The organism is Yinghuangia soli (assembly GCF_021502675.1).
Taxonomy (GTDB): domain Bacteria; phylum Actinomycetota; class Actinomycetes; order Streptomycetales; family Streptomycetaceae; genus Yinghuangia; species Yinghuangia soli.
Genome location: NZ_JAKFHA010000051.1, coordinates 1 through 46,254, shown reverse-complemented (window position 1 = coordinate 46,254; position 46,254 = coordinate 1). Strand labels below are relative to the sequence as shown.

General features: G+C 73.9%; 39 protein-coding genes and 3 pseudogenes. 21 read left to right on the top strand and 21 right to left on the bottom strand.

Annotation, left to right across the window (positions count from 1 at the left end; all coding sequences use genetic code 11):
* Positions 1-123 (bottom strand): annotated as a pseudogene (locus LZ495_RS45480) (DUF4097 family beta strand repeat-containing protein); the annotation flags it as partial.
* Between the two features lie 334 nt (positions 124-457).
* Entirely contained in the window at positions 458-1,036 is a 579-nt protein-coding gene (locus LZ495_RS40970; RefSeq protein ID WP_235058332.1) for a TetR/AcrR family transcriptional regulator, read from the bottom strand.
* A 107-nt stretch (positions 1,037-1,143) separates the two neighbouring features.
* Between LZ495_RS40970 and LZ495_RS40965 the strand changes: the two genes are divergently transcribed.
* Positions 1,144-1,518, top strand: coding sequence for an ester cyclase (locus LZ495_RS40965; RefSeq protein WP_235058331.1), 375 nt, complete (start codon positions 1,144-1,146; stop codon positions 1,516-1,518).
* A 55-nt stretch (positions 1,519-1,573) separates the two neighbouring features.
* Positions 1,574-1,747, top strand: a pseudogene (locus tag LZ495_RS40960) (maleylpyruvate isomerase family mycothiol-dependent enzyme); the annotation flags it as partial.
* Positions 1,748-1,773: 26 nt separating this feature from the next.
* Here LZ495_RS40960 and LZ495_RS40955 read toward each other — a convergent pair.
* Positions 1,774-2,754 (bottom strand): IclR family transcriptional regulator, encoded by a 981-nt coding sequence (locus LZ495_RS40955; protein ID WP_235058330.1) that lies wholly within the window; start codon positions 2,752-2,754, stop codon positions 1,774-1,776.
* A gap of 181 nt (positions 2,755-2,935) precedes the next feature.
* Between LZ495_RS40955 and LZ495_RS40950 the strand changes: the two genes are divergently transcribed.
* Both LZ495_RS40950 and LZ495_RS40945 read left to right on the top strand, forming a co-directional pair.
* Positions 2,936-3,373: a nuclear transport factor 2 family protein gene (locus tag LZ495_RS40950; RefSeq protein WP_235058329.1), complete on the top strand. Its 438-nt coding sequence runs from the start codon at positions 2,936-2,938 to the stop codon at positions 3,371-3,373.
* A gap of 78 nt (positions 3,374-3,451) precedes the next feature.
* Positions 3,452-3,937, top strand: coding sequence for a nuclear transport factor 2 family protein (locus LZ495_RS40945; RefSeq protein ID WP_235058328.1), 486 nt, complete (start codon positions 3,452-3,454; stop codon positions 3,935-3,937).
* 98 nt (positions 3,938-4,035) lie between these two features.
* Here the strand turns inward: LZ495_RS40945 and LZ495_RS40940 are convergent, their stop codons facing one another.
* Positions 4,036-5,550, bottom strand: coding sequence for an AMP-binding protein (locus LZ495_RS40940; protein ID WP_235058327.1), 1,515 nt, complete (start codon positions 5,548-5,550; stop codon positions 4,036-4,038).
* Positions 5,551-5,840: 290 nt separating this feature from the next.
* On the opposite strand from LZ495_RS40940, the gene LZ495_RS40935 reads away from it, so the two are divergent.
* From LZ495_RS40935 to LZ495_RS40920, 4 genes are all read left to right on the top strand, one after another.
* A complete protein-coding gene (locus LZ495_RS40935) occupies positions 5,841-6,275 on the top strand; it encodes a hypothetical protein (RefSeq protein ID WP_235058326.1) in 435 nt (144 codons plus the stop codon).
* Between the two features lie 66 nt (positions 6,276-6,341).
* On the top strand, positions 6,342-7,010 hold the full coding sequence (locus LZ495_RS40930) for an ArsR/SmtB family transcription factor (protein ID WP_235058325.1): 669 nt from the start codon (positions 6,342-6,344) through the stop codon (positions 7,008-7,010).
* Positions 7,011-7,058: 48 nt separating this feature from the next.
* Positions 7,059-8,438: an MFS transporter gene (locus LZ495_RS40925; protein ID WP_235058324.1), complete on the top strand. Its 1,380-nt coding sequence runs from the start codon at positions 7,059-7,061 to the stop codon at positions 8,436-8,438.
* A 57-nt stretch (positions 8,439-8,495) separates the two neighbouring features.
* Positions 8,496-9,035, top strand: a complete 540-nt coding sequence (locus LZ495_RS40920) for a hypothetical protein (protein ID WP_235058323.1) — start codon at positions 8,496-8,498, stop codon at positions 9,033-9,035.
* Here the strand turns inward: LZ495_RS40920 and LZ495_RS40915 are convergent.
* The 4 genes from LZ495_RS40915 to LZ495_RS40900 form a co-directional block, all read right to left on the bottom strand.
* Positions 9,013-9,507 carry an RNHCP domain-containing protein gene (locus LZ495_RS40915; protein WP_235058322.1) on the bottom strand — a complete coding sequence of 165 codons (495 nt, stop codon included), beginning with the start codon at positions 9,505-9,507 and terminating at the stop codon, positions 9,013-9,015. The genes LZ495_RS40920 and LZ495_RS40915 overlap by 23 nt on opposite strands.
* 26 nt (positions 9,508-9,533) lie before the next feature.
* Positions 9,534-9,911, bottom strand: coding sequence for an RNHCP domain-containing protein (locus LZ495_RS40910; protein ID WP_235058321.1), 378 nt, complete (start codon positions 9,909-9,911; stop codon positions 9,534-9,536).
* Positions 9,912-10,218: 307 nt separating this feature from the next.
* Positions 10,219-11,079: a lipase family alpha/beta hydrolase gene (locus LZ495_RS40905; RefSeq protein ID WP_235058320.1), complete on the bottom strand. Its 861-nt coding sequence runs from the start codon at positions 11,077-11,079 to the stop codon at positions 10,219-10,221.
* Positions 11,080-11,220: 141 nt separating this feature from the next.
* Positions 11,221-11,886: a TetR/AcrR family transcriptional regulator gene (locus LZ495_RS40900; protein WP_235058319.1), complete on the bottom strand. Its 666-nt coding sequence runs from the start codon at positions 11,884-11,886 to the stop codon at positions 11,221-11,223.
* A 121-nt stretch (positions 11,887-12,007) separates the two neighbouring features.
* Between LZ495_RS40900 and LZ495_RS40895 the strand changes: the two genes are divergently transcribed.
* Positions 12,008-13,429, top strand: coding sequence for a hypothetical protein (locus tag LZ495_RS40895; protein WP_235058318.1), 1,422 nt, complete (start codon positions 12,008-12,010; stop codon positions 13,427-13,429).
* A 55-nt stretch (positions 13,430-13,484) separates the two neighbouring features.
* Entirely contained in the window at positions 13,485-14,909 is a 1,425-nt protein-coding gene (locus tag LZ495_RS40890; RefSeq protein ID WP_235058317.1) for a lysine N(6)-hydroxylase/L-ornithine N(5)-oxygenase family protein, read from the top strand.
* Between the two features lie 81 nt (positions 14,910-14,990).
* Here LZ495_RS40890 and LZ495_RS40885 read toward each other — a convergent pair whose 3' ends face one another.
* Positions 14,991-16,631: a (2,3-dihydroxybenzoyl)adenylate synthase gene (locus LZ495_RS40885; protein WP_235058316.1), complete on the bottom strand. Its 1,641-nt coding sequence runs from the start codon at positions 16,629-16,631 to the stop codon at positions 14,991-14,993.
* Positions 16,632-16,731: 100 nt separating this feature from the next.
* Here LZ495_RS40885 and LZ495_RS40880 point away from each other — a divergent pair, with 100 nt between their 5' ends.
* From LZ495_RS40880 to LZ495_RS40855, 6 genes are all read left to right on the top strand, one after another.
* Positions 16,732-17,808, top strand: a complete 1,077-nt coding sequence (locus tag LZ495_RS40880) for an iron-siderophore ABC transporter substrate-binding protein (RefSeq protein WP_235058315.1) — start codon at positions 16,732-16,734, stop codon at positions 17,806-17,808.
* A 119-nt stretch (positions 17,809-17,927) separates the two neighbouring features.
* On the top strand, positions 17,928-21,248 hold the full coding sequence (locus LZ495_RS40875; protein ID WP_235058314.1) for a non-ribosomal peptide synthetase: 3,321 nt from the start codon (positions 17,928-17,930) through the stop codon (positions 21,246-21,248).
* A 45-nt stretch (positions 21,249-21,293) separates the two neighbouring features.
* A complete protein-coding gene (locus LZ495_RS40870; RefSeq protein WP_235058313.1) occupies positions 21,294-24,860 on the top strand; it encodes a non-ribosomal peptide synthetase in 3,567 nt (1,188 codons plus the stop codon).
* Entirely contained in the window at positions 24,853-25,689 is an 837-nt protein-coding gene (locus LZ495_RS40865; protein WP_235058312.1) for a thioesterase II family protein, read from the top strand. The genes LZ495_RS40870 and LZ495_RS40865 overlap by 8 nt, the downstream gene beginning before the upstream one ends.
* Positions 25,686-26,774 (top strand): FecCD family ABC transporter permease, encoded by a 1,089-nt coding sequence (locus LZ495_RS40860; protein WP_235058311.1) that lies wholly within the window; start codon positions 25,686-25,688, stop codon positions 26,772-26,774. The genes LZ495_RS40865 and LZ495_RS40860 overlap by 4 nt, the downstream gene beginning before the upstream one ends.
* The gene (locus LZ495_RS40855; protein WP_235058310.1) at positions 26,771-27,871 is read left to right on the top strand and encodes a FecCD family ABC transporter permease; all 1,101 of its coding nucleotides are present in this window, start codon (positions 26,771-26,773) and stop codon (positions 27,869-27,871) included. Before LZ495_RS40860 ends, LZ495_RS40855 begins: the two co-directional genes overlap by 4 nt.
* A 37-nt stretch (positions 27,872-27,908) precedes the next feature.
* Here LZ495_RS40855 and LZ495_RS40850 read toward each other — a convergent pair whose 3' ends face one another.
* Positions 27,909-29,567, bottom strand: coding sequence for an SIP domain-containing protein (locus LZ495_RS40850; protein ID WP_235058309.1), 1,659 nt, complete (start codon positions 29,565-29,567; stop codon positions 27,909-27,911).
* 107 nt (positions 29,568-29,674) lie between these two features.
* On the opposite strand from LZ495_RS40850, the gene LZ495_RS40845 reads away from it, so the two are divergent.
* Entirely contained in the window at positions 29,675-31,066 is a 1,392-nt protein-coding gene (locus LZ495_RS40845) for a salicylate synthase (protein WP_235058308.1), read from the top strand.
* A gap of 84 nt (positions 31,067-31,150) precedes the next feature.
* Entirely contained in the window at positions 31,151-31,831 is a 681-nt protein-coding gene (locus LZ495_RS40840) for a hypothetical protein (protein WP_235058307.1), read from the top strand.
* Between the two features lie 54 nt (positions 31,832-31,885).
* On the opposite strand, the gene LZ495_RS40835 is transcribed toward LZ495_RS40840, so the two are convergent.
* The gene (locus LZ495_RS40835) at positions 31,886-32,434 is read right to left on the bottom strand and encodes a TetR/AcrR family transcriptional regulator (RefSeq protein ID WP_235058306.1); all 549 of its coding nucleotides are present in this window, start codon (positions 32,432-32,434) and stop codon (positions 31,886-31,888) included.
* A gap of 155 nt (positions 32,435-32,589) precedes the next feature.
* Positions 32,590-32,826 carry a hypothetical protein gene (locus LZ495_RS40830; RefSeq protein WP_235058305.1) on the bottom strand — a complete coding sequence of 79 codons (237 nt, stop codon included), beginning with the start codon at positions 32,824-32,826 and terminating at the stop codon, positions 32,590-32,592.
* A 281-nt stretch (positions 32,827-33,107) separates the two neighbouring features.
* On the opposite strand from LZ495_RS40830, the gene LZ495_RS40825 reads away from it, so the two are divergent.
* Complete coding sequence (locus LZ495_RS40825; protein WP_235058304.1) at positions 33,108-33,374, top strand: hypothetical protein; 267 nt, start codon at positions 33,108-33,110, stop codon at positions 33,372-33,374.
* Between the two features lie 57 nt (positions 33,375-33,431).
* Here LZ495_RS40825 and LZ495_RS40820 read toward each other — a convergent pair whose 3' ends face one another.
* The 4 genes from LZ495_RS40820 to LZ495_RS40805 form a co-directional block, all read right to left on the bottom strand.
* Positions 33,432-35,126 (bottom strand): protein kinase domain-containing protein, encoded by a 1,695-nt coding sequence (locus LZ495_RS40820; protein ID WP_268824002.1) that lies wholly within the window; start codon positions 35,124-35,126, stop codon positions 33,432-33,434.
* Positions 35,127-35,238: 112 nt separating this feature from the next.
* Positions 35,239-36,963 carry an allophanate hydrolase gene (gene atzF / locus LZ495_RS40815; protein ID WP_235058302.1) on the bottom strand — a complete coding sequence of 575 codons (1,725 nt, stop codon included), beginning with the start codon at positions 36,961-36,963 and terminating at the stop codon, positions 35,239-35,241.
* Complete coding sequence (gene uca / locus LZ495_RS40810) at positions 36,960-40,538, bottom strand: urea carboxylase (RefSeq protein ID WP_235058301.1); 3,579 nt, start codon at positions 40,536-40,538, stop codon at positions 36,960-36,962. Before uca ends, atzF begins: the two co-directional genes overlap by 4 nt.
* Positions 40,535-41,269, bottom strand: coding sequence for a GntR family transcriptional regulator (locus LZ495_RS40805; RefSeq protein WP_235058300.1), 735 nt, complete (start codon positions 41,267-41,269; stop codon positions 40,535-40,537). Before LZ495_RS40805 ends, uca begins: the two co-directional genes overlap by 4 nt.
* A gap of 195 nt (positions 41,270-41,464) precedes the next feature.
* Here LZ495_RS40805 and LZ495_RS40800 point away from each other — a divergent pair, with 195 nt between their 5' ends.
* Together LZ495_RS40800 and LZ495_RS40795 are read left to right on the top strand one after the other, a co-directional pair.
* The gene (locus LZ495_RS40800; RefSeq protein WP_235058299.1) at positions 41,465-42,751 is read left to right on the top strand and encodes an SUKH-4 family immunity protein; all 1,287 of its coding nucleotides are present in this window, start codon (positions 41,465-41,467) and stop codon (positions 42,749-42,751) included.
* Positions 42,752-42,817: 66 nt separating this feature from the next.
* Entirely contained in the window at positions 42,818-43,591 is a 774-nt protein-coding gene (locus tag LZ495_RS40795; RefSeq protein ID WP_235058298.1) for a hypothetical protein, read from the top strand.
* A gap of 31 nt (positions 43,592-43,622) precedes the next feature.
* On the opposite strand, the gene LZ495_RS40790 is transcribed toward LZ495_RS40795, so the two are convergent.
* The 5 genes and pseudogenes from LZ495_RS40790 to LZ495_RS40770 all read right to left on the bottom strand — a co-directional run.
* Positions 43,623-44,084: a zinc finger domain-containing protein gene (locus LZ495_RS40790; protein WP_235058297.1), complete on the bottom strand. Its 462-nt coding sequence runs from the start codon at positions 44,082-44,084 to the stop codon at positions 43,623-43,625.
* A 34-nt stretch (positions 44,085-44,118) separates the two neighbouring features.
* Complete coding sequence (locus LZ495_RS40785; protein WP_235058296.1) at positions 44,119-44,667, bottom strand: GNAT family N-acetyltransferase; 549 nt, start codon at positions 44,665-44,667, stop codon at positions 44,119-44,121.
* A gap of 242 nt (positions 44,668-44,909) precedes the next feature.
* Positions 44,910-45,185 (bottom strand): hypothetical protein, encoded by a 276-nt coding sequence (locus LZ495_RS40780; protein ID WP_235058295.1) that lies wholly within the window; start codon positions 45,183-45,185, stop codon positions 44,910-44,912.
* Between the two features lie 274 nt (positions 45,186-45,459).
* Positions 45,460-45,882, bottom strand: coding sequence for a cupredoxin domain-containing protein (locus LZ495_RS40775; protein WP_235058294.1), 423 nt, complete (start codon positions 45,880-45,882; stop codon positions 45,460-45,462).
* Between the two features lie 186 nt (positions 45,883-46,068).
* A pseudogene (locus LZ495_RS40770) lies at positions 46,069-46,254 on the bottom strand (ferritin-like domain-containing protein); the annotation flags it as partial.

Here is a 46,254-nt window from a genome sequence, read left to right as displayed (position 1 = left end):
GGCGGGGTCGGCGGGGCGGATGTCGACGGTGGTGTCGGTGCGGTCCGCGGCGATGACCTGGATGCGGCCGGCGGGCAGGTCGACGGTGACGGCGGCGGGGGCGGCGGTGGCGAACTGCAGCATGGTGCGGGCTCCGTTGCGTGGTGACTGCTCGGTGTTTCTTACATGAGAAACGCTACGTTGCGTTCATGGATCGAGCAATATCCATATTGCGCAAGAAGGATGAATGTGCAGCTCAGAGCCTATTAATCGTTGCAGTGGGCAGCAATTTAATGCAACGTACTGCTCGGGTGTCATTGCAATGGAATGAAGGTGAAAGCTACGGCAGGGTGTGCGGCCCGTCCTGTGCCCGTGGGTGCAATCCCGAGGCGTCCATGGGGAGAGGCATGGAACTAACGGGCCGTCAGAAACCGACCCTGGGGATCGGCTGCGGCCCATGCGGACGATGCGAACGCGCTCAGGAAGCGGGCTCCGGGCGCGGAGTGATCCCGTCCATCAGGACGTCGAGGAAGCGATGCGCCTGTTGCGGGTCCCCGGCGCGGGCCACGGCCGCGGTGAGGGCGAGCAGTTCGGTGCTGTCGAGGTCGGTGCGTACGCGCCCCGCGGTGCGCGCGGCGAGCACCAGAGGGTCCGCGGCCCGGCGTACGGCGCGGTGCCAGGCGGTGACCTGCGGAGGCTCGGTGCCCTCGGGGCCCTGGTAGGCGGCGTCGAAGGCATCGGCAAGCGTGCGGCTGGCGTTCACGTGCGTCGCGACGGCGTGCAGCCATGCCGCGAGTGCCTCGTCGGGCGGGTGTGCCGCGGCCAGGTCGGCGGCTGCGTCGCACAGTGCCTGGATGCGCTGGTCGTAGACGGCCTCGATGAGCTTCTCGCGGGTCGGGAAGTGCCGGTAGAGCGTGGCGTTGCCGACGCCCGCGGCCTTGGCGATGTCGTCGAGGGACGCACTCGCCCCCCGTTCGTCCAGTGCGGATTCCGCGGCGGCGAGCAGGCGGTCGTAGTTGCGCTGGGCGTCGGCGCGCAGGCGGGGGCGAGGAGGCATCGAGGCCATCGTAGTTGCGAACCGGGGAGTGGTCCTCGTATGGTCCACGGAAGAGAAACGGGGAATAGTCCCCGTTTAGTGTTCCGCCATGACACGAGGAGACGTTCATGTCCGACACACCGGCCCCGGCCGCAATCGTCCGAGCGATCATCGAGGCACGCGAAGCCGGCGACCTGGACGCGTGCCTCGCGTACATCGCCCCCGAATCCCTGGACCAGGGGCAGCGCGTCACCCGCGAGGACTGGCGCCGCAAATGGGAGGCGATGGCGGCCGGCTGCCCCGACATGCAGGTGACCACCGAGCACACGATCGAGAACGGCGACTGGGTCGCCCACCGCTACACCATCCGCGGCACCCACACCGGCGACTTCTTCGGCGCACCGCCGACCGGCAAGCGCTTCGAGGTCGGCGGCTTCGACATGGTCCGGGTGCACGACGGCCGGCTGGTCGAGCACTGGGCCGTCGCCGAGCCGCTGGCCTGACAGCCGGGCGGGATAACCGGTGGCCGAGCGCGCGATCCGCGGACAGGCTGGACGCATGGACGCCCGACCCGCCCCCGCGCCGGACCACTCCCGGCTCGGCAGACCGATCGACGCCCGGCCCCGGTTCGCCCCCGAGCACGCCGCACTGATGACCACGCTCCACGGCCTGGCACCCGCCGACTGGACCAAGGAGGCGGTGCCGGGCTGGACCGTCCGCGAACTGGCCGCCGAAGCCTGCCGGATCGTGTCGATCGTCTACTGACGCAACAGCCGCGTGCCTGCAGGTCGGTCAGGGGCCGGGAATCCCTCGGGCGGGGTGCCGTGCAGGTTGCGGGTGACGGAGTGGGCGGCGGTCAGGAGGCGGGTGCCGATGGCGCGGATGCGGTGCGGCTTCAGGTCGGACCATACGTACACGCTGATGTTCAGCGCGGCTCGGCCGTCGCGGGTGAAGGCCGGGGCGGACATGACGCCTACGGGATGCGGTCCCGGGGCGCGTAGCTCCTCGTCCAGGTAGTCGATCGCGCCTACCTCGTGGAGGAGTTCGGTGATGGCCGGGCGCTGGCGGACGGACAGTGAGTCCAGCTCGACGAGCAGTGCACGCAGTTGGCGGGAGGCGGCGGAGGTGCGTTCGACGGTGTAGCCGCGGCTGCGGACTTCGCCCAGCACCGTGCGCAGCCGCTCGTCGTGGCCCGGGGCGGGGGAGCGGGACAGCCAGTCGGCGATGTCGCGGTCGGTGCCCCACGCGACGAGGCCGGGGCCGAAAGGCGGAGCGAACGGGACGCGTTGCCCGACGCGTACCGCACCGGGCACGTCCTGCGCGGCCGCGGCGTAGCTGCCCACCACGATGTGCTCGCCGCTCGGGTAGCCGACCGACGCGGACAGTCCCAGGTCGCGGACCAGCGCGGCGACTTCGTGCTCGGCCGCGCGGGCGGCGGGTACACCGCTCTCGGCCGCGCGGCCCAGCGCAATGAGCGCCGGGCCCGGCGTGAACGTGCGGTCCGCGGGGTCGCGCACCACCCAGCCGACCCGGACCAGCGCGGCCAGGACCGCGTGGCAGGTGGCCCGATTGATGCCCAGGTGGCGCACGAGTTCGGCGACGGTGACCGGCTCGCCGGGCCGGGACGCCAGGAACTCGGTGACCGCCACGACCCGGTCGGTGGGCGGCGACGCGGTCGCGGACCACGGCTCCGACTCGAACCGGGCGGCGGACTCGGCCGCCGGCGGCGTTGCGGGCATACGGGTTCCGATCTGGCGGACGGTACGGACGGGCATTGATCCGTGCTGCGGGCAGGGCTACAGTACCGGCGCGTCAGCAGATGTCGAATATTCGACATCAAGTGTCGAAGGTTTCGCAGCGCTTACCGGCGCGTGCGGCACCCGGCACGGACGACCGCCCCGGCACAGGAGCCAGCCCGACATGACCCACGCATCCGACGACCGCGCCGCAGTCATCGAACTCGCCTACACGTACGCCGACGCGCTCGACCGGCGCGACTGGGCCGTGCTGGACACCGTCTTCGTCGAGGACGTGCACGCCGACTACGCCGGCCTGTACGTCCTGGACGGACGCGCCGACCTGATCGCGATGATCCGCGGCTTCCTCGACCCCTGCGGCCCCACCCAGCACCTGATGGGCAACCCCCGGGTACTCCTCGACGGCGACACCGCCTCGCTGGCCCTCAAGATGCGCGTGCACCACATCGGTACGGGAGACCGCTCGCACCTGACGTACGAGTGCTTCGGCTGGTACCACGCCGAAGCAGCCCGGACCGCGAGCGGTGCCTGGCAGATTCGCTCGTGGCGCCAGGAGGTCACTGCCGAGGTCGGTACGCAAGAGGTCTTCGCCGGCTCCTGACGCCGGCGCCGCGGACCTTCCTCGTGCTGATTGCCCTGCCGATGCCCTGCTGACGGACACCCACGAACGGAGGCGGCCATGACGGCCGACCACGACCGCGACCTGCTCCGGCAACTTCTCGACCGCCGCGAGCTCGACGACCTGCTCGTCCGCTACGCCACCGCGCTCGACACCCGCGACTTCGACCTCCTCGACCAGGTCTTCACGGCCGACGCGGCCATCGACTACTCGAGCGCGGGCGGCCCCAAGGGTCCCTACCCCGACCTGAAGCGGTACTTCACCACGGAGTGCTTCGTCCCCTTCGACTCCTGGCAGCACCACATCACCAACAAGGCCGTCACCCTCGACGGCGCCGACACCGCGCACGGCCGGACGAGCGTCTACAACCCCCTGGCCTTCACCGCGGGCGACGGCACCCGCAAGGTGCTCCACGCCGGAGCCTGGTACGAGGACCGCTTCGTGCGTACCGCGGACGGCTGGCGCATCGCCGCGCGGACGCTCGGCATGAGCTGGCTCGACGGGGCCTTCCCGGACGTACCGCCTCCCGCACGACGCCCCGGCTGACCGGGCTTGCGGGACGCACCCCTTGCGGCAGGCAACAGCCCTGGCCGTCTTCGGAGATGCGTCCCGCGCCGTCAGCCGACAGGAACGAAACAGCGCCGTCAGCCCGTGCCGGCCTCCGAGGCCGCCCGAGCCGCGATGCGGTCCGCCCGCAGCCGCGAGCGCCGCACCTTGCCCGCGTCGTCGCGCAGCGGCTCGGAGCTGCGCTCGATGCTGCGCGGGAGCTTGTACGCGACCAGGCGTTCGCGCAGGTGGTCCAGGAGTTCCTCGTCGGTGAGGTCGCCGTCGGTCTGGACGATCGCGTGCACGACGCTGCCGTACTCCTCGTCCGGCAGCCCCAGCACGCAGGACGACAGCACGGCCGGGTGCTCGTCGAGCGCGCCCTCGACCTCGGCCGGGTACACGTTCGCGCCGCCGACCACGAACATGTCGTCGCTGCGGTCGGCCAGGTGCAGGAAGCCGTCGGCGTCGATACTGCCCAGGTCGCCGACCGACTCCCAGCCGTCGCCCGCGGCCCGCGGCCGGGCGCCGATGTAGCGGTACGTGGTGGCCCCGTCCGGCCCGCGCCGCATCCACAGTTCGCCGATCTCGCCGGCCGGCAGCTTGCGGCCCTCCGGGTCGCGCACCTCGATCTCGCCGGCCACGACCTGGCCCACCGACCCCGGCTTGGCCATCCAGCCGTGCCCGTCGATCAGGGTGATGGCGTGCGCCTCGGTCGCGGCATACACCTCCAGCATGCGGTCGGCGCCGAGCCAGCCCACGCAGAACTCCTTGAGCCACTGCGGGCACAGCGCGGCCAGAGTCAGCACGGTACGCAGGCTGCCGAGGTCGGCGGCGTCGCGCTCCTCGGCCGGGAGCTTCGCGAACCGGTGCAGCATGGTCGGGACCGTGTACATCCACTCCACGCCGTGCCGGGCCACCAGGTCCAACGCCGTCGCCGCGTCGAAGCGCGGCATCAGGATGTTGTGGGTGCCGTTGAGCAGACCGACCGTGGAGACGAGGAACGGCCCGTTGTGCGACAGCGGGCCGGTGGTCAGCTGCACGCTGCCCGGCTCCAGGCGCACCAGGGCGCCGAGCGGCAGGACGTTCTCCGCGATCGCCTCGTCGGCCGACAGGATCACCTTCGGCGTCCCCGAACTCCCGCCCGATGTCGGGGCCTTGAACGACGGGGCGATCGCGGCCGGCAGCGGCGCGTCGGAGTGCTCCGGGCCCGGGACGAAGCCGCGCGGCACGGTGGTGGCGCCCTCCGCGCCCGGGATGCCGACGACCAGTGCGGGCTTGACCAGGTCCAGTACGGCGTTCAGCTCGCGGGGCGGCAGCCGGTACGACAGGGGCTGCGGCGTCGCGCCGAGCTTCCACGCGGCCACCGCGGCCTCGAGGAACTCCACGCCGTTGGGCAGCCCGATCGTCACGTACGAGCCCTCGCCGACGCCGAGCGCCGCGTACGCCCGCGCGAGCCGGTTGGTGCGGCTCTCCAACTCGGCCCGGGTCACGGTGCGTTCGTGGTCGGTCAGGGCCGGGCGGTCGGGCGCCTCGGCGGCGAGCTCGGCGAGGCGTACGCCGAAGGGCGTGCGCGGCGGGGGCGGTACCGCGGGGGAATCCTGGGCGTCGGGCACGTCCTGCACATCTCGCACATCCGGCACGTCTGGCACGTCCAATCGACGGGGTGGACCAGGGCTGTGAGGGTGACGCGAGGCACAGACAAACACGCGCAGGTCGCCGCGGTCCAGCATCTGACCGGCGTATCCGTCGCGTCGGGCATACGGATCCGGCACACGGATCGGGCACGGAAACCGTCCCCATACCCGCGCCGCTGCGTCACGCGGGCCGCGGTCCGGGAGCGATCGGGTTGCGACGTGGTCGCGATCGGAGCCGGGGCGCGGAACAACCGCCTAGCGTCCGGGACATGGACATGAGGGAGTACCGGCCGTTCCGCGGACCGCGCGAGTACGACGCAGAAGAGGAGAGGCAGGGCCCGCTGCGCCTGGCGCAGTCCCTCGGCCTCCTCGCGCCGGCCGTGTTGCTGATGGTGATCCAGTTCCGAAACGCGGAGTCCCGCTGCGTGAGCGAGCCGGTCCCGGGCGGGGAGTTGCTCCTCGCCTACGCGGTGCTTGGCGTGCGGCTCGCCGGACTCGTGTACTTCGGGATCGCCTGGCAGACCTGGAAGGGCGACCCGGAAGGGAGCCGGACGTTCGGCTGCGTGCTGATCGCGGCCATCCTGCTTCTGGTGCTGCCGTCCGGCGTGCTGCTCCTGCTCGATTTCGGCAACGTGATCGCGCTGCACGACACGCACAGCCTTTTCCTCTTCGGCGAGCCGAGCGACTGCCACGGCCAGGCCTGACATCTCCCAAGAATATTTTCCAAAATAAGTTTTGCAAAGTGGGCGGATGCCGCCTAGCCTGCCGGTATGACCGACGCACGTCCTGAGCGCGTACTCGACCCAGCCCACGATGCGGCCGCCCTCAAGGCGCTGACGCACCCGCTGCGCATCCGCCTGCTGGGCATGCTGCGCCAGGACGGCCCGGCGACCGCGAGCGAGCTGGCCGTGCGCACAGGGGAGTCGTCCGCGTCGGCGAGCTACCACCTGCGGGTGCTCGCCAAGTACGCCTTCATCACCGAGGCCGAGCACCGCGACGGGCGCGAGCGCCGCTGGCAGGCGGCGCACGCCGTGACGTCCTGGAGCAACACCGCCATGGAGGCCACCGAGGCCAGCCGCGCGTACGTCTCCGTGACGCGGCAGGCCCAGCTCGCGCACCTGCGCGAATCCCTGGCCCGGCACGAGGTCGACATGGCCGGCGGGCAACTGGACGCCGCGTGGGTGGAGCCGTCCGGGATCAGCGACCTGATGCCGCGCCTGACCCCCGAATCGCTCGCCGAACTCTGGGACGCCGTCGACGCCAAGCTCGCGGAACTGACCGCCCGCGACGCAGCCGACCCCCGCGCCCGGCACGTCATGCTGCTCGCTGCCGGGCTCCCGCTCGCACCGCGCGAGGCCGGCGACGGTCCGGAATCCGGCGAGGCCGCCGAACCCGACACCGAAGAGGCCGTCGGACCCGACACCGCCCAGCACCGGTGAACCGATGAACCGACCGACATCCGTGAACCGACAGCCCGGCCCGCACCCATGAACAGACCACTCGACCCGCGCACCGCCCGCCGCCGCTACGCCCTCGCCGCAGTCCTGCTGTGGCTCCCGGTCGGGCTTGCCATCGCCCCGATGGTGCTGCTCTTCACCGAGCGCGGCATGGCCCTGACCGCCATCGCCGGCTTCGTCGCCGCGCACTCCCTCACTGCCGCGGTTCTCGAACTCCCCACCGGGGGACTCTCCGACGTGCTGGGACGCCGTGCCGTCCTGGCCGCCGCCGGACTGCTGAACCTGGCCGCGCTCACCCTCCAGGCCCTCGGCACCCACGCCTGGATGCTCGCCCTCGGCATGGCCCTCATGGGCGCGGGCCGCGCGCTGGCCAGCGGCCCGGCCGAAGCCTGGTACGTCGAGACCGTGCACGCCCACTCCGGCCCTGGCGCCGACCTGCGCACCGGGCTGGCCCGCGGCTCCGCAGCGGCGTCCGCCGCACTCGCGGCCGGCACCGCGCTCGGCGGTGCCGTCCCCTGGCTGCTGGGCGTCGGCCCCGACCTCGGCGCCCGCCTGAGCGGCGCGACTTCCGGCATCGTCCTTCCGCTGTCCGTCCCGCTGCTTCTGGGCGCACTGCTCGAAGTCGCCTTCGTGCTCTACGTCCTGGCCGCACTACCCGAGCCGCCCCGGCCGCCCGCGGTCCTGCGCGACGTGCTGCGCGGCGTCCCGGCAGCGGTCGCCGACGGACTCCGGCTCGCCGGAAGCGACGTGCTCGTACGCCGGGTGCTCCTCGGTGCGGCCGCCGCGGGCTGCGCGCTGGCCACCGTCGAACTCCTCGCCCCGGGACGGGCCGCCGCCTTCGCCGGTACGCCCGGCTCCGGCGCGGTGCTCTTCGCCGCGCTGGCCTGCGCCGGGTTCCTCTGCTCCGCGCTCGGCAGCCACCTCGCCCCCGCTGCCGCACGCCTGGCCGGCAGCGGCCGCCGGGCGGTCGTGCTGGGCTTCGCCGTCGTCACATGCGGACTGCTGCTGCTCGCCGCGACCGCCGCCGCCCCGGCTGCGTCCGCCCCGGCTGCGGTCCTCGCGGCCCTCGGGTACGGCCTCGTCTACCTCGGACTCGGCGCGGCAGGCCCCAACGAGAACGACATCCTGCATCGCCGCGTCACCGGCTCGGTGCGTGCCACCGCGCTGTCCGTGCAGTCGCTTTCCCTGCAACTCGCCGGCGCACTGGCCGGGTTGGCGGCAGGCGCGCTCCCGCACAGCGCGTGGCGCTGGCTCCCGGCCGCACTGGCGACGACGGCCGCGGCACTTCTGTGGACCGCGCGAAGCCCGCGTACCCGGAACCGTGCGGGCAGCGCGCCGCGGCCGCCCGCACGGGTGAACAAGGGTCAAGTCCGGGCAATCAGCGGGGATTTGTCGGACTGCAGTCCATAAGGCGTCTACCGTACGCACATGCCCGGCAACTCTGCCGCGGCCAGGTGAGGAGGCAGCATGTCGTCGTCGCCTTGCGATCCCCGCTTCGCCCCGGCCGGCGATGTGGGGACGGCCCTGATGATGACCGATGCCCGGCTCAAGTCCGTCTACGACGGCAACACCGACATGGACCCCGAACAGCGGGCCCTCTTCGACCAGTTCATCGCCTCCGTCGGCCCGCTGGAGGCCGAGGCGCTGCTCGACGGCACGTGCACGCTGATCTACATGTACATGCAGTGGCTGCGCGCCGCGTACGAGGACCACGACCAGGACGTGATCGAAGTCGTCGTGCCGAACCTCGTCGCGACCATGCGCATGATGACCAAGAGCGTGACCCCCGAGGCGGTGCCGACCATGGCCGGCCTGCTCGTCGCCGCAGGGACGGGGCTCAGCCCGAACCTGTGGCGACGGCAGTACGGTTCCTGGACCCCGGCCGAGATGAACCCGCTGGAGGTCACCGCCTTCCTGCTCGCCGAGATGATCAACCGCATCACCGACGACCGCGAGTTCGCCACCCGCATGATCGCCGAGGCGCTCAACCGGGCCGAGGAGCTCTGACGCGGGTACGCCCGGAGTCGGGCTCTTGCTCGCCCTCGGCTCTCCCGAGGGCGAGCAAGGCCCGCGCGGCGTACCCCCGATCGGCGAGCGGCCGGAGGGCCAGGCGCACCAGCGCGAGCGGATTGTCGTCCCCCGCGATGCGGTTGGCGCTGAGCTCGCCGCACGACGCGCAGAGGTGGATGATCATCCATTCGCCGTCGCCGCGGACCGACATGCAGAGCGCCTGCATGCGGCCGCGGCAGTCCGCGTCCCGGTCGCCCGGGATCTTGCGGTCGACGTGCAGGCTGGCCAGGCAGTTCGGGCAGTGGTTGCGGTGCGCGGTGCCGGGCGCGTCGAGCGGTACGTCGAGCCGGCACGCGACGCACCGGAAGTCCGCGGCCCGGTGCCCGCCGCGGGCGTGCAGGACGTCCTTGTACCGCTGCGGCCGCCGCCGTCCGCCCTTGCTGCTGCTGTTGCCGTTGTTGCGTGCCACGATGCCGCTCCTTCCCGGACGGGCGCTCAGAGGGCGCCGAACGCTTCGAGCGGGAAAGGAGGTTGGGCGAGCGGGCGGACCGCCATGCGCATCAGGACGAGCTGGTTGTCGTCGGCGCACACCGGGTTCGAGGTGAGCTCGTCGCAGCGCACGCACCGGTGGATCACCGTCCAGTCGCCGCTCGCATGCACGGCGACGGCGATCGGGGACATGCGTCCCGCGCAGTCGCTCCGGCCGCCCTCGACGTGGTCGAGGACATGGCGGGACTGCAGGCAGGCCGGGCAGTGGTTGCGCGGCGCGCCGTCGGCAGCGTGCGCGGGCACGGTCGAACGGCACCATGCGCAGGCGAAGGTGCCGAGGCCGGAGCCGGAAGTACGGGAAGACGTGGTGGTGCGGTTGGACACCCGGTGCTCCTTGCTGGGAAGTCGGTCACGACAGCAAGAGCAGGCCGAGCGGCCTCGTCGGAAGGCCCGGAACGTCGTCGGACGGCGGGAAGGTTACGCGGAACCGCGAGGCGCACTCGGCGCGGACCGGTTCATGGACACTCATTTCCAGGGCGCGAGGCCCAGTACGAAGCAGCAGGAACCCGTGGAGGGTAGCAAGCCGCCTTCCCGGGGCGTCAACGCATTTTCGGCGGCAAGCGGGCAGGCGGTGGGCGGGCCCAGCGCCGTGGACTGCCACGGCGCCGGGCCCGCCGACGCATGCTCCGGGTCAGATGCCGACGGTCGAGAAGAAGCGGCAGCGGAAGGGCTCGGAGCCGGCCGGGTCGAGACGGTTGAGGACGAGCTGGGCCACGTTCGGGTCGATGGCCAGGCCGAGGTGGCCGGCGAAGTCCCAGCCGCACTTGTCCTGGAGCACGATGTTGGTGACGTTGGCGGCCGGGGCGAGCAGGCCGCTGGTGTACGGGGTGACGACGGTGTCGTAGCGGGTCACGATGCTGGTGTAGGTCGGCCCCGGCACCGCGACCGGTCCGTCGTTGAGCTTGGCCAGGAAGGCCGAGCCCGGCAGGTAGTCGGTGCACGCCCCGCAGCCGACGCCGGTCAGCAGGTCCTGGAGTCCCAGGGCTGCGGCGAGCGTCGCCAGGCCGTTGAGCGAGGTGCCGCGGAAGTTCGAGCCGAAGCCGACGAAGTCGTCGACCTCGGCAGCGCCGCCCAGGTACTTCATGTAGTACGCGGGGACGGTAGTGCCCTCCGAGTGGCCGACGATGTCGACCTTGTCCGCGCCGGTCGCCGCCTGCACGCGGTCGACGAACGCGGCCAGTTCGGCCGCGCTTTCGGTCATCGGCGCGAGCCCGCCGGCCAGGCCGCCGAGCACGGTCCTGCCGTACGTCTCGGAGTAGACGCAGTACCCCTCCGACTTGAGCGTCGGGGCGAGCGTCAGGAAGTTGTCCCAGCCGTTGGCGCCGAGCCCGTGGACGAGCACTACGGGTTCCGGGTGCGCGGCGCTGGGGCGGCAGGACCAGTCGTTCCACCCCGAACTCGGCGGCGCGGCGGCGCCGGCGGACGCGGTGAGGCCGGTCGATGCGACGACCGACAAGAGCAGAAGTGCCAGGAACGTACGGAGCTTGGCCATCGGGCTACTCCAGGTTCGCGGTTATGTTACCCGGAAGTAGAGCACGGGCTCTTGTTTCAAACAAGGCATCGTTTCCAAAAGCGGCCGTACGGATGCAGCCACCCCGAACGGGCTTGCCGCGGCGGCGGGGACGGCGAAGTGTCAGCGGGCGCCGAGGCCGGAACTGACCACCAGGTAGAAGTGGTCCAGGCCGTCCTGGAGCGCGGCGCGGTCGGCGGGGCGCGCGGTGTCGGCGTCCAGCAGCCAGTCCGCGATGATGTCGAACAGCCCGCCGATCAGGCCCATCGCCACCATGTGCGCGTGCGGCCCGGTCGCGACGCCGAGCCGGGCCCACACCGTCTCCACGAAGCCCGCCGCCCACCGGCGGTTCGTCCGCCGGTGCACCTCGGCCAGCGGGGTGACCGCGCGGCCCTCGCCGAACGTCACGCGGGCCACCCGCACATCGTCCACGAAGGCGTCCGCGAACTGGCGGATCAGCGAGCGCGCGGCCTGCGTCTCGTCCTCGTCGTCGGCGAGCGCGTCGAGGGCGGCGGTGAGGCGCGCGGTGACGTCCGCGACGATGCGGTCGAGCAGTGCCAGGTACAGGGCCTCTTTGGCCGTGAAGACCTCGTAGAAGCTCTTGGTCCCCACGTACGCCTGCTTGCAGATCTGCTCGATCGAGGTGTCCTGGTAGCCCTGCGCGGAGAACAACTCCAGCGCCGCGTCCAGCAGATCGTCCCGCCGCCGGGCGCGCCGCTCCTCGGCGTCCAACCCGCGGATCCGGCGGCCCCCCGCCGCGCCTGCGCCACCCGACTTCACCCCGGTCACCGGCTCAACATACAGCCCGCAGGCCGCAGCACGCCGCCAGCGAAGCCGAGCACCTCGGCGGCCGCCGCACGGGCGGAATTCCGGTTGCGGGCGGTGCACGGGTTCGCGGAAGCTCGTGCCGATGACTACAGAACTGGACACTGCATGGCAGTTGGTCGAAGCAGGTGACATCGGCGGGGTCATGCGGCACCTGCGCTTCACCGCAGAGCAGATCCCCCTCCCCGACCTGGCGAAAGTGGTCGCCAAAGCCGCCGACGCGGCCGGATTCGCCGAACTCGACGAGGCCGGGCGCGGCCTGGCCGCGGAGCCCGGCGAGCCGCAGCGGCTGTACGACTTCGGCTACGCGTGCCTGGAACACGGCATCGCCTTCGCCGCGATCCCCGCGCTGCGCGAGGCCGTGCGCCTGGTGCCCGACTCCCGCGCGGCCCGCGCCGAACTCGGCGCGGCCTACGAGAACACGCATCGGCACCGCGACGCGGCGGACCTTCTGGATGATGCCGGGCCCGACCTGCCCGACTGGCCGGAACGCTACCTGGTCGCCTACAACCGCCTGCTGGCCGGCGACGCGGACCGCGCACGCCGCGCGTTCGCGGCCCTGGACGCACCCGGCGACGACAAGTGGTCCTGGGCGCACGGCCGCCTGCAGCGCATGCTGGTCCGCGCCGATGCCGCGCAGCGGGCCGGAGGACTGGACGAAACCGACCTGCGCGGCTGGCAGTTCACCCTCACCGGCGGCATCCTCGCGGAGCTCTCGCCGTTCGGCTTCGCGCAGGGCATGACCGGCCGGTACGCCTTCCAGCAGGACTCCTTCGCGTCCTGCCGGTCCGGCCTGGCACGGCTGCGGCTGATCCTCGCCGCGGCCGGCCGCACGCCTTCCGCGGTGTCGCTGCCCGACGAGCGGGGCGCCCGCATCATGGGCCTCGCCGCGGCCGAGGTGCTCGGCCTGCCGGCCGTCCCGTACGAGCCGGGCCGCGGCGGCACGCTTGTCGTGGCGTACCGGATCGGCGACCTCGACGAGGACACGCAGCGCTCCCTGCGCGAGCGGGCCGCCGGGCAGGTGCTCTACGAGCACGCCTCGTGCTGGACCGACCCGCCGCCCGTCGCCGCGGACGTGATCGGCCTGCTGCGCCAGACGGGTTCGGCGCCCTGGGAGTCGCAGCTCGGGGCGGGCCCCGAGGCCGGCGCCGTGGACGAGCGACCCGAGGCCGCGGTGGCCGCGGACATCGTCGCGGCCGACTCCGCACGGGACTCGGGCGACGGCGAGACGCCGCCGGACACCGACGACACCGTCGCGGCCTTCGCCGCCGCGGTCGCCTCCGCATGGCTCACCGGCACCCGCGACCGGGTCGACTCCCCGGGACCGGTCCGCAGCTCGCAGCCCCGATCCCCCCGGCGGTTGGGCGCCCGGTCCCCCCCCCGCCGGCGGGGGGGGGGGCCCACGGCGCTTCTCGCGTCTTCACCGGCCTTGCCCGTCGTCTCTGCCATCGTCGCCCGGTCCGGCCGCGGCGGCCTCCCCGGACCCCGTATGCCCCGTGACGGGTGACAGTCGCAATAAAGTTAGGTTAGCCTAACCTTAGTTTCAGGGCGGGCGTGCCGGCATGGCCGGTCTCGACGGGCCGCAGTCCGGCCTGCCCGCTTTCCTGCTGGTCCCGACCGATACGAAGGTGGCGGAGACAACCGTGTACGACCTCATAGGCGTCGGATTCGGCCCCTCGAACCTGGCGCTCGCCGTCGCCGTCGAGGAGTACAACGCGAGCGCCGGGCCCCGGCGCGTCGAGGCGATGTTCCTGGAGAATCAGCCGGAGTTCGGCTGGCACCGGGGCATGCTGGTGGACGGCGCGACCATGCAGGTGTCCTTCCTCAAGGACCTCGCCACGGTCCGCAACCCGACCAGCGACTTCAGCTTCGTGTCGTACCTGCACGGCACCGGCCGGCTGATCGACTTCATCAACCACAAGGCGCTCTTCCCGCTGCGCGCCCAGTTCCACGCGTACCTCGAATGGGCCGCCGGGCGCCTGGGCCACCTCGTCCGCTACGACGCCCGAGTGATCGCCGTGGAACCGGTCCTGGCGGACGGCCACGTCACCGCGTTCGACGTGGTCGTGGCGCCCCGCGAGGACGGCGAGCCGGAGCGCCGCCACCGCACCCGCAACGTCGTGCTCGCCCCCGGGCTCAGCCCGCGCCTGCCGGACGGCGTCACCCGGTCGGAACGCGTATGGCACAGCGCGACCCTGGTCCCCGACGTCGCGGCCACCGACCCCACCACGGTTCGCACCGCCGTCGTGGTCGGCTCCGGCCAGAGCGCCGCCGAGGCCGCGGACTACCTGCACCGCCGCTTCCCCGGAGCCGAGGTGCACGCGGTCTTCGCCCGGTACGGCTACGCCCCCGCGGACGACAGCCCGTTCGCCAACCGCATCTTCGACCCCGAGGCCGTGGACCAGTACTTCGAGGCCCCTGAGGACGTCAAGCAGCTGCTGACCGCGTACCACCGCAACACGAACTACTCGGTCGTCGACGGCGACCTCATCACGGACCTGTACCGGCGCGTGTACGAAGAGGACGTGCTCGGCGAGCGGCGCCTGTTCATCCGCCACGCCAGCCGGGTCGCCGAGATCCGGGCCCGCCGCGAAGGCGCCGACGTCGACATCGAGTTCCTGCCCACCGGCAAGACCGAGACGCTCGCCGCCGACGTCGTCGTGTACGCCACCGGCTACCGCCCCGGCGACGCTCTCACCCTCCTCGCCGGCGAGGCCGACGCCTGCCTCCGCGACACCACCGGGCAGCCGCGGGTCGGCCGCGACTACCGCGTGGCGACCGAGCAGCACGTCGGCGCCGGCATCTACCTCCAGGGCGCGACCGAGCACACCCACGGGCTCGGCTCCACGCTCCTGTCCAACATCGCGGTACGCGCCGGCGAGATCCTCGCCTCCGTCTGCGAACACCGCGGCAGCCCGGCCCTCGGCGCGGGCGTGGACGCTCCGTCCGGCGACCGGGACGGCCGCCCGCCGGCGCCCCTGGCCTGATCGCCGACCCGCCCGCCGATGCCTGTGCGGCCTGCCCCACCTGTGTGGTGGAGCAGGCCGCACACGCGTTTCGAGAGCCGGTCAGTCCGCGGGGGCGGCAAGCCGTGCGGTCAGGGCGCGCTTGTCGACCTTGCCGATGGCGGTCAGCGGGAACTCCCCGACCGCGGCGATGCGGTCGGGGAGTTTGAAGGCCGCCACGCCCCGGGCGATGAGGAACGCGCGCAGTTCGGGGAGCGTGGGAGCCGCGGCGCCGGCGGCCGGGACGACGACCGCGCAGATCTGCTCGCCGCGCGCCGGGTCGGTGAGGCCGACGGCCGCGCAGGCGGCGATCGCGGGATGGGCGCGTACGTGGGTTTCGACCTCTTCGGCGGAGACGCTCTCGCCGTGGCGGTCGATGGTGTCCTTGACCCGCCCCTCCACGACCAGGTGCCCCGAGGGCAGCTGCCGGGCCAGGTCGCCCGAGCAGTAGTAGCCGTCGGCGGTGAACGCGGTCGCGTTGACCTCGGGTGCGCGGTAGTAGCCGCGCAGCGTGTAGGGGCCGCGGACCAGGAGTTCACCGGTCTCGCCGGGAGCGACGTCGCGGCCTTCCGCGTCCACGATGCGGAGTTCGTCGTCGCCGCTGAGCGGACGGCCCTGCGTGGTCTCGACGATGTCGGCGGGATCGTCGGAACGGGTGTAGTTCAGCAGGCCCTCGGCCATGCCGAAGACCTGCTGGACCACGCAGCCCAATTGCCTGGGCACCTCGCGGGCGACCTCGGCGGACAGTTTGGAGCCGCCGGCCTGCAGGACGCGCAGGCTGGACAGATCGGTGTCGTCCCATTCGGCGGTGCCCAGCCACAGGGGGATCAGCGGCGGTACGAGGGCCGTGTGGGTGACGCGTTCGGCCGCGATCAGCGGGAAGGCGGCGTCCGGGGCAGGGGAGGGGGCGAGCACGACGGTGCCGCCGACCGCGAGCGTCCCGAGCATGCCCGGGCAGGCCAGTGGGAAGTTGTGCGCGATCGGCAGGGCCGCCAAATAGACCGTGCCGGCATCGAGTTCGCAGGCTTCGGCGCTGGCGCGGGCGTTGTAGCCATAGTCGTCGTGGGTGCGCGGGATGAGCTTGGGCACGCCGGTGGTGCCGCCCGAGACGAGCAGCAGGGCGACGTCGCCGGAGTCGGGCTCGCGGTGCGCGCGCGGTTCGGCGTCCACGGACTCCAGGGCGCGGTACGGGCCGGGGTCGCCCGCGACCAGGACATGGCTCAGTTCCGGGGCCTGCTCCCGCACCTGGCCGGCGAGCGTGCGGTAGTCGAAGCCGGCGGCCTCGTCGGCGATCACGTACGCGACCGCTCCGCTCAGCCGGGCGAGGTGTCCGATCTCGGTGATGCGGTGCGCGGGGAGGGTGAGCACCGGGACCGCGCCGAGTCGGGCCAGCGCGAAGAACAGCACCGGGAACGCAGGCACGTTGGGCAGCTGGACCAGGACCCGGTCGCCGGGCGCGATGCCCAGGTCGGCCAGCCCGGCCGCCATGCGGTCGGCCCGCTCGTCGAGTTGACGGTACGTCAGGCGGGTGCCGCCGCCCACGACGGCGAGCCGGGGGCCGTACGCCGCGGTCCAGTCCCGCAGCAGGCCTCCCAGCGTCCGGCCGTCCCAGTATCCGGATGCCCGGTACCGGGCTGCGGTCTCCGGCGGCCAGGGCGTGAGTCCCGAACTGAGGGGCAGGGCGGGGGAGTAGGTGTCGCTCATCGGTGGATCGACCTCCGGGCAGGCGGCTGTTCGCGAGGAGTAAGTTAGGTTAGGCTAACCTAATTTACTCCTCGCTTCCCCTGCCTGCCCGGAGCTCACCATGCCCATGTCCTCTCTCCCCTCCGACCGGAACGCCGCACCGGCGCCGCGTTTCGGCCGGCACCGCCGCAGACCCCTCGTCGTGGTCGCGGTGGCCGCCGCGCTGCTGGCGGCCGGCTGCTCGGAGGCCGACGACCCCAAGACCGCAGTGCCCGCCGCGGGCAGCCCGTCGTCCGGCGCACCGGGCACCGAGACCGCGGCGGCCTTCCCGCGGACCGTCAAGACGGCCCTCGGCGACGTGGTGATCCCCAGGCGCCCCGAGCGCATCGTCACCGTCGGGTTCCCCACCGGCACCGCGGACGCCGCCATCGCCTCCGGCGTCGTCCCCGTCGGCATGCCCAAGGCGGTCGGCGCCCCCGACGGCATCGACCCGTGGATCGTCCCCAAGCTGAACGGCAAGAAGCCCACGCTGATCGAGGCCAACAAGGTCGACATCGAGCAGATCGCCGCGCTCAAGCCCGACCTGATCCTGGCCGGGCAGCACCGCGCCGCCGCCGACGACTACGCGAAGCTCTCCAAGATCGCGCCGGTCATCACCTACGAGGGCGCCGCCGCGTTCCAGGACACCTGGCAGCAGCAGACCCAGCTCATCGGCAAGGCCCTGGGCACCGAGAAGGAAGCCGCCGCGGCGATCGCCCGGGTCGAGGCCAAGTTCGCCGAGATCCGCGCCAAGCACCCGTCGTGGAACGGCAAGACGTTCACCTTCACGCAAGGCGGCTCGCTCGCCCAGATCCCCACGGTCACCGACCCGAACGAGGCGTCCGCCCGCATGTTCGCCGCGTTCGGCCTGCAACTCGACCCCAAGGTCACCGCGCTGGGCGCCAAGCGCGAGGTCAGCGCCGAGCGCCTCGACACGATCGACGCCGGACTCGTCGTGATGTTCTTCCCGTCCGCCGACGCGCAGAAGACCTTCGAGGCCAACGCGGTCTTCTCGAACATCCCCGCGGTCAAGGAAGGCCGCTACATCACCGTCGACTCCGCGCAGGCCTTCGCGCTCATCTCGCCCGGCGTGCTCAACGTCGAATGGGCGATCGACCAGATCCTGCCCAAGCTCGAAATGGCGCTCGGCGCCTCCTGATCCGCCGAATCCGCTGAGCCCCTCCTGATCCGCCGCCGGTCCCGGGCCGCCCGCCCGCCGCCCGGGACCGGCCCGCCGCGCCCCGGCGCCCGCCGCCCCGCACCTCCCAAGGAGCCGTGATGAGTCCCGACGCCGCCACCGCGCCCGCGCCCGGCGCCGCCGAGCGAAAGCGCGCCCTGCTGCAGCGGCTGCTCGAAGAGCGCGGCGTCGCCCGCGCCGCCGGCCGCGCATCCATACCCGCCCGGCCCGCCGGCGCCGCCACCCCGCTGTCCTTCGCCCAGCAGCGCATGTGGTTCACCCACCAGGTCGACCCCGCCGGCGCCGCCTTCAACGTCTGCATCATGCTGCGCATCTACGGCCCGCTCGCCCCGGACCTGCTGCGCCGCGCCTTCGACCGCGTCGCGGTCCGGCAGGAAGTCCTGCGCACGGTGTACCGCGTGGACCCGGACGGCAGCCCGTACCAGGTCGTCCTCGACGACCTCCGGCCCTCCTGGCGCGACGCCGACCTCACCCACCTGGCGGGCGCCGCGCAGGAGGACGAACTCGCCGCCCTCGCCCGCGCCACCGGACGCGAGCCCTTCGACCTCACCGCCGACAGCCCGCTGCGGCTGGTCGCGGCCCGCCTCGCCGGCGCCCGGCACGTCCTGATCATGTCCGTCCAGCACATCGCCTGGGACGGCATGACCTTCGGCGTGCTCTCCCGCGAACTCGAGGACGCCTACCGCGCCGAACTCGACGGCGCCGCACCCGCACCGCAACCCCCGGTGAGCTATGCCGACTTCGCCGCCTGGCACCGCACCCGATGGGAGCAGGAACCGGACCGCGCCCAGACGGCGTACTGGCGCGAGCGCCTCACCCCCGAACCCGGCCGCGTCGAACTCCCCACCGACTTCGAACGCCGCGCCGACGCCGACAGCGACGGCGCCCGGCACACCCACCGCATCGCCGCCGCCCCCACCTCCCGGCTCCTCGCCCTCGCGGCCGCCGAGAAGGCCACCCCCTTCATGGCCCTCGTCGCCGGACTCGCTGCCCTGCTGCACCGCTACACCGGCGCCGAGGAGTTCGCCATCGGCACGCCCACCCTCAACCGCGACCACGCGGACCTGACCGGCATCATGGGCAACCTCGGCAACACCCTCGCGCTGCGCATGGACCTCACCGGCCGGCCGACCTTCCGCGAACTCCTCGGCCGCGTCCGCGCCTCCTGCTCCGGCGCCTACGCCCACCAGGACGTCCCCTTCGACCAGCTCCTCGACGAACTCGGCGTGCAGCGCCGCCTGGACCGCTCGCCGCTCTTCGACACCACCGTCGTCTTCCTCACCCAGGGCATGGACGGCCCGACCCTGCCCGGGCTCGACATCACCTGGGAGACGTTCCACAACGGCACCGCGCAACTCGACCTGTCCTTCGAGGCGTTCCTGCTCGGCGCCGAAGGCGAGGCCGCCTTCGCCATCGAGGCCACCTACCGCACCTCGCTGTTCCGCGACGAGACCGTGCGCCGCCTCATGCAGCGCCTGGAGAACCTCCTCGCACAGGCCGTCGAAGCCCCCGACACGCCGCTGCACCTGCTCGACATGCTGCTCGACGACGAGCGCGACCTGGTGCAAGGCCACGGCCCTGCCCGCATCGGCGAACCCGGCGTGGTGACCGACCTGTTCGAGGCCCAGGTACGCCGCGACCCGGACGCCCCCGCCGTCGCGCACCGCGACACCGTGCTGACCTTCGGGCAGCTTGCCGACCGCGTGAACCGCCTCGCCCGCGTCCTCATCGCCGAAGGCGTCGGCCCCGAGGCCCTGGTCGGCATCGCGCTGCCCCGCTCCGCCGACACCATGGCCGCGATCCTCGCGGTGCTCACTGCGGGCGGCGCCTACGTCCCGCTCGACCCCGACTACCCGGACGACCACCTCGCCCACGTCCTCGCCGACGCCCGCCCCACCGCGCTGATCACCGCCCCCGGCGTCGGCGTCCCGCCCGCGCCCGACGGCACCGCGCGCCTCGAACTCGGTTCCCCCGCAACCGAGAAGCGCATCGCCGCGCAATCCGGCGCACCCGTCGGCGACACCGAGCGCCGCGCACCGCTGCGTCCGCACCATCCCGTGTTCGTCATCTACACCTCCGGCTCGACCGGGCGCCCCAAGGGCGTCGTCATCCCGCACGAAGGCCTGGCCAACCTCTTCCACAGCCACCGCGAGGACCTGCACCGCACCGCCCGCGAGCGCACCGGCCGCGAACGCCTGCACGTCGGCCACGCCTGGTCCTTCTCCTTCGACGCCTCCTGGCAGCCGCAGCTGTGGCTCCTCGACGGGCACTGCGTACACGTCCTGGACTACGAGACCTACGCCGACCCCGACCGGCTCGCCGGCGAGATCCGCGACCGGGCACTCGACTTCATCGAACTCACCCCCTCGCTGCTCGACGAGACCCTGCACCGCCTCCAGGCCCTCGGCGCCCCGCTGCCCGCGGTCCTCGGCTTCGGCGGCGAAGCCGTCCCGCCCGCGCTGTGGGACCGGCTCGGCGCACTCCCCGAGACCGCCGCGTTCAACCTGTACGGACCCACCGAGGCGACCGTGGACAGCCTCATTGCCCGGGCCGTCCCCGGCACTGCGCCGTGCGTCGGACGCCCGGTCGCGGGCGGCCGCGCGCTCGTCCTCGACGCCGCCGGGCAGCTCGTACCGCCCGGCGTGCCCGGCGAGTTGCACATCGCCGGAGCCGGGCTCGCCCGCGGCTACCTGGACCGCCCCGAGCTGACCGCCGAACGCTTCGCGGCCAACCCACACGGCCCGCCCGGCGACCGCATGTACCGCACCGGCGACCTGGTCCGCCGCCGCCCCGACGGGCTCCTGGAGTTCCTTGGTCGCACCGACGACCAGGTGAAGATCCGCGGCTTCCGGGTCGAACCCGGCGAGGTCGAGGCCGCGTTGCGGCGCGCCGCCGACGGGCGCCCCGCAGCCGTCGTCGCCCGCGAGGACCGCCCCGGCGTGCGCCGCCTCATCGGCTACGTCGTCGTCGGGACCGATCCGTTCGACCCCGCCCAAGCCCGCCGGCGCGTCGCGCAGGAACTGCCCGAGCACATGGTCCCCGCCGCGATCGTCGCGCTCTCCGAACTGCCGCTCATGCCGAACGGCAAGCTCGACCGCAAGGCGCTGCCCGCCCCCGCCGCGGCCGCCCCCGGGGCCGGCCGCGCGCCCGCGACGCCCGCGGAGAAGGTGCTGTGCGCGGTGTTCGCCGACATCCTCGGCGTGCCCGAAGTCGGCGCCGACGACGACTTCTTCGAATCCGGCGGCGACAGCCTCGCCGCGGTCCGCCTCATGCGCGCGGCCCGCGAGGCGGGTGTCGGGTTCGGCGTCCGCGACCTGTTCGCGAACCGCACCCCGGCCACCCTCGCCGCGCTCGCCGAGAGCCGCGGCCCCGAGGGCGCCGACGCGCCCGCCACCACCTGACCGCCCGTCCCGTCCGCCCGCGACACCGCGAAAGGCTCCGCTCGGATGCTGACCATCGATGACCTGAGGCACCTCACCACCGGCCTGCTCGGACCCGAAGCCGGGACCCCCGGCGACGGCGACGACCTGATCGAACTCGGCCTCGACTCGCTCAAGCTGATGCAGATCGCCGACCGCTGCCGCCGCGCCGGCCTGGACATCGGGTTCGCCGACCTGGCCCGCCGACCGCGTCTGGGGGACTGGGCCGACCTGCTGCCCGGCGCCGGAGCACCGGCCGTACCCGGTGCGCCGGCGGCGCCGCCCGCACCGGCCACCGCGGACGACCAGCCGTTCGGACTCGCCCTCATGCAGCACGCCTACTGGGTCGGCCGCGGCGGCACCCAGACCCTCGGCGCGGTCGCCGCGCACCTCTACACCGAGTTCGACGGCCGCGACGTCGACCCCGCCCGGCTCGGCATCGCGGTCGCCGCCCTCGCCGAGCACCACCACATGCTGCGCGCCCGGATCCTGGACGACGGACGCCAGATCGTCGAGCCCTGGCGGCACGGCACCGAACTCCCCGTCCTCGACCTGCGCGACGCGGGCGAGCACGAAGCCCAGACCCGCACCGCGGAACTGCGCGAGCAGCTCTCCCACCAGCTCCTCGACGTCGAGGGCGGGCAGATGATCGACGTCCGCGTCACGCTGCTCCCGCACGGCCGCACCCGCGTGCACGTCGACGTCGACATGCTCGCCGCCGACGCCCGCAGCTACCGCACCCTCCTCGCCGACCTCGTCCGCCTCTACGAGGACCCCGCGCAGCCGCTCGCCCCGCTCGGCTACCAGTACGCCCAGTACCTCGCCGACCGCCGCGCCCGGCCCGCCCGCAGCCAGGACGCCGACTGGTGGCGCGCCCGCCTCGGCGAACTCCCCGGCGCCCCCGACCTCCCGGCCCGCCCCGACGCCCAGGGCGGCGACCCGCGCCGGGTGATCCGGCTGCACCACTGGCTGGACCCCGAGCAGCGCACCCGGCTCACCGCGCAGGCCCGGCGGCACGCCGTCACCCCCGCGGTCACCGTCGCCACCGCGTTCGCCGAGATCCTCGGCGGCTGGAGTGCCGAACCCCGCTTCCTGCTCAACGTCCCGATGTTCGACCGGCAGCCGCTGCACCCGGACGTCGACCGCCTGGTCGGCGACTTCACCGGGTCCGTGCTCCTCGACGTCGACGTGACCCGGCCGGCCGGCTTCGCCGAGCGCACCCGCCAGGTCCAGAGCCGCATGCACGAAGCCGCCGCGCACGCCTCCTACTCGGGTGTCGAGGTACTCCGCGACCTGTCCCGCGAGAACGGCGCCCAGGTCCTCGCCCCCGTGGTCTTCACCAGCGCCCTCGACCTCGGCGAACTCTTCGGCGCGCAGGTCGAGAAGGTCCTCGGCGAACCCGTGCACATCGTCTCCCAGGGACCGCAGGTCGTCCTCGACGCCCAGATCACCGAGCTGCACGGCGGCCTGCTGGTCAACTGGGACGTCCGCCGGACCGCGTTCCCGGACGGCGTCGCCGAGGCGATGTTCGCGGCGTTCGTCGAACTGATCGGCACCGTCGCGGACGGCAGCGCCTGGGACCGCACCATCCCGGCGCTCCTCCCGGCCGTGCAGCGCGAAGTCCGCGAGACCGCGAACCGCACCGACGGGCCGCTGCCGCAACACCCGCTGCACCACGGCTTCTTCGCCCGCGCGGCCGCCGCACCCGACGCTCCCGCGGTGATCGCCGCCGGGGCCGGGGCAACCACCGCGGCGACGTACGGCGCGCTCGCCGACCGGGCGCTGCGCATCGCCGGAGCCCTGCGGGACCGCGGCGTCGAGCCCGGCGACGCGGTCGCGATCCGGCTGCCCAAGGGCCCCGACCAGATCGCCGCGGTCCTCGGCGTCCTCGCGGCAGGCGGCCACTACGTGCCGATCGGCATCGAGCAACCCGCCGCGCGCGTCTCCCGCATCCGCGTCCGCGCCGGCGTCACCGCGGTCCTCGGCACGGACGCGGATGCCGACGACCCGGCAGCGCTCGCCTTCGCGGACGCCGCCGCCTGGCCCGAACCGCTCGCCGCGCCGATCGAGGCCGACCCCGCCGACGTGGCGTACGTCCTGTTCACCTCCGGCTCGACCGGCGAACCCAAGGGCGTCGAGGTATCCCACCGGGCCGCCGCCAACACCATCGACGACCTCGCCGAACGCCTCGGACTCGGCCCCGCCGACCGCACACTCGCGCTGTCCGCACTCGACTTCGACCTGTCCGTCTTCGACATCTTCGCGCCGCTCTCGGCGGGCGGAGCCGTCGTCACCGTCGACGAGGCCACCCGCAAGGACGCCCCGGCGTGGGCCGGCCTCGTACGCGACCGGCACGTCACCGTGCTCAACTGCGTGCCCAGCCTCCTCGACATGCTCCTCACCGCCGGGGAGCACAACCCCCTGGGCAGCACGCTGCGGGCCGTGCTGCTGGGCGGCGACTGGGTCGGCGTCGACCTGCCGCCGCGGCTGCACGCGCAGGTCCCCGGCTGCCGGTTCCTCGGCCTGGGCGGCACCACCGAGACCGCCATCCACTCCACGATCCAGGAAGTGCACGCCGGGGCGGTGCCCGGCGGATGGACGAGCGTCCCGTACGGCACCCCGCTGCGCAACGTGCGCTGCCGCGTGGTCGACGCGCAGGGCCGCGACTGCCCCGACTGGGTGGCCGGCGAACTGTGGATCGGCGGTGCGGGCGTCGCGGACGGCTACCGCGCCGACCCCGAGCGCACCGCGGACCGCTTCGTCGCGGTGGACGGCGTCCGCTGGTACCGCACCGGCGACCGGGCCCGCTGCTGGCCGGACGGCACCCTGGAGTTCCTCGGCCGCGCCGACGACCAGGTCAAGATCCGCGGGTTCCGCATCGAACTCGGCGAAGTCGAGGCCGCCCTCGCCGAGCACCCCGGCGTCCGGCACGCCACCGCCCTGGTCGTCCGCGGAGGCGCGGCACCGCGGCTCGGCGCCGTGGTGGTGGCCGCCGACGGCGACGCACCCTCCGAGGCGGACATCGCCGCGCACGTCGCCCTGCGCCTGCCCGCCCACATGGTGCCGGACCGGATCGTGGTCACCGGCGAACTCCCGCTCACCGCCAACGGCAAGGTCGACCGGCGGGCACTCGCCGCACTCGCCGAGGCCCGCGCCGCCACCGGCGGGCACACCAAGCCCGCGACCCCGCTGGAGAAGGCCGTCGCGCTGGTCTGGGCCCAGGTGCTCAAGGCCGACGCGGTCGGCGCCGACGAGGACTACTTCCTGCTGGGCGGCGACTCGGTGCTGGCCACGGTCATCACCGGGCGGCTGCGCGAGGCCCTGGATACTGACGACGTGAGCATCCACGACGTCCTGTCCGCCCTCACCGTCGGACGGCTCGCCGCGGCGCTCGCCGCCCGCGACCCGCAGCCCGGGCGGCTCGACCAGGTCGCCGAGATCTTCCTGGAGATCGAGGCGATGACGGACGAGGAACTCGACGAGCAACTCCTCGGCGGGGACGGCACCATGGCCGGTGCCGGGTCGGCGGTCGCCGACGACCGGCAGCAGGCGGTCCCGGCCGCCGCGGACGAGACGGGTGCCGCCCATGCCTGAGCCCATCACCCCGGCCGGGGCGGGCGCTTCCGCCGCCACGTCCGTCGGCGGCCTGCAGGCCACGCCCTGGCTGCGCCGCTACCGCCCGGTCGCCGCCCCGCTCGGCCGGATCGTCTGCTTCGGACCGGCCGGCGCTTCACCGGGGTTCTACCGCGGCTGGTGCGACCGGGTGCCCGCCGACATCGAGGTGCAGATCGTCACCTACCCGGGGCGCGAACGGCGGATCGGCGAGGAGCCGATCACCGACATGGGGCGGCTCGCCGACGCCGTGCACACCGTCCTCGCGCCGCGCCTGGACCGGCCCACCGTGCTGTTCGGGCACAGCATGGGCGCCTCGGTCGCCCTCGAGACCGCGGTACGCCTCGAAGCCTCCGGCACCCCCGCGGCCGGCCTGGTGGTGTCCGGCCGCCCGAGCCCGGCCCGGCAGCGCGAGACACCGTCCCACGTGGCCGATCTCGACGACGCCGGGATCATCGAGCACCTGCGCGAACTCGGCGGAACACCGGCGGAGTTCCTGGACGACCCGGAGGCCCGCGAGTTCGTGCTGCCGGCCTTCCGGGCGGACTTCCGGCTGGTCGGCCGCTACCTCCCCGAGCCGGGGCTGCGCACCGCGGTCCCGCTGAGCGTCGTGCACGGCGACCGCGACCCCGGCGTGCCCGGTGCAGATGCCGCCCGCTGGGCGGACGCCGCGGACGACTTCCGCGGAGTCCGGGTCTTCCCCGGCGAGCACTTCTACCTGATGGCCGAGGAAGCAGCCGTGGTCGCCCACGTCCTGGCATTCCTGGCGGAGCAGCGCGCCCGCCTGCGCCCGGGCGCCGCCGCGCGATGACCGCCACCGCTCCGGCCCCGGGGCCGCCGGCCGAGAGCCGCGCGGCCCCCGGGGCCCCGGGGGATGCCCCCAAGGCCCCACCCGGGCTCCGCGGCCGCCGCCAAGCGGCGGCCCTGGCAACGGCGTTGCTGCTCCTCGCGCTCGCCGCGGCGCTCAGCATCGCGGTCGGCGCGCGGTCGATCCCGCTGGACCGGGTCTGGTCGCTGCTGGTCGACCGGGACACCTCCACCGACGCCGCCGTCGTGCACGACCTGCGGCTGCCGCGCACCCTGCTCGGCATGCTGGTCGGTGCGGCGCTCGGTGCCGCGGGCGCGCTGATGCAGGCGGTCACCCGGAATCCGCTGGCGGATCCGGGACTTCTCGGTGTCAACGCCGGTGCCGCGCTCGCCATGGCGGCCGGTTTCTCGGCGCTCGCCGACAACTCCACCGCGGCGCAGCTGCGCTGGGCGTTCCTCGGTGCCGCGGCCGCCACGGTGCTGGTGTACGCACTGGGCACCGGGCGGCGCACCGCAGCGACGCCGGTCCGCCTGGTGCTGGCCGGCGCCGCGGTGTCGGCCGCCGCACTCGCGCTGGTCCAGGCCATGATCCTGCTCGACCCGATCGCGCTGGACCGGTTCCGGTTCTGGGCGGTGGGCTCGCTCGCGGGCCGCGAGACGGGCGTCCTGGCCGCGGTGTGGCTGCCGATCGCCACCGGGCTGCTGATGGCCTTCGCGCTGACCCGGCCGTTGAACGCCCTGGCTCTGGGGGAGGACGCGGCGCGCGCCCTGGGCACGCGTCCCGGACTGGTCCGGGGGCTGGCGCTGGTCGCGGTCGTGCTGCTGTGCGGCGCGGCGACCGCGGCGGCCGGGCCGCTGTCGTTCGTGGGACTGGTCGCCCCGCACCTGGCGCGGCGCTTCGCGGGTGCCGACCAGCGGCGGGTGATGGCGTGGTCGGTGCTGCTGGCCCCGCTGCTGCTGCTCGCGTCCGACGTCGCGGGCCGGGTGCTCGCCCGGCCCGGCGAGGTGCAGGTCGGCGTGGTCTGCGCGTTCCTGGGCGGGCCGGTCCTGATCGCGCTGACCCGGCGTGCCCCCGGACTCGCCCGATGACCGCCCCGGCGCCCGAGCGGACGCATCCGAGGCCTGCGCGCGGTCTGGTGTCGCGGGGCGCGTCCGGCCGGTGGGCGGTGCACGTCGACCGGTGGGGCGTCTCGGCGCGGCTGCGCGTGCGGGCGGTGCTGGCCGTGTCCGTGCTTGCGGTGCTGGTACTCGGGCTTGCCGCGACCGGGCTGTTCGTCGGGGGCGCGTCGGACCTGCCCGCGGACGACGTCCTCCGGGTCATCGTGGGCGGCGGGGGCGACTTCGCGACCGTGTTCCTCGTGCAAGAGGTGCGCATGCCGCGGGTGTTCACCGGGCTGCTGGCCGGGATGTGCCTGGGGGCGTCCGGCATGGTCTTCCAGAGCGCGGGCCGCAATCCGCTGGCCAGCCCCGACGTCATCGGGTTCACCGCGGGCGCCTCGGCGGGCGCGGCGGCGCAGATCCTGGTCTTCGGCGGCGGGACGCGCGCGGTCGCGGGCGGCGCGCTGGCCGGCGGCCTGCTCACCGGGCTCGCGGTGTACGCGCTGACCCGGCGGGACGGCCTTGCCGGGAACCGCCTGGTGGTCGTCGGCGTGGCGCTGGCCGCGATGCTGACCGCGGCCACGTCGTACCTGCTCGCGCGCGCGAAGGTCACCGATGTGGCGCCCACGGCCGAATGGCTGGCCGGATCGCTCAACGGCCGCGGCTGGGACCACGTGGCGACGGCCGGCGCGGCCGCCGCGCTGCTGCTGCCGCTGCTGGCGGTGCTCGGCCCGGCGCTGCGGCTGCTCGAACTCGGCGACGACGTCGCGCGCGGACTCGGGGTGCCGGTCGAACGGGTGCGGCTCGCCGCGCTGTTCGCCGGGGTGGGGCTGGCCTCGGGGGCGGTCGCGGCCGCGGGTCCGATCGCCTTCGTCGCGCTCGCCGCACCGCAGATCGCCGCCCGGTTCACCCGGTCGGGCCTGTCGCTGTGGGCGTCCGCGCTGACCGGTGCGGTGCTGCTGCTGGGCGCCGACATACTCACGCAACAGCTGTTCCCCGGCGCCAAGTTGCCGGTCGGCGTGGTGACCGCGGCGCTGGGCGGCTGCTACTTGGCGGCGGTGATCGGGCTGCACCGCAAGACCGCGTGAGGCCCGCCGCGCCGACGCAGTGCGGCGGGCCCGCAGGTCAGGATGCGGCCGACCCCCGCGGACGGTTCCAGTAACCCAGCACGCTGACCGCGCTCTTCGGCAGCCCGCGTTCCGCGGTCAGGTGGCGCCGCAGGCTCTGCACGGCCAGCGATTCGCCGGCGCCCCACACCTGGCCGGGGCCGGCCGGGAGGGTGAGACCGCGCACGGCGTCCTCCAACGCCCGCCCCACGCCCGGTTCGCGCTCGTCCCGGTGGATCCAGAAGACCCGCGCCGTGCCCGCCTCGAAGGCGGGGCGCTCGGCGCGGTCGCGGACCTCGGCCACGGCGAGGACGGGGTGGCCGTCCGGGAGCGTGGCGATGATGGCGGACATCGCGGGAAGGGCGGTCTCGTCGCCGACGAGCAGCGTCCACCGGGCGGCGGGGTCGGGCGTCCAGTGCACGCGGCTGCCGCCGAAGCCGACGGTGTCGCCGGGCCGGGCAGCCGCGGCCCACCGGGCGGCCCGTCCGTGCTCGCCGTGCAGGAAGAAGTCGATGGTCAGCAGGCGGTTGGCCGCGTCGTGGCGGCGGACGGTGAAATTGCGGGTGTGCTGGCTGCGCCCGCCCGCGAAACGCCACTTGCCGGGTTCGGGCAGCTCGATCTCGCGGTGCCCTTCGGCGGGCCAGATGAGGGTGACGATCTCGCCGGGCTGGTCGACGGTCATGCCGGCCAGGCTCTCGCCGCGCAGCACGATGCGGCGCATCAGCGGGGTCAGCGACTCGGTGGCGACCACTTCCAAGATGCCGACCGCCTGCGGGAACGGGCGGACCAGCGCCGGGGCTTGGGCGTCCTCCGCGGCGTCGCCGCTCTCGGGGCGGCGGGCTATCAGGCGGGTGTTGTGGACGTTGGCATGCCCCGATGCGAACAGCGCGTGCAGGGCCTCGTCGATGAAGGCGTCGGCGTCGTCGCCGAGGACGTCGGCCTGCGCGGAGAACGCCGTCGTGCGGGTGACCTTGCGCAGCGACTCCGGGTCGCGGCCGCCCGGGACGACGATGTCCCTTTCCTCCAGCAGGATTTCCAGCCCTTGGGCGGCCAGTGCGGCGCGGACCTGCTCGACGGGGTGGTGGTACATCGCGAGCGGCGTCGCGGCCAGGCGGGCCCGCCACGCGGGGCGGGCGACGACCTCGTCGAGGACGTCGCGCATCGGGAACCCGGCATCGGCCGGCTGCCCGAAGCTCCACTGGAGCACGAGCTGCCCGCCGGGGCGCACCGCGCGGGCCATGGCCTGCAGGGCGGTGGCCGGGTCGCGCAGCCAGTGCAGCATCCAGGACGAGTGCACGACGTCGAACTCGTCCTCGGGAAGCTTGAGTTCGTGCGCGTCCTGATGCTCGGCCACGACGTCCAGGCCGGCGCAGCGGCGGCGGGTGGCCTCGACCATCGACAGCGAGCCGTCGCTGGCGGCCACCGAGAAGTGCCGCTCCGCCATCGCCGCGGCGATCTCTCCGGTGCCGCAGCCGACGTCGGCGAAGCGCCCGCCGGAGTGCAGGTGCGCGCCGGCGAGGGCCAGGGCCTCCATGGCGGTCGCGTACTGCCCGGAGTTCTCGGCCGCGTACGCGTCGGCCTTCCAGGCGGCGTCGTGCGCCGGGGCTTGGGCGCCCGGGCCGGCCGCGCCGCCGTCCGGGGAGTTCCGAAGGGCGGGTGCCGTCGGGGAATCGGGCATCGGGATCGTCACCTTCCGTGGAGAGCAAGTAAGGTTAGGCTAACCTAACTTATGGATCGCTTGACCCTGCCCCGAAAGCGAGAAGGCTTGTGTCCTCCATGCCCCCTGTGTCACCGATATCCGTTTTCCACCAGCGGCGCGTCCCCTGCACCGCCGACGCACTGGCCGTGGCCGCCGCCCTGTTCGGGTCCTCGGCCGGGGAGAGCATGGTCTACGAGAACCGCGACGAAGTCGGCTGGGGCGAAACCCCCTACGCCACCGCGTCCGCGCGCATCGGCGGCACCACGCTGACGATCGGCGGGCACGCCGCGGAGTACCCCGACGGCTCCGCACCGCTGGACGCCCTCCAGCAGGCCCTCGCCGCGGTGGCGGTCGCGGACTGGCGCGCGTACGGATGGCTCGCCTTCGAACTCGGCCTGGCCCTGCACGGCTCCCAGCCGCTCCCGGCCGGAACCCCCTTGGCCCACCTGGTGGTTCCGCGGCGCGAGATCCGCTTCACGGGCGGCGAGGCGCTGCTGCGCGCCCTCGATCCCGACGACCTCGACGTCCTCGAACTGCGGCTCGCCGACGCCGCCGCCGCGACCGCCGCCCGGCCGCAGCCCACCGCGCGCGCCGCCGCCGACGTCCAGGACCACGGCGCCGACGAGTACCGCGCCGCGGTCGCGTCCGCGGTCGCCGAGATCCGCGCCGGGCACCTGGACAAGGTCATCCTGTCCCGACCCGTCCCCGTGCCCGAGCCCATCGACTTCGCCGCCACCTACGTCGCAGGCCGCCGCGGCAACGCCCCCGCCCGCTCCTTCCTCCTCGACCTCGGCGGCTGGCAAGCGGCCGGCTTCTGCCCGGAGATCGTCACCACGGTCGCCCCCGACGGCACGGTGACCACCCAGCCGCTGGCCGGCACCCGCGCACTCGACGGCGACCCGGCCGCCGACCGGGCCCGCCGCGACGAGCTGTACCGGGACACCAAAGAGGTATACGAGCACGTCATTTCGGTACGCCTGGCCCAAGAGGAACTGGTCGGCGTCTGCGAACCGGGCAGCGTCCGCGTCGACGACTTCATGGCCGTCAAGGAGCGCGGCAGCGTCCAGCACCTCGCCTCCGAACTCTCCGGCCGCCTCGCCGCCGCCCGCAGCACCTGGGACGCCGTCGCGGCCCTCTTCCCCGCGGTGACCGCCTCCGGCATCCCCAAGGCCGCGTCCTGCGACCTCATCCACCGCGCCGAATCCGAACCCCGCGGCCTGTACAGCGGATCTGTGCTCACCCTGGACAGCGACGGCTCCCTGGACGCCGCCCTCGTCCTGCGCAGCGTCTTCCGCCGCGGCGGCCGCACCTGGCTGCGCGCCGGGGCGGGCATCGTCGCGGACTCCACCCCGGAGCGCGAACTGGAGGAGACCCGCGAGAAGCTGCGCAGCGTCTCGCGCTTCCTCGTCCCCGCCGCCCTTCCCGACGCGCGTCCGTCCGTACCGTCGCCCGCAGCCCCCGCCCTGGCGGGCAACTGACCCACGCGCCCCGGCGCCGGCGCGGCTCCCGCCCCGGCGCCGGGCCGCCCGGACGCCCCGCGCGAACTCCGAGGGACCGCAGCCATGTACGAACCGAAGAAGCCCCACCGGGACGACGACCGCACGATAACCGTCCGAGCCGAACAAGTCGTGGCCTGGCTGGCCGCCCAAGACGACGTGGAGCGCACCCTGTGGGCGGCGCTTGGCGGACTGCCCCGCGAACACGACGAGACCGTCGCCCGGATGGCCGAAGTCCTCCAGGCCACGGCCCACGGCCTCGGCTTGGAAGCGGCGGCGATGTGGAGCCGCGTCCCCGCGCACGTCGTCCGCAACTGGCAGGACACCGACCCCGCCTTCGCCGCCGCACTGCAGGCGGCAGCGGCTTTTGCCGCCGCACACCGCCTCGGCCCCGGCTCCCCGGTCACCCCGGCCAAGGTCCGCGTCGCGATCACCGCCCTGGGCCGCGGCGCCAGCTGGCCGGTGGCCGCGAAAGTCGCCGGCATCAGCGACTGGCGCCGCCGCCAACTCTCACGCTCATCGGCCCACTTGGCCGCACTGGCCACCGCCGCCCGGCAGGCCAGGCCGACACGGGCGAAGCGCCCTGACGCACGCCCTGCGGACGCCCCCAACTCGGACCGCCCCACCGCGACGGGCTTCCGCCTGGTCCGCCGCGCCGATGCCGATGCCGATGCCGATGCCGAGGCAGGGCACGGCGACGCGAGGCAGGAGGAGCGAGGGCGTAGCCGGCCGAGCAGACGCACGTGATGGGCGGGGGCGGGGTGGGAGACGACGTGCGGTGTGTGGCCGATGGGGGTCGGCCTATCCGGCCAAGTGGAGGTCCACGGCGCGGTGGGCGCGGGTGCGGGCGGGGGTGTCGTCCAGGAGGAGGACGCCGACCAGCAGGGGGTGCACGATGGCGGCGACCGCGTCCTCGGTGGCTGCAGGCGGGAGGCCGGCGCTGCGGATGGCGATGCGGAACGGAGTGATCAGGTCGTCCACGTAGCGCCGCCGCAGGGCGGCTGCCACCGGGTCGGCGGCGGCCATCGCGATCAGGGCCTGCAGGAACCCGGCGACCGGCTTGTCGCGGAGCCGGTTGCACAGGGCGTCGACCTCGGCGTGGACGTCCCGCACGGGGTCGCCGCTCAGCGGACGCGGCGGTTCCGGGGCGACGTCGATGAGGGCGGCCAGCACGTCGGTCGGCGTGGGCCAGTGCCGGTAGATGGTCGACCTGGAGACGCCGGTCGCCTGGTGCAGGCGCTGCGGGGTGAGTGCGGTGCCGCCCTCGGTGAGGAGGAGGTCCAGGGCGGCTGTCAGGACCACCGCCGTGGTGTCCGTGGCGGGGCCGGCCGGGCGTCCGACGCGAGTCACGAGGAGCAACGATACAGCGTGCGTCTTCCGGACTTGACCTGCGGCGATGTCCGGCGGGGCGGCAAGGGCGCGACGCCGTACGGCGGCATGCGGACGGCCCCGCGCCGGAAGGCGCGGGGCCGGGGGAGCCGCCCGGAAGCCGCGGCGCGGTCGGTTCAGCTGAGGACGAAGAGCCACCAGTAGCGGTCGGGCCTGCAGTCCCAGTCGCGGTAGGCGCCTTCGCGGACCAGCTCCTGGCCGGCGTTGATGCAGCGCCACTCCGCGGTGTACGCGCTGTGCGCCTTCCAGCCGGTGGGCGCCGCGGTCGCGGTGGGTCCGGCCAGGACGGTGGCAAGCGCGGCGGTCGCCAGAATGCCGGACAGGGCAGTGGAGCGCGCGAGTTTTCTCGCCATGCGAAATCACCTCGGGTCAAGGTGCGGATGGGGGTGATGCCGTGTGAGCGCGGCCCGGGTACGGCCGGATCCCCAGCTTCGCGGCGAACACCCTTGCAGTAAAAGCCGGTTGGCGACGCACCGCGTACCTGATCCGGACTTGACGCGACCGGTTGGGGGGTGTCATGCAAGCGCGAGTCGTCCGCGCGTCTTGTATTTCCAGTGCAGACTGTACAGAGTAAATCGCGGCGCCCCTCCGGTCCATCGGCGAACCAGGGAGGAAGATCGCCAAGGGCTTCCGGGTGCTGCACTGGCGCGAATACGGGCCCGCCGCCTTCGACCTCGGCGGCGCGCGCACCCCCGAGGCACGCGGCGAGGTCACCGTGACCGACCCGGGCACACTGGAGTGGATCTCCACCCTGGAACGCACCCCGGGCCCGATGACCGACACCTGGATCAAGTGGGGCGGCAAGGCGGAGAACTACGACGAGGAGACGGACGCGCCGGTCCCCTCGACGCTGCCCGTCCGCTCCCGGTCGACCGGCCCCTGGGACCCGAGGCTCGCCTGAGGCCCGGCGCCGCTGCGGCGCCTGCGCCGGGTCTCAGGGCCGCACGGCCTCGTTGCCCTACAGCGCAGGCGGCGCGGCGGCCGCGGCCGCCCGATTGCGGACCTCCTGCGTCACCGTCACCGCGATCAGGATCACCAGGACGACGCCGCCCATGGTCATGGCCTCCTCCAGCGACAGGAACTCGCTGCCGGCCAGCAGCAGCATGCCGAAGTTCCAGAAGACCGCGATATACCAGGCGGGCGCCTCGCGGTCGGTCAGGAACGACCCGAGGGCGATCGCGGTGATGAGCGCCACCGGGATGAACCCGGCGGCGACGTCGCCGCCCAGGCTGCCGAGCCGCCAGCCGATCTGGGACTGGAATGCCGGGAAGGCGAAACCGGAGTCGCGCTCGATGTTCGAGGTGAACGCGGACATCGTGGAGAGCAGCGCGGCGGGCGGAAACCACGCGATCACCGCCGCGACGCGCGCCGACCACAGCAGGGCCAGCAGGGCGACCGGAACCACCGCGACGGCAAGGTGGTTCAGCTCCAGGGTGTTGTCCGGGTCGGCACTGAAGTAGGCGATCGGGATCATCAGGATCCCGGCCAGCGCGGTCAGCCCGTCGCGCGTCACCTTGAACTTCACCGCCCACGGACCCGGCGCCGCGGTCGTGACCTGGAAGGAAGGCGGCACGATCCGCGTCGCCGCGTGCGCCGCCGCGGTTCCGCTCGGCGGCGGCGCCGGGATGCCCGCGTCGTCGGCCGGGGCCACCGGGCCGGTGCTGCGTCCGACGCTGGTCGGCAGCGACGCCACCGACGGGGCCGGGGGCGCCGAGGGCACCGATGCCACGGGCTGGTCCTGCGGGGCACTCGCCGGAGCCGGAATGGACGGCAGGTGTGCAGGCCGCGCCGGGCTGCGGGGTTCCGTGGGGGCCTGCCCCTCCTGCAGCGCGGCCTGGAGCGCCTCCAGCGCCACGCGCAGCTCCGTGGCGCCCGAGTGCCGCTCCTCCGGGGTCTTCGCCAGCAGCCGCAGGACCAGCGCATCGACCTCCGCCGGGATCTGCGGGCGCAGGGCGGACGGCGGCGCGGGCACCTTCGTCAGGTGCTGGTTCATCACCACGAACGGCGAATCACCCGAGAACGGCGGGTGTCCCGCGAGGAGTTCGTACAGCAGGCAGCCCAGCGAGTACAGGTCCGAACGGCCGTCGACCGCGCGCCCGTCGATCTGCTCGGGGGAGAGGTACGCAGGTGTTCCGACCGTCATGCCGGTCGCGGTCAGCCGCGTCGTCGTCTCCGCGAGCGCCTTGGCGATCCCGAAGTCGAGGACCTTCACGCCCCCCGACGCGGTCAGCATGATGTTGGACGGCTTGATGTCGCGGTGCACGAGCCCGTGCCCGTGGCTGTGCACCAGGGTGTCGGCGATGTCGCGGCCTATCGCCAGCGTGCGCGCGACCGGCAGCGCGCCGTCGCGGAGCACGTCGGCGAGGGTGCGTCCCTCGACGAACTCCATGACCAGGAACGGCGTCGGCTCGTCCCCGCCGGTGTCCTCGCCGACGTCGTACAGCGTCGCGACACCTTGGTGCGACAGCGCCGCGACCGTACGCGCCTCGCGCCGGAACCGGGTCCGGAACTCGTCGTGCCGGGTCAGCTCGGCCGGCAGGACCTTGACCGCGACGGTACGCCCGAGCTCGCGGTCGACCGCCTTCCAGACCTCGCCCATCCCGCCCCGGCCGACCGACGCCTGCAATTCGTAACGTGACGCAAGAACGCGCATAAGTGCCCCACCCCTGGTTCCTGGACCCCGCAAACCCCGTCCGGAACATAGCGAACCCGGGGAGCGGCAGCAGGGCGTTTGGGGGATTCGAGATCAAGCCGGGACGGCCGGATCAGGCCGGGGACCCCACGTCACCGCGGGTCGCCAGATACGCGAGCCAACTCCCTTGCTCCGTCACGTCGATGACGTCCGCATCCGGCGGCACGTCGCAGTGGAAGGCGGTGACTTCCTCCCCGCTGTCCAGTGTGATCCTCCCGAGCGTCATCGGTGCGGGCAGCGCGGCCAGGAAGGCGCCGAGCGCCGCGGGGGAGAGGGTCCAGCGCTCGCCCTCGATGCGCCCGCCCAGGCCGGGCCCCGCGGCCACGATGCCCGGCTTCGGCGGCGTCGTGCGCAGATCGAGCATGCGGTAGTCGGGCGCGGTATGGACCGTGCCGCGCAACCGGGCGCCGGCGTCGACGAGTTGCCGGTTGAGCGGCTGCCCGGTCCGGTGCGCGCCGAAGACGACCAGGTCCAGGCCGACGGCCGGCAGCGGATCCGCGACCGCCTCGCCCACGAGCAGCGCGGCGAGGTCCACGCCGACCTGGTCGTCGAAGGCCCGCGTGACCACGCTGACCCCGAACTCCGTCCCGTCGGCCGTCCCCGCCGGGACCGCGACCGCGGCCATGTCCAGCAGGTTGAGGAAGTTGGTGTACGTGCCCATGCGGCTGTTGACCCCGACCGGGTCGGCGGCCACCTCGGCGAGCGTGGGGTGCCCGACCGTGGTGGGCAGCAGCAGCGCGTCGCAGCCTGCCAGCAGTTCCGAGGCTGCGGCCCGTGCTTCGTCCACACGCCTTTGGTCGGCGGCCAGTTCGTGGGCCGGGAGGGACGCGGCCGCGAGGATGATCGCGGATACCGTGGGGTCCGCGTCGGCCGGCTGCGCGGCGAGGTGACCGCCGACCGCGGCGTACCGCTCGGCGACCAGCGCACCGTCGTACAGAAGCTTCGCCACCGCGAGCAGCGGCGCCACATCGACCACCGCCACCTCCGCCCCCGCGGCCGCCAGCCGGTCCACGGCCGCAGCGAACGCGGCGCGGGCCGCGTCGGTCAGCGGGGCGAGCGCCGCCCGGTCCGGGACGGCGATGCGCGGCGCGGGCGGTGCGGCCAGCCGTACGTCCGCGGGCCAGGTGCGGCCGAGCGGGTCGGCGGGGTCCGGGCCGGCCATGATGCGGATGGCCTGCGCGGCCTGGACCAGCCTCGGAGCGAAGACGGTGACGCAGTCGTACGGCCGGGCCGCGGGCACCACCCCGGTGGCCGGCACCAGGCCCAGGGTCGGCTTGATGCCCACGATGCCGTTCAGGGCGGCCGGGACGCGGCCCGACCCGGCGGTGTCGGTACCGATGGCAAGGTCGGCGATGCCCAGCGCGACCGCGACCGCCGAACCCGAGCTCGACCCGCCCGAAATGCGTTCCGGATGCAGGGCGTTGCGTACGGCCCCGTAGGGGCTGCGGGTGCCGACCAGGCCGGTCGCGAACTGGTCGAGGTTGGTCTTGCCCAGCACCACGGCACCCGCGTCCACCAGGCGCTGGACCGCGGTCGCACTGCGCTCGGGGGTGTACGCGAAGCCGGGGCAGGCGGCCGTGGTCGGCAGCCCGGCCACGTCGACGTTGTCCTTGACCGCGAGCAGCAGCCCGGCGAGCGGGAGTTCCTCGCCCGCCGCGGGCCGCGCGTCGATCCGGTCCGCGTCGGCGAGCACGTCCGCCTCGGTGCGCAGCAGGATCCACACCTCGGGCCGGTCGGCCTCCTTGATCCGCGCGTACGCGGCCGCCACCCGCTCCCGGGCGCCCCTGACGGCGGTCACGCGGCGGCCTCCATGGCCAGGACGACCAGCGGGGCACCCGGCTCGACCTGCCGCCCCGGCTCGACCAGGACCTGATGGACGAATCCGTCCGTCGGCGCGCTCACCACGACCTCCATTTTCATCGCCTCCAGCCGGACCAGCGGATCACCGGCCCGTACGAACTTCCCCGGTGCCGTCGTCACTTCCCAGACGGTGGCGGCCAGCGGCGCGGCCACCACCCGGCCGCCCGGCGGCACCGCGGGCCGCGGCGCGGCGGCCGGCTCCGGCTCGGGCCGGTCGGCGAACTCGCCCGCCGCCTCCCACGCGGCCCGCTCGGCCGCGAAAGCCTGCGCCTGCCGGTGCCGGAACGCCGCGATGCCGTCCGCATGCTCGGCCAGGAACGCGTGGTGCTCGGCCAGCGTGAACGTGCCCGGCTCGATGGCGAGCCCGCCGCGCCCCGCGGCCAGCTCGGCGCGGATGTCCAGCAGCTCGTCCGGCTCGACCGGGTACCAGCTGATCCGGTCGAAGAAGCGCAGCAGCCACGGCACGCCCGGCTCGAACCCGCCCGCCGACGCGTGCGTGCTCCAGATCGGCACGGTCCGGCCGACGAGCTGGTATCCGCCGGGGCTGTTCATCCCGTACACGCACAGGTAGGTCCCGCCGATCCCGACGGTGCCCTCGGCCGTCCACATGCGCGCCGGGTTGTACTTGGTGGTGAGCAGCCGGTGCCGCGGATCCAGCGGCGTCGCCGCCGGCGCACCCAGGTACACGTCGCCCAGGCCGAGGACCAGATACTGCGCGTCGAAGACCGTCCGGCGCACGTCGTCCACATCGTCCAGCCCGTTGATGCGCCGGACGAACTCGATGTTGGACGGATTCCACGGCGCGTCGTCCCGCACCGTCTCGCGGTACCGGGCGATGGCCTGGCCGACCACCGGGTCGTCCCACGACATCGGCAGCCGGATCGTGCGGCTGTCCACGGACAGGTCGGCGGTGGCCGGGAGTTCCGCCTCGATCTCGGCCAGCACCTCCACCAGCCGGGCCTGCGGCAGCCGGTCCGGGTCGGTGTGCAGGTGCAGCGACCGGACCCCCGGCGTGACGTCGACCAGCCCGCCGAGGCCCCGGGCGGCAAGCCCCGACGCGAGCGCGTGCACCCGCATCCGCAGTCCCAGATCGAGCACCATCGGCCCGTATTCCACCAGCACGTTGTCCGCAGCGCCGCGCCGGTAGACCACCTCGGGCGTGTCGTCGGTCGCCTCGCGGCGGGCCAGCACGCCGTCGTCGCGCTCCGGGGCGCGGCTCAGCAGCGCCGGTGCGGCGGCACCCGAGCGCAGCGCCTGCGCGGTCGGCGCGTCGACCGGCGTGAAGCGCACCGTGTCGCCGGGCCGCAGCTGCCCGATTTTCCAGCGCTCGCCGGGCACGACCGTCACCGGGCACACGAATCCGCCCAGGCTCGGCCCGTCCGGCCCGAGCAGCACCGGAGTGTCGCCGGTCAGGTTCAACGCCCCGACCGAGTAGGGATTGTCGTGCAGGTTCGACGGGTGCAGCCCGGCCTCGCCGCCGTCCGCCCGGGCCCACGTCGGCCGCGGCCCCGACAGGCGCACACCGGTGCGCGCCGCCTGGCTGGTGACGGTCCACCACGTGGCGTACAGCTGCTCCATGTCCGCGCGGGTCAGGTATTCCGGGGCCGGCTGCGGGCCCTCGCTCACGCCGACGATCCAGCGGTCGGTGAAGTCCGGGACGGGCGCAGGATCCGGCCCGGGCACCTGCTGCGGCGGCGCGGACCGCAGCACGTCGCCGACGCGCAGCGCCCGCCCGGCATGCCCGCCGAACGCGCCCGCGGTGAACGTCGACGCCGAGCCCCGATAGGACGGGATGGCGAAACCGCCCGCGACCAGGACGTACGTGCGCATCCCCGGCCCGGGCACCGTTCCCACGTCCAGGATGCCGCCCGGCGGGACACGTACCGCCTTCCACTGCCCGACCGGGAAGCCGTTCACCGTGACCGGCGCCGGAGCACCCGTGACGCACACCGTCGCGCCCGCGGTGAACACCAGGCGGGGCCCGTCCAACGTGCACTCCAGGCCCGGCGCGCCGTCCGGGTTGCCCAGGATGCGGTTGCCGTCCCGGAAGGACCGGTCGTCCATCGGCCCGCTCGGCGGGATGCCGACGTCCCAGCCGCCGACCCGGCCCGGCAGGTCCTGCACCGTCGTCAGCGTGCCGGCCCGCTCCACTTCGATACGCGGCCGCAGGTCCTTCACCGACGACAGCGTCGCCGTCGTCGTCCACCCCGCGCACACCACGGGGTCGGCGACCGCCGCGCGGAGCTGCCCCACGTTGGTCTCGATGCCCGCGACCTCGGTCGCGTCCAGCGCCTCGCCGAGCACCGCGAGCGCATCCTCGCGGGTGTCCGCGTGCGCGACGACCTTGGCGAGCAGCGGGTCGTAGAACGTGCCGACCGCCTGGCCCGGTTCGAGCCAGCCGTCGACCCGCACGCCCGGGCCGTACGCCACCGCGGTGACGACGCCGGAGCTCGGCTGGTGCCCGCGGACCGGGTCCTCGGCGTACAGCCGGGCCTCGATCGCATGGCCGCGGATCGCCGGGCCGTGCGGCGGCATGCCGTCCAGGAACGCGGTGTCGCCCTGCGCCAGGCGCAGCATCCACTCGACCAGGTCGACGCCGGTCACCGCCTCGGTGACCGGATGCTCCACCTGGAGCCGGGTGTTCACCTCCAGGAACGACGCCTCCTGCCGGTCGGCGTCGTACACGTACTCCACAGTGCCCGCCGACCGGTAGCCGACGTTGGCGCACAGCTCCCGGGCCGCCTCGTGGATCCGCCGCCGCACCCGGTCCGGCAGCAGCGGGGCCGGCGCCTCCTCGATCACCTTCTGGTGCCGGCGCTGCAGACTGCAGTCGCGGTCGCCCAGACTGACCACGCGGCCCGCGCCGTCGCCGAACACCTGCACCTCGATGTGCCGGGCGTTGGCGACGAACCGCTCCAGGAAGACCGCGGGATTGCCGAAACCGGCCTGCGCGGTACGGCTGACATGGTCGAACGCGGCACGCAGTGCAGCCTCGTCGGCACACGCCCGCATGCCGATCCCGCCGCCGCCCGCCACCGCCTTGAGCATCACCGGATAGCCGATCCGGTCCGCCTGCGCGACCGCGTCCGCCACATCGGCGAGCACCTCCGAACCGGGCATCAGCGGGACGCCGACCCGGGCCGCCGCGCCGCGCGCGGTGTTCTTCATGGCGAACAGCTCGATCTGGCCCGGCGTCGCACCGACGAACGCGAGCCCCGCCGCCTCGCACGCCCGGGCGAAGTCGGAGCGCTCGGACAGGAATCCGTACCCGGGGTGCACCGCCCCGGCGCCGGTCCGCGCCGCCGCCTCCAGGATCGCGTCGACCCGCAGGTAGCTCTCCGCGGCCGGCCCCGGACCCAGGCGTACCGCCTCGTCGGCCATGCGCACGTGCATCGCCCCGGCGTCCGTGTCGGAGTAGACCGCGACGGTCCGCAGACCGAGCGCGGCCGCGGTCCGCAGGATCCGCACGGCTATCTCGCCGCGGTTCGCGACCAGCAGCGTGTCGAAGCTCATGAAAGGCCTCCGTGCAGGGTCATGTGCGTCAGCGCCTCGGACGCGCGCTCCCGCACGACGGCCAGCGACTCTCCGACATGGACGTGCAGCGCGCGGTGCGCGGCGTCCAACTCCCCGGCCTGCAGCAGGTCGAGGATCTCCAGGTGCTCGGCCACGGTCGACTGGACGCGGTCGGCGGTGAGGAAGTCGTACATCCGGATCCGGCGGATCTTCGCGTTGACCGACGTGAGCGCCGCGGTCAGCGCCCGGTTCCCGGCGGCCCGGGACAACTCGGCGTGGAAGCGCTCGTCCAGCAGCACCACGCCCGGACCGGGCTGGGGCGGCAGCGCGCGCATGGCGCTCCACCAGGCGTGCTGCTCGGCGAGGATGGCCGGATCGTGGCGCAGCGACGGGTCCTCCATCGCCCGTGCGATGCCGCGGAGTTCGAGGGTGACCCGCAGCTCGTACAGGTCGCGCAGCTCGGCCAGATCCGGCACGGCCACGTAATACGCGCCGTCCAAGCGGGTCAGCAGCCCGTCCGCGACGAGGCCGGCCAGCGCGGCCCGGACGGGGGTGCGGGAGACCCCGAACCGGCGGGCCAGACCGCTCTCCGTCAGGCGCTCGCGTACACCGAACTCGGCGCCCAGCACGGCCGCGCGGAGCTCGTCCTCGACCCGGGAACCCAGAATTCCGGTGTGCGCGGGACCTGTATCCACCCCGGGATCCAGCCCGGTATCCACGTCGGTGCCCATGAAGCGGAAGCTAGGGATCGCACGTTTCGCAGGATCCCGCCTGCGGTTACGGAATCGTTTCGCCCTGCTCACGCCCTGCTCGTGTGCTGCTCATGCGCTGCCGTGTTGTCGTCGTGCGGCCCGCTTTGGGCCGGTCCGGGCGGTCGCGGCCGACCCGCTTCAGCGGGAGCCGCGGGGAAATGGCAGGATTCCGGGATGTCCAAGATCGAACCGCCGGCCCTTGCCGCCGTCCTCGACGAGCCCGCTGCCCTGCTCGACGCCGACCGCGCCGCGGTGCGCGCGGCGCTGGCCGGGTGCCCCGCCGGCGAAGGGGGCATCGGGCGCGAGGTGTTCGCGCAGGCCGAGGCCGTCTTCGGACAGCGCGCGGCGTCGCGCGCGGAGTTCGCGTCGTGGCTGCACTTCGCGGCCGCGGTGCTGGGGCACGGCGACTACGCCGCGCGGGTGGCCGCCGCCGAACCGGGGCTGCCGTGGCGGACGCTGTGGGCCTGGTGGCGCCCGGTCGGTGCGTACGAGGCCGCCCCGAACCTGTCGGGGGACCGCACGGTGCTGCTCGCCGACGGGCCCGACGGTTCGCGCTTGGTCGGGGTGTCCGCGTCCTGGTGCCTGGAGACCTGGTTCGACGTCGCGACCGGCGAACGCCGGCCCGAGCCGGAGGACTCCGAGGACGCGGAAGCCCCCGACGAGCCGTGGCTGTTCGCTGACGAAGCGCGGCGTCTGCGTGGTCCGGAGGGCTGGGAGGAACCGGATGCCGAGGTGGACGGCCGCTATGTCGTGGCCGACGCCCGCGGGATCGCGGTGATCGAGCCCAACCCGGCGGCAGCCGCCGGGGAGCAGGCCGAGAGTGGGGACGTGCCGTTCGGCGACGCCTGGTTCCGGCCCGGCACCCGCGGCGGCACTCAGCCGCTGACGTACGAGGCGCTGGTGGCCGCCTTCGATGCGGACGGCGTGCACCGCTTCGGCGCCGCCGACCTCGCGGACCTGATCGAGCACGAGCCCACCCGCACGCTGCTCACCGACGTCGGGCTGCCCTCGTGGTGGGCGGCCGGGATGGCCACCTTCAACGTCGCCAAGCAGCCGGTGCCGCTGCCGGAGGTCGAGCCGGAGACGCCGGAGCCCAGCGGACCGGCCCTCGAAGACCTGGTCCACCTGGGCACGTTCGAGATCGGGTACGGCGACCGCAGCCGCCTGTGCGTGCACCGCGGCACCGGCCGGGTGTACCTGCACCGCAAGGCCGCGGGCGCCGCGCACGGTCCGGTGTTCCCGCTGGTGCGCGACGTCGCGGCCTTCGCAGCGTACCTGGAAGGCGTGCAGCGCTTCATGGGCGCCTGCTGGGACCCGTACCCGGGCGAGACCGGCGCGGCCGACTTCGCCGCCGAGATGACCGCCCTGGACCCGGACGCCATGACCGCGGGCACCCCGGCGTACGCGACCTGGGAGCACTTCTTCGCCGGGATCACGCAGCTGGGCGTCGACGGCTACTGACCGCCTCGGCGGGTGTCCGCGCGAGGTGATAAGACGGTCTTACACGCCGTCTTCGCGGGGGATGCCATGGACGCCGAACGGCCTTATGAGCGTGGACATTTCACCGACCAGACCCGCGGCTGGCGGGCGGGTCTGCCGACTGCCTTCGCGGCGCTGCTGGGGCGTCCGCTCGACGCCTTCGCCCCTACGGCGACGTACGCCCTCTACCACTGGGACGACGAACTCTCCGCGGAGTTCTTCGAGTTCTTCCCGGGCACCGACGCACTCCTCACCGTCGCCACCTCGGACCCGGAGGCCTTCGACGAGGAGTACCCGCTCAGCTGGACCCACTGGCAACTGGACCTCGCCCGCTCGCTGTTCCTCCTCGATGGCGACGTCCCGCCGCAGGTGGCCGCGCTCTCCCTCGACCCGTCGGCACCCGTGGTCACCGGCACCGACCTGGCCCGGCTCCTCGCCGCCGGACACGCCGCACCGGACGACCTGACGATGACCGTCCTGGCCCGCGTGGCCGGCGACGGCACCCTCTTCGACGCGATGCGCGCCGCCACCTGGACCGGCGGCAACCTCTCCGACCTGGCCGACTTCCGCACCGGCGCGGAAGCGGAACCCCGCTGGGACGCCGCCCTCGCCGCCGTCGACCACCCCGTCCTGCGCGACCACCTGCGCATGCTCTGCCTCGCCGAACCCTGGTCCCGCAGCGACGGCGCCCGCTACCTGGGCGCCGGCGACTGCCCGCCGGAATTCACGTGGCTCGCCGAACGCCCCAGCCATACCCTGCTGGCCGCTTGGGAGTTCGGCGAATCCCAGGCGTCATCGGCCGTCTTCCGCATCGGCGGTTGAGGGCGGGCTGCTGCGGTCGGAATCGCGGCGGCTAGGTGCGGGAATTGCTCTGGCCGATCTCGATGTACAGGTCGCCCGGTGGGCCGCCGGAGCAGCCGGCCTCGCCTTCGGCGCGGAGGCGGATCACGGCGCCGGTCGGGACGTCCGACGGAATGCGCACCCGTACTTCGCGGGGCGCCACGACGCGGCCCGTCGCGGAACAGGTCGCGCAGGGGTCGGGCAGGACGTCGCCGTACCCGCGGCAGGTGCCGCACGGGATGTTGTCCGGGCGGCCGAGGAACCTGGTCCTGGCCCGGCCGTCGCCTCGGCAGTCGGGGCAGATGCCGCCCGGGTCGGCTTTGGACGCCGAGCCCGTCCCCGCGCAGTCGGTACAGGGCACGGGCATTTCGACGACGATTTCGAGGGCCCGGCCTTCCGGTGCCGGGGGCTCGCTGTCCGGTTCGACCCGGAGCCGGACGTCGGCGCCCGGGCGAACCCGCTTGAGTGGATACACGACCGGCTCCCGTCCGCCCCGAAGTTCCTTGATCCTAAAGGATTTCCAGGGCCTCCGCCGGGCGCTCGAAGACAAACGCGATCCCGTTGCCCCCATGGCTCTTCTCGCCGACGCGCGTGAAGCCGAAGCCGGCGATGGTGGCGAGCGAGGCGGCATTGTCGCTGCCGATGGTGGCCCGCACGGTCGCGACATCCGGCTCGGCGGCCGCCCGCGCGAGCAGGGCGGCGACCATGGCCCGTGCGTACCCCTGGCGGCGGAACTGCGGTACGACGCAGTAGCCGATCTCGATCATCCCGGCCTCGTCCGGCGGCCCGTGGAATCCGGCGTCGCCGACCACGACCCCGTCCGGCTCGGACACCGCGGCCCGGGTGATCCACGGGGCGGCGGACGGGTCCCGGACGAGCTGGTCGGCGCGGTACGCGAAGATCCCGCGGGCCCGGTCGCCCACGAAGTACGCGTCGAGGGCGACCCCGGCCGCCGCGCTGCCCGCGGCGAGGTCGCCGTCGGCCAGCGCGCGCAGCGCCTGCCCGCCCAGCTCGACGAAGCGGACGCGCTTGGATATGGAGAGAGGTTCGTTCGGCATCGCGGCGATATTGGCCGAACGGTGCCGTCTTGTCCACTCTTTTCGGCCGGGGTGACGGCGCTTGCGCAGGGGCTCGGCTGCAAACGCGGCATCGGGCCGGGGCCGCGGCGCGGCGGCGGGCGTCCCGGTGCCGGGCTTCCTCCGATTACGGGGGCGCGAGTTCGGTGCGCGCCACCCGGATGCGGCCGACCGGATCGCGCAGAATCGCGGACCGGTCGTCGTGGCACGGCGGGTCGGCCGGGTCATCCGTGCTCGTGCCGGACGCCGCCGTGCGACGCGGAGCCGTCCGGATCGGTGGCGGCAGAGGCCTGGCGGGGTGTGCTGCGGTGGCGGCGGCGCGCGGTCTCGGGTTCGAGGTTCAGGCGGGCGGCGATGACCGGCCAGCTGTCGCCCCGGGCGCGGTCGTGGTGCACCGCGAGGCTCGTGAGATGGTCCAGGAGCGAGGCCAGTGCAGGGATGCAGGCGCTGAGTGCGTGCGAGTGGCGGGCGGCGGCCGCGTCGGCGGCTGCGGCGGCCAAGTGGCCTGCGGTCCGGTGGAACTCCTGTGCCAGGGCCGCCAGTCTGTCGTTCTGCTCGTGGGTCCTGTGGCGGTCGCGGTGGCAGGCCTGCCGGCACGCCGCAGAGCAATGCCGGGCAGTTGGGGCGTGGGCGTCCAGCGGGCGTCCGCAGCGCGGATTCGCGCACACGCGTCGAGACATACAGGCTCCGGTGGCAAGTGGTGCTGCGCGGCACAGCGCGGACTCGGCGGCGCACGCGCCCCTCCCGGGCCGGACTGCGTGGGGCAGACACGGCCTAACGCACGGTCAGGGTGCCGGTCATGAACTGGTGGAGGGTGCACAGGAACGGATAGGTGCCCGGTGTCGTCGGCGCGGTGAACGTGCCGGTGGCGCCGGCCGCGAGCGTGCCGGTGTCGAAGGCTTTGTCGTTCGCGGTGAGGGTGTGCGCGGCGTCGTCCTGGTTGACCACGGTGACGGTGGCGCCGGGGGCGACGGTGAACGCGGCAGGGGCGAACGCGAACGACTTGATCGTGACCGTCGTCGTGGTCGCCGTCTCCCCGCCGCCGGGCGCCGGGCCGGCGGCGCTGCTCGGCGGAGGCGCCAGGGTGCTCGTGGAGTCGCCGGACGAGGAGGAGCCGCCGCAGCCGGCGAGCAGGAACAGCAGCGGCAGCGAGGCCAGGACGGCGCCGCGGCGCAGGGCACGGGGATGGCGGTACAAGGCGAGGGAATCCTTCGATGTCGTGGCCGGTCGGCGGCCGCCGCGCAGCAGTGCTGCCGCGGTGCGGGGCCCGGCTCGCGCGGGCCCGTCGGCCCTGCGCGAGCCGGGAACGCCGTCCGGTGCCGGTGGGCGCGGCTCCCGGACAGCGGCGGCGGTGGCGCGGCCACCGCCGCGGAGGGCGGTCGGTCAGACGGTGAGGTCGTCCGTCTTCGCCGCCTTGTCGACGGGCAGGAAGTCGTCCGGCGCCGGGTACTGGCCGAGCAGGTAGTGCAGGATCGCCGCGTGCATCGCCTCGACCGGCGCGATGGTCGCGGCGGTCTGGATGCCGGCCGGGGCGGTGACGTTGAACTCGGCGAACAGGTAGGTCTGCGC

Coding starts and splice junctions, on each gene's coding strand:
- LZ495_RS40970 (WP_235058332.1), bottom strand. CDS start 1,036: ATGCCTCCTCGCCCCCGCCTGCGCGCCGACGCCCAGCGCAACTACGAC.
- LZ495_RS40875 (WP_235058314.1), top strand. CDS start 17,928: ATGAGTCCCGACGCCGCCACCGCGCCCGCGCCCGGCGCCGCCGAGCGA.
- LZ495_RS40785 (WP_235058296.1), bottom strand. CDS start 44,667: ATGCCGAACGAACCTCTCTCCATATCCAAGCGCGTCCGCTTCGTCGAG.
- LZ495_RS40855 (WP_235058310.1), top strand. CDS start 26,771: ATGACCGCCCCGGCGCCCGAGCGGACGCATCCGAGGCCTGCGCGCGGT.
- uca (WP_235058301.1), bottom strand. CDS start 40,538: ATGAGCTTCGACACGCTGCTGGTCGCGAACCGCGGCGAGATAGCCGTG.
- LZ495_RS40880 (WP_235058315.1), top strand. CDS start 16,732: ATGCCCATGTCCTCTCTCCCCTCCGACCGGAACGCCGCACCGGCGCCG.
- LZ495_RS40805 (WP_235058300.1), bottom strand. CDS start 41,269: ATGGGCACCGACGTGGATACCGGGCTGGATCCCGGGGTGGATACAGGT.
- LZ495_RS40890 (WP_235058317.1), top strand. CDS start 13,485: ATGGCCGGTCTCGACGGGCCGCAGTCCGGCCTGCCCGCTTTCCTGCTG.
- LZ495_RS40945 (WP_235058328.1), top strand. CDS start 3,452: ATGACGGCCGACCACGACCGCGACCTGCTCCGGCAACTTCTCGACCGC.
- LZ495_RS40850 (WP_235058309.1), bottom strand. CDS start 29,567: ATGCCCGATTCCCCGACGGCACCCGCCCTTCGGAACTCCCCGGACGGC.
- LZ495_RS40820 (WP_268824002.1), bottom strand. CDS start 35,126: ATGCGCGTTCTTGCGTCACGTTACGAATTGCAGGCGTCGGTCGGCCGG.
- LZ495_RS40830 (WP_235058305.1), bottom strand. CDS start 32,826: ATGGCGAGAAAACTCGCGCGCTCCACTGCCCTGTCCGGCATTCTGGCG.
- LZ495_RS40955 (WP_235058330.1), bottom strand. CDS start 2,754: ATGCCCGCAACGCCGCCGGCGGCCGAGTCCGCCGCCCGGTTCGAGTCG.
- LZ495_RS40925 (WP_235058324.1), top strand. CDS start 7,059: ATGAACAGACCACTCGACCCGCGCACCGCCCGCCGCCGCTACGCCCTC.
- LZ495_RS40800 (WP_235058299.1), top strand. CDS start 41,465: ATGTCCAAGATCGAACCGCCGGCCCTTGCCGCCGTCCTCGACGAGCCC.
- LZ495_RS40795 (WP_235058298.1), top strand. CDS start 42,818: ATGGACGCCGAACGGCCTTATGAGCGTGGACATTTCACCGACCAGACC.
- LZ495_RS40860 (WP_235058311.1), top strand. CDS start 25,686: ATGACCGCCACCGCTCCGGCCCCGGGGCCGCCGGCCGAGAGCCGCGCG.
- LZ495_RS40905 (WP_235058320.1), bottom strand. CDS start 11,079: ATGGCCAAGCTCCGTACGTTCCTGGCACTTCTGCTCTTGTCGGTCGTC.
- LZ495_RS40950 (WP_235058329.1), top strand. CDS start 2,936: ATGACCCACGCATCCGACGACCGCGCCGCAGTCATCGAACTCGCCTAC.
- LZ495_RS40895 (WP_235058318.1), top strand. CDS start 12,008: ATGACTACAGAACTGGACACTGCATGGCAGTTGGTCGAAGCAGGTGAC.
- LZ495_RS40920 (WP_235058323.1), top strand. CDS start 8,496: ATGTCGTCGTCGCCTTGCGATCCCCGCTTCGCCCCGGCCGGCGATGTG.
- LZ495_RS40930 (WP_235058325.1), top strand. CDS start 6,342: ATGACCGACGCACGTCCTGAGCGCGTACTCGACCCAGCCCACGATGCG.
- LZ495_RS40965 (WP_235058331.1), top strand. CDS start 1,144: ATGTCCGACACACCGGCCCCGGCCGCAATCGTCCGAGCGATCATCGAG.
- LZ495_RS40885 (WP_235058316.1), bottom strand. CDS start 16,631: ATGAGCGACACCTACTCCCCCGCCCTGCCCCTCAGTTCGGGACTCACG.
- LZ495_RS40840 (WP_235058307.1), top strand. CDS start 31,151: ATGTACGAACCGAAGAAGCCCCACCGGGACGACGACCGCACGATAACC.
- LZ495_RS40865 (WP_235058312.1), top strand. CDS start 24,853: ATGCCTGAGCCCATCACCCCGGCCGGGGCGGGCGCTTCCGCCGCCACG.
- LZ495_RS40870 (WP_235058313.1), top strand. CDS start 21,294: ATGCTGACCATCGATGACCTGAGGCACCTCACCACCGGCCTGCTCGGA.
- LZ495_RS40935 (WP_235058326.1), top strand. CDS start 5,841: ATGGACATGAGGGAGTACCGGCCGTTCCGCGGACCGCGCGAGTACGAC.